The sequence below is a fragment of the Priestia veravalensis genome, from assembly GCF_001457055.1.
Lineage (GTDB): Bacteria > Bacillota > Bacilli > Bacillales > Bacillaceae_H > Priestia > Priestia flexa.
This window is the reverse complement of the sequence record NZ_KQ758643.1, coordinates 1-57671: the sequence shown is the minus strand read 5'-3', so window position 1 is coordinate 57671 and position 57671 is coordinate 1. Positions and strand designations below refer to the sequence as shown.

Below are 57671 nucleotides of genomic sequence, written 5' to 3'. Positions count from 1 at the left end.
TCGAGAAGTAGGATGTCGTATTTATGAACGCGCAGCAAAAGTACAGTCAGGCCAAATTTGGCTAAAGCGTGTGATTGCAGAAATGGGTGGCAAGGATACTGTGTTGGTTGACCGCGATGCTGATTTAGAGTTAGCTGCTTCATCCATCGTTTACTCTGCTTTTGGCTTTTCTGGTCAAAAGTGTTCAGCAGGATCAAGAGCAGTTATTCATGAAGACGTATATGATGAGGTCGTCGAAAAGGTTGTCTCCTTAACAAAAACATTAAAAGTAGGGAATCCAGAAAGCGTAGATACGTACATGGGACCGGTTATTCACCAAGCGTCGTTTGATAAAATTATGAAATATATTGAGATTGGTAGAACAGAAGGAGATTTATTAGTAGGAGGGGAAGGGGATTCATCTAACGGTTTCTTCGTCCAGCCAACTGTGTTTGGGAATATACATCAAGATGCTCGCTTGATGAAGGAAGAAATCTTCGGGCCTGTTGTAGCGGTTTGTAAAGCGAGAGATTTTGATCATATGTTAGAAATTGCGAACAACACGGATTATGGATTAACAGGCGCAGTCCTATCAAATACACGCGCTAATATTGAGCGTGCGCGTGAAGGATTTCATGTCGGAAACTTATATTTTAATAGAGGGTGCACGGGAGCGATTGTTGGTTACCAACCATTTGGTGGATTCAATATGTCGGGTACTGATTCAAAAGCTGGTGGTCCTGATTATTTACTGCTTCATATGCAAGCAAAAACAACATCTGAAATGTTCTAATAATATACGTAAAATAAAACGAAGGAGGATGACTTAAATGGTACAGGTAAAACAAACAGACACAATTATTCAACAAACGGAAAGGTTCGGAGCAAACAATTATCATCCACTACCAATTGTTATTGAAAAAGCAGAAGGAGTGTGGGTGCATGACCCAGAAAACAATAAATATATGGATATGCTAAGCGCGTATTCAGCAGTGAACCAAGGTCATCGTCATCCTAAGATTATTGAGGCACTAAAGTGCCAAGCAGATAAAGTTACGTTAACGTCACGCGCTTTTCACAATGATCAGTTAGGTCCATGGTATGAAAAAATTTGCAAAATGACAAATAAAAATATGGCATTGCCGATGAATACGGGAGCTGAAGCGGTTGAAACAGCAGTTAAAGCTGCTCGTCGCTGGGCGTATGATATAAAAGGCGTTGCGGAAGATCAAGCGCAAATTATCGCTTGTGAAGGAAATTTCCACGGCCGTACAATGACAGCTGTTTCGTTATCATCAGAAGCGGAGTATAAACGAGGATTCGGTCCAATGCTACCTGGAATTAAGATAATTTCATATGGTGATTTAGAAGCTTTGAAAACTGCCATTACACCAAATACAGCAGCATTTCTTATTGAACCCATCCAAGGTGAAGCAGGGATAGTACTTCCACCAGAAGGATTCTTAAAAGCTGCTTTTGAACTTTGTAAAGAAAATAATGTACTCTTCATTGCAGATGAAATTCAAGTGGGGCTGGCTCGTACTGGAAAGCTATTTGCTTACGAGTGGGAAGGTTTTGAGCCTGATATGCTGATTTTAGGAAAAGCATTAGGGGGAGGCGTATTCCCAATTTCATGCGTTGTTGCAAACGATGATATTCTAGGTGTATTTAATCCAGGGTCGCATGGTTCTACGTTTGGAGGAAACCCACTTGCTTGTGCTGTTTCCCTAGCGTCGCTAGAAGTGATTGAAGAAGAAGAGTTAGCAAAGCGTTCATTGGAATTAGGTAATTACTTCAAAGAAGAGCTCAGCAAAATTGGAAACCCGATTATTAAAGAAGTTCGAGGTCGTGGTCTATTTATTGGTGTAGAGCTATACGAAGCAGCTCGACCATATTGTGAAAAGTTAAAAGCAGAAGGACTTTTATGTAAAGAAACGCATCACACAGTTATTCGATTTGCTCCACCGCTCACGATTTCGAAAGAAGAGCTTGATTGGGCAATTGAGCGAATTCAAAAAGTATTTCATATCTAAAAAGCCCAGTCGTACGGTGTTACATCGTGCGACTGAGCTTTTTTACGATAGAAGGAGATGTTGATAATATGTATGAACAACTTGTTCATTTGTCATTGGAACAAAAAGTGGAGCTGCTCACAAAAACATTGGTGAAAATCGAAAGCGTCAACGGAACAGAAGGAGAGGAGAAGCTTGCTGAATTTGTAAAAGAGTTACTTCAAACATTTCCTTATTTTATTGAAAACCCCCATCACCTATGGGTACAAAGCGTTCCTCAAGATCCCGTGAATCGAAAAAATATCTTTGCATTTGTGAAAGGTAAAAAGCAATCGGCAAAAACCATTGTGTACCATGCACATTTAGATACGGTGGGGGTAGATGATTATGGACATCTTAAGCACATTGCATACGATGCTGATGAATTAAAGACATATTTTATGATTCAGCAAAAGGATGCAGAAGTTCAAGCTGATGCAGCATCCGGTGACTGGCTATTTGGTCGTGGGGCCCTTGATATGAAAAGTGGTATTGCAGTTCATCTTGTTAACACTCTTTACTTTACGGAAAGAATTAAGGAGCTCGAAGGAAATGTATTATTGGTCATTAATGGGGATGAAGAAAGTGAGCACCGAGGAATCTTAGCTGCTGTTAAAGAGTTGAAACGAGTGAAAGCAGAGTATCAGCTAGACTACGTAACGGCCATTAACAATGACTTCATTGCGCCTTTGTATGAAGGAGATCAAACACGCTATCTCTATACGGGTACAGCTGGAAAGGTATTGCCATGCTTTTACATTCATGGTCGTACGGTGCACGTAGGCGATACGCTGCTAGGAATTGATCCAAATGTGATTGCCTCTGAGCTGACGCGAAGTATTCATAATAATATGAGCTTAGCAGAAGAGCTTGAAGGTGAAATGATTTTACCACCGACTTGTTTGTACCAGAGAGATGGAAAAGACGCATATAATGTGCAGACGGCTGTATATACGCATTTGTACTTTAATTATTTTATGTATGAAAAGAAAATCAATGAAGTAACGAATGAATTGTTGAAAGTTGCACGTCAAGCATGTAAAGAGGTTGAACATAGGCTTGCTCATGCGTATGAAGATTTTTGTAGAAGAGCACAATTGCCTAATCGCACCCTGTCATTTGAGGTAGAAGTCGTTACGTTACACCAGTACCTTCTAGACTTACAAATACAAGGCATTGATCCGCGCTCTCATATCGAGCAAACGCTAATTAAATATGAGTCGTTAGAAGCTCGAATGAAAGCTTTTAAACTAGTAGAAGCACTTCAAGCTTTGGATGCTTCTCATAAGCCTCGAGTGATTTTGTTTTATGCACCACCTTATTTACCGCATAATCACGTAGACGTAAGCACTGAGAAAGGGCATGAACTTGTGAACGTGATACATGCTTGTGTGGAAAAGTTCACTTCTGAAACGAATGAGAAATTCGAAGTGCGAAAGTTTTTTCCTTATTTATCTGATGGAAGTTTTTTATCATTTTCAGAAACGCAAGAAGAAATACAGTCTTTCACGAGGAATTTTCCAGGTTGGGAGTTTGATCAAACCATCCCATTTCAAGAAATTAAGGATTTAGACATTCCATCTATCAACCTTGGCGTATATGGAAAAGATGGTCATAAATGGACGGAAAGAGTCTATAAGCCTTATTCATTTAAGATTTTACCTCAGTTCATCCAGCATGTGACAACGGAGCTATTGAAGACGAAATAAGGCAAAAGCCTTATTTCGTTATATTCAAACGGCGCATCCGATATTGTAAGCTCTGTCTACTCATTCCTAGTGCCTTAGCTGTCTGTGAAATGTTATCTTCATGGTGTTCTAGCGCCTCTTTAATACAGTGAGCTTCAAACTGTAAAAGCTGTTTTTTCAAAGGGACATAGGCTTGATCTTCATTCCGTACCTGGCTTATCACTTTGGTATTAACAGGGGGAAGGAAGCGGTTTTGATATTGAAATGGCAAGTGATGGTAATGAATTTCCTCCTCACCAATCATGAGGTTCATCGCGCCTTCAATGACATGTTCTAACTCTCTAACGTTACCTGGCCACTCGTATTGTGAAAAAGACGACATGACTCGTTCATCAATTCCCATTACCTCCATTTGAAAGCGATCGTTGTATTTTTGAATAAATGTTTGAACAAGCTCTGGGATATCTTCTTTACGCTCTCTTAGAGGAGGAATCTGTAGCGTAACGACCCCTAAGCGATAGTATAAGTCTTTTCGCAATCGGTTTTCGTTAATAGCGTCAATGGGATCTTCGTTCATATTAGCGATAATGCGAACATCTATCGTTCTTTCTTTCGTGTCACCAATGCGACGAATCGTTTTTTCCTGCAAAACACGAAGCAGCTTTGCTTGAAGATTTGTAGGAAGCGAATTTATTTCATCTAACAGCAGTGTTCCTCCATTAGCTTGTTCAAAAAGTCCAGGCTGGTCTGCTGAGCCCGTAAAAGCACCACGCACTGTGCCGAAAAGAAGACTTTCCATTAAGGTATCTGGAATTGCTGCGCAGTTTTGTGAAATAAACGGTTTAGCTGATCGACTGCTTCCATTATGTATGCTTTGAGCAAATAACTCTTTCCCGGTGCCTGTGTCACCTACAATCAAAACGGATGAAGGAGTGCGCGTGGCTCGTTTAGCGATATTCACTACATCTTGAATAGCGGTACTGCTACCGATGATCTGCTCAAACGTCACCATTTTTGACTCTCGGTGTCGGTTGTTTTCGCGGATGAGCTTTTCAAGTTGAGTTACATCTTTCGCAATTTCAACCGCCCCTTTAATTTTTCCATCATCAATAATTGGAAAGGTATTATTGATTGTAGTAATTTCCTTTCCTTTATTGTTAAAGTACGTTTGCTTGACATTAATGGTTGTTTTACCCTCACGTAGAGCTTTGACAAGCGTACTTTCTTGATTATCTTGGAACATGAAGACATCAAGCAAGTTCTTATGAAGCACATCATGTTTTTCCATTGATTCCATTTTCATCATTTGTTCATTATAAATAATGGTTGTACCATGTTCATCAATTGCATGAATACCAGCATCAACTTCATTAATGATTTTTTCAAAGATGGACTGAACCAGCGGTGTAGAATAGTTAGACTTTGTCATTTCCTCAATCCCCTTTAAAGCAGCATCTTATCATTTATTATTTAAGCAGCATCTTATCATTTATTATTTAAGCAGATATGTCTTTTATATGCAAAAAAGAAGAAGCTGTAGGGAAATCTACAGCTTCAGTAACGTATTATCCATTTATAATCGTTCCACCGTTTATATGGATAACTTGTCCAGATATATAGGATGAATCGTTGCTTGCTAAAAATACATAAGCAGGTCCAAGCTCAGAAGGCTGGCCAGCACGCTGCATCGGCGTATCTGCACCAAATGAAGCTACTTGTTGTTCATCAAAGGTTGAAGGGATAAGAGGTGTCCAAATAGGTCCAGGAGCAACACCATTTACTCGAATACCTTTCGCAGCTAATGATGCTGACAACGAGCGCGTAAATGATACAATGGCTCCTTTTGTTGATGAATAATCAATAAGCTGATCGTGACCATGGTAAGCAGTCACAGATGTTGTATTGATAATAGAACTTCCTTTTTTTAAGTGAGGCATCGCTGCTTTTGTAAAATAAAAAAATGAGAAAATATTTGTTTGAAATGTTCGCTGCAGCTGCTCAGCACTAATCTGTGTAATATCTTTTTGAGGGTGCTGCTCAGCAGCGTTATTTACTAAGATATCAAGCTGTCCAAATTTCTCAATGGTTTCATGAACTACTTTTTCACAAAACGGCTCTTCACCAATGTCTCCAGAAAGAGCTAAGCATGATACACCATATTCTTCAATGGTCTTCTTCGTTTCATCTGCGTCGTCATGCTCATCTAAATACGTAATAACAATATTGGCGCCTTCCTTTGCGAAATGATACGCAACTGAACGTCCAATACCGCTGTCACCGCCTGTAATAATCGCTACTTTTCCAGAAAGTTTTCCACTAGCTTTGTATTCCGGCTCAATCGCAGTTGGTTTTGGGTTCATTTCTGATTCAATGCCAGGTTGTTTTTGCTGATGTTGTGGGGGAAAGGTTTGTTTTTGCTGTTGTTGACTCATTTGCTTATACACTCCTTTAAAAGTAATTGATGATATAGAATGTAAATAGTATGCGTGGTGCTAGAATAAGTATGCATAAAGGAAAAAAAGACCAATAGCATAGCTACTGGTCTTTACCCTTAACAATAATGAATAAACTTAGCGGTAATTAATAAACTGCACGTCAATTGACAAATCCGCTTCTTTAATCGCTGCGATTACTTGCTGTAGGTCATCCCGGCTTTTAGCGCTTACGCGAAGCTGATCATCTTGAATTTGGCTCTTTACTTTTAAACCGCTTTTTTTGATTAAATTATTAATTTTTTTAGCATTTTCTTTATCGATACCTTGAATCAGTTTACCGCGCTGGCGGACCGTACCACCTGAAGCGTTCTCAACTTTTCCATATTCAATGTTCTTTGTTGGTACACCGCGCTTAATTAATTTTGAAACCATAACATCTTTTAGCTGCTCTAGCTTAAACTCATCGTCGGAAATTAATACAAGCTCTTCTTTATCGACAGAAATGTCGCTTTTACTTCCTTTAAAATCATAGCGGTTTCGAATTTCTTTTAAAGCCATTGTAATTCCGTTTGTTACTTCTTGTAAGTCAACCTGTGATACTACATCAAATGAGCTATCTTTTGCCATAGAATCCTCCTTGTTTTTTTCTTTAATTATAAATAAAACGAAAAGGGGATACAACTGATATTGAACAAGCATCTTGAAATTGATACAATACAATTTTGAACGTTTGTTTTCATAATGTAGAATCAATGATGATAATACAATTTGATCATAAAAGAAATAAAGGAACTTCACATAAAGGATGGATAAAAAATGAGTAGAGTAAAACCAGGCCAAAGAGCATATTTGACTGTAAGTCGTGAAACGCCGATGGGATATATGCTTGACAGTGAAGATGGAGAAATCCTTCTTCATAAAAATGAAACAACGCAAGAGCTAGCAGAGCAAGAAGAAGTAGAAGTGTTTGTATATTTAGATAACCAAAGTCGATTAACTGCTACTATGCATATGCCAGTTGTCGAAGAGGGAACGTATGCGTGGGTCGAAGTAGTTGACGTAAATGATGACTTAGGTGTATTTGTGGATATTGGTATGAGTAAAGATATGCTGATCGGTTCAACGGATCTTCCAGCTTTAGAAAGTCTGTGGCCTGATGTAGGAAACAAGCTTTACTGTACGATGAAAATATCAAAGCATGGAAAAATTTACGGGAAAGTGGCAACAGATGATGTTATGAAAGCAATGGCTAAGCCGGCTCCAAGTCATCTGTTTAATCGTGAAGTCACGGGTCGTATCTATCGCGTGCTACGAGTAGGATCTTTCATTATGACAGAAGAAGGCTACGTTGGATTTATTCATGAATCAGAACGTAAGAAAGAACCGAAGATTGGTGCGCTTGTAACGGGACGCGTTGTGAATGTAAAAGAAGACGGTACACTGAATGTTTCGTTGCTACCTCGTAAGCAAGAAAGTATGGATGAAGATGCGCAAGTTCTATACGATTACATGGAAAGCCGCGGAGGCGTTATGCCATTTTGGGATAAAAGTTACCCAGAAGATATTCGCACGCGTTTCAATATGAGTAAAGCAGCGTTTAAGCGCGCATTAGGAAAGCTGATGAAAGAAGATAAGGTTTATCAAGAAGAAGGATGGACATACTTCAAAAAAGATAAATAAAGGCATTACAAAACCGCTTGGAAGCTTCCAAGCGGTTTTGTAATGCCTTTATAGATGATCCGTTTTTTTAGAAAATGAATGTTTTCCTGCTTGTCTATTTCTTTGTTCATGTAGATTCTTTTGTTCTTGCTTTGCTTGATTATCTTTTGCCTTTTTATCGTTATCACTTGTATGAGGCATTCTAACACACACTCCTTTTTAGAACATATCGTTAGATTACCCTTAACTACAAGCATTATTCGATAATTTCGTTTAAAAAGAAAAGAGCAATCGTCCCAGGTCCAGCGTGAGAACCAACGGCAGCTCCAATCATGTTAATTAAAAACGACTTGCAGCCGAATCGCTCTTCAATCAGTGCTTTTAACTGCATAGCTGTTTCTTCATCATCACCGTGGCTAATTGCAATGGTTTGATCAGCTAGATTTTTTGCACCGCGTTCGTCCATGATATCAATCATACGCTTTAACACTTTCTTACGCCCTCTTAATTTTTCAATTGGAACGAGTTTACCATCTTCAACATGTAATAAAGGCTTGATATTTAGCAATCCTCCAACAAATGCAGAAGCTTTGCTTACGCGTCCGCCTTGTGCAAGAAAATCAAGGTCGTCTACAGTAAAGATATGCTCCATGCTAGACGCATATTGTCTTGTTTTAGATACAAGTTCTTTAAAGTTGAGACCAGCTGCCAGCTGTTGAACAGCATAGTGTACAACAAGACCTTGCCCAAGAGACGCACATTTTGTATCAATAATTTCTAACTCGAAGTTAGGGTATGTTTCCAATAGTTCGTTTTTGACCATCACAGCTGTTTGGTAGGTTCCTGAGAGTTCAGAAGAAAATGCAATATAAATACATTGCTCACCTGATTTAGCCAACTCTTCAAATGTTTCATATACAGTAGCTGGAGCAGCTTGAGATGTTTTCGGCATTGCTCCTTCTCGAATGGCTTCGTATACTTCTGCAGGATTAATTGTTTCTAAATCTAAATATTCCGTGTCGCGTAAATGAACGCGAAGAGGAAGCAATGAAACGTTATTTTCTTTGAAAAAAGAACAAGGTAAGTCACTAGCACTATCTGTTAAAATTTTTATTGACATAAATGTCACCTTCCTACTACATTTATCTAAGCGTTTATTTTTTTACGGTTTGATGAAAAGAAAATAAATACAATAATAATACTAGTGTATAAGCACTGAGGAAAAAATACAATTTATGAATAATTTTTTTATGAAATAAAAATGTTCATACTATAAAAAAAGAATGAGCAAATACTACATGTATACATAAGTTTGGAGGTTTGAAACGATTGAACAAGTGGCTGGAAGTCAAAAAAATTATTGTTATTACAGTTGGTGCTTTATTAAACGCAGTTGCTTTAAACTTATTTCTAATTCCAGCGAATGTTTATTCCAGTGGATTTACAGGAGTCGCCCAATTAATTTCAAGCGTTGTAACTGACTATACGCCGTTTACAATTTCCACAGGTATTTTGCTGCTTTTATTAAACATTCCCGTAACAATTTTAGGATGGAAAAAGGTAGGTAAGACGTTTACGATTTATAGCTTTTATAGCGTTTTAGCTACAACGGTGTTTTTAGAGTTTGTACCGATTGAAGCTTTATCTCAAGACATCATTTTAAACGCGGTATTTGGAGGAGTCATTTTAGCTGTAGGAGTAGGAATTACGCTGAAGTTTGGTGCTTCAACAGGAGGATTAGACATCATTGCTATGGTGTTGTCCCGTATGAAAGATAAGCCAATCGGTGGCTATTTATTTACGTTAAATGCTGTCATTATTGCAGCTGCAGGTCTGTTATATGGGGCTGAAAAATCGTTATATACGCTCGTTGCCTTATATACAACGACTCGAGTCATCGATGTTATTCATACGCGCCACGTGAAAGTGACAGCGATGATTGTAACCAAAAAAGGCGAGGAGCTTAGAAAAGCCATTCATTCCAAGTTGGTACGAGGTATCACCGCTGTTCCTGCAAAAGGTGGTTTTACAAATGAAGAAAAAGAAATGCTAATGATTGTTTTGACAAGATATGAGCTTTTTGATTTAGAAAAAACTATTAAAGACGTCGATCCTCATGCGTTTACGAATATTGTACAAACGACAGGCATATTCGGGTTATTTCGCAAAGAAGAATAAAAGCAAAAGCACGCTGCAATACATAGCGTGCTTTTGCTTTTATTAATTCTTTTTTTCTAAATATTCAGCAAGCTCATGCAGCTGTGCTTGTTCAGATGGAGAGGCATTGTTTTCAATATGAGATAACATATCTTCCGCAATTTCCATCTGACCTGCTGGCGTGTGTGATGAAGCAGCCTGCTTTGTATTATATGTTTGATTTAAAGAATTTTCGAAATGCTGAATTTTCTCCTGTTCTTGAGATGAAGCATCCGACATCACGGCTTTTAACATTTCGCCTGAAATATCAAGTTCGCCGTTGTGGCTTTTATGATTTTCATGATTTGAAAGACTCTCGCCTTTATGATGCTCAGAGCGATTTGAAACAACATTTTGGATTGTCTCTTTTACTTGTTGAAAAAATGACTGTTTCATACGTTATTGACCTCCATGAGGAGCGTGGCTTTGCTGGGCTTGAAACGCTTCAGCCTCCGCCAGTGTCATATGATAAGGAATACGTTCATCATGCTTTTGTACTGCATCTGCACCTTGTTTGACAAAACGCTTTGATCGATTGCTTCTACCCATCATATCTTCCTCCTCTAAAATAAAGAAAATCGACACTTAACTAAGCGTCGATTATAGTGTGTGCAGCTTTGATGAAAAGATAGCGTAAAAAAAATTACCTGTGCTTTCAAAAAATAGTTAAGTTATAAATTTAAGGTCTTTTCCAAATAATAAGCAATACCATTGTCTTCATTTGAAAGGTAGAATGGTTTTATTATCAGCTAATAGCGTGCCGTCTAAATCTAAAGCAATTAAATGTTTTTTTGTATTCATACAGTCTCCTTTACACATCTTAATAAGTAATCGAACTTAATTAGTTGGATTTATATATATTAAAAAAGAGCGTAATTCATTCGCTTATTTTCTATCTTACATAAGTTTGTGGAAAGAACAAAGCACAACGTTTGACAGATAGAAATGAGATTGTTACGGTAAAACAATCAAAAAAGAATCTCATATATGAAAGGAGATTGCGACATGGATGAACAATTAAAAGAAAAGATCATGGAATCACTGGAAGAGGTAGTTGACCCTGAACTAGGCGTTGATATTGTAAACTTAGGCCTTGTTTACGACGTAATTATGGAGGAGAACCAAACAGTTGTTGTGACGATGACGTTAACATCAATTGGTTGCCCGTTAGCAGGAGCAATTACAGAAGACGTAAAGAAAAATGTAATCGAGGTAGACGGCGTTGAAAATGTCGAAGTGAATATTACCTTTAACCCTCCATGGGAAAAGGAGAGAATGTCACGATATGCGAAAATCGCATTAGGCATTCAGTGAAGAAAAAGTACTTCAGCTTAAAAGTTGGAGTACTTTTTTTGAATATTATGTAATAAAAATTAATTTGTATGTATATTTAAAACAAAATAATAAACTTCAAAAAAAGATAGACTTTTTTTAAATATTCGTTTGATTTTATTTTTATACAGTATTATAATGAGAAATAATTCAAACAGTTACGTAGAAAAAGGAGTAGTATTATGACACAGGTTAACGTCGGTATTGTTGGAGCAACAGGTTACGGTGGCGTCGAACTAATTCGGTTGTTAGACGGTCATCCACATTTTAATATTCATTCGGTTTATTCATCTTCACAAAATGATTTGCCAATATCTGAAGTTTATCCACACTTATCCCATTTTGCATATAAATTAAAAGGAATTAATCCTAAAGAAATGGCAAAAGAAGTTGAACTGGTTTTCACAGCAACTCCTTCAGGGGTATCGAGTAAACTAGTTCCCACACTAATTAACGAAGGATTAAAAGTAGTTGATCTCTCAGGAGATTTTCGATTAAAAGATGAAGAGTTATATGAGCAATGGTATAAAAAGCCTTCTGCTAGTTTGGAAGATTTAGAGAAGGCCATTTATGGCTTATCAGAATGGTTTGCAGATGAGGTATCATCCGCTGACTTTATTTCAAACCCAGGATGTTACCCAACGGCAACGTTATTAGGGCTAGCACCGCTTGCTCAAGAAAAGATAGTGGTTTCTAATTCTATTATTATTGATGCAAAGTCCGGTATTTCAGGAGCGGGTCGTGGGCTGTCTCAACTCGCACATTATGCTGAAATTAATGAAAATATGAAAATCTATAAAGTTAATAAGCATCAACATATTCCAGAAATTGAATCCATATTATCACGATGGGATTCTGAAATTGGTAACGTAATGTTTAATACGCATCTCATTCCAATGACGCGAGGAATCATGACTACGATGTACGCACAATTAAAAGAAGAAAAGTCGATAGAAGAACTTCATGCACTGTATGTGCAGGCGTATGAAGCAAAGCCTTTTGTTCGAGTGAGGAAGCTGGGAGAATTTCCATCAACAAAAGAAGTGAGCGGATCAAACTATTGTGATATAGGCCTTGATTACGATGAGCGTACAAAAAGGGTCACAATTGTCTCAGTCATTGATAACTTGATGAAGGGTGCAGCAGGGCAAGCCGTACATAATGCAAATATCATGCTGGGCTTTGAAGAGAATTTAGGTATTAATGGATTACCTGTTTATCCATGATGAGCAGCGTAGGAGGGAATAATGTGATTACAGTAAAAAAGAGTTTGCTAGATATTAAAAAGATAGAGAATGGTACAGTTGTTAGTCCAAAAGGATTTTCCGCTGCGGGAGTTCACGCAGGACTTCGATATGAGAAAAAAGATATTGGGGTTATTATGAGTGAAGTGCCTGCTAATTGTGCGGCAGTTTATACGCTGAATACGTTTCAAGCAGCACCTTTATATGTGACAAAAGATAGCATCAGTCAAGAACAAAAATTACAAGCCGTTGTTGTGAACAGCGCTTGTGCGAATGCTTGTACAGGTGAGCAAGGTTTAGAAGACGCATATGAAATGCGTGCTACAAGCGCTGAGCAGTTTCATGTACCGGCTCATTATGTAGCCGTCGCTTCTACAGGAGTAATTGGCGAACTATTAAACATGAAGAAGATTAATGCAGGAATTAAGCAACTCCAACCAGTAAACACGCAGAAAGGAGCAGAAGCTTTTCAAACAGCGATTTTAACAACTGACACGGTGATGAAAACTGCTTGTTATGAAGTGGTCGTAGATGGAAAAACCGTTACGATTGGTGGAGCAGCAAAAGGGTCAGGTATGATTCATCCTAACATGGCAACGATGCTTGGATTTGTAACGACAGATGCCAATATCGAATCAGCTGTTTTACAAGATGCGCTTCGCTCTATTACGAATAAAAGTTTTAACCAAATTACGGTTGATGGAGATACATCAACAAACGATATGGTGTTAGTACTTGCAAATGGCAAGGCTGAAAACGAAACGCTAACGGTCAATCACTCTGATTGGAAAGCATTTTATGAGGCACTTCGACTTGTGTGTGAGGATCTTGCCAAGCAAATTGCTCGCGATGGAGAAGGCGCAACAAAGCTTATTGAAGTAAATGTTGAAGGCGCTGCTACCAACGAAGAAGCCAATATAATTGCTAAACAAATTGTTGGTTCAAGTCTTGTCAAAACAGCGATGTACGGAGCGGATGCAAACTGGGGAAGAATTATTTGCGCAGTTGGCTACAGTGGAGTCAAAATTAATCCAAATGATATAACGGTGGCGTTAGGTGACATCGTGATGCTGAAAAATAGTCAGCCTCAAGCGTTTGATGAAGAAGCGGCTAAAAACTATTTACAGCAGGAACATGTAGCTGTGAATGTATCTCTTAATGAAGGAACAGCCAAAGGGAAAGCATGGGGGTGTGACTTAACCTACGATTACGTGAAAATTAATGCAAGTTACCGAACGTAAGGAGAGAAGACGATGTCAGGTGTAAAAACAATTGTTATAAAATGTGGAGGAAGCATCATTAATCAGCTAACCAATTCATTTTTTCGGGATTTAAAAAAGCTGATTGACAGTGGACATAATATTGTATTGGTACATGGTGGCGGTCCAGATATTGCGAATATGCTAGCAAAGCTTAATATTGAAGCAGAGTTTGTCGATGGCTTGCGCCGAACATCTAAAGAAGCCTTAGAAGTAGTGACAATGGTGCTCTCAGGAAAAGTAAACAAACAGCTGGTGCGCGATATTCAAATTCAAGGCCTCCAAGCAGTTGGTTTATCAGGGTGTGATGCACAGCTCTTAGAAGCCGAAGCTATCGACTTTGAAAAGTTAGGTTATGTCGGCGAAGTGGTTTCTGTTAATGAGCAGCTTTTAAAGCAGCTAATAGATCAAAGTTATATTCCAGTTATTTCATCTATTGGTGTAAATATCCAAGGTGAGATGTTTAACATCAATGCTGATGTAGCAGCAGGTTCGATTGCTAAGGCACTCGGAGCAGAAAAGCTCATGTTTGTAACGGATGTGCAAGGTGTTTTAAAAGACCAGCAGCTGTTACCAGAATTGACGGTAGAAGAAGTGAACTACCTAATCGAAGAGAAAACCATTTATGGTGGTATGATTCCGAAGGTCATGTCAGCAGTCAAAGCGCTGTCTCCAACGCTACACGAAGTCAATATTATCAGCGGTATTAACGGCTTTTTAGATCAAAATGGAAACTTAGTCGGAACTGCAATTAAACATACTATTAAAGGTGGAGAGGACAAAGATGAGCTCGTTATTTCCAACGTATCAACGTCTTGATATACATGTAAAAGAAGCAAACGGAACACATTTAACGGATGAAAAGAATCAAACATATTTAGATTTTATTTCAGGCATTGCCGTATGTAACGTGGGACATCGTCATCCGGAAGTTCAAAAAGCAGTAGAAGAACAGTTAAATAAAGTATGGCACGTGTCTAATTTATTTCATCAATCCATTCAAGAAGAAGTAGCTAGCTTGCTTGTTGCTAATTCAAGCGGAGACGCAGTATTCTTTTGTAACAGCGGAGCAGAAGCTAACGAAGCAGCTATTAAACTAGCGAGAAAGCATACCAAAAAGCATAAAATTATTACGTTTACGAAATCATTCCATGGTCGTACGTTTGCAACAATGACGGCAACTGGGCAAGCAAAAATTCATGAAGGATTTGGACCGCTTGTTAATGAGTTTGTTTATCTTCCATATAATGACGTAGAAAGCTTAGAGGCGGAAATGGATGATACGGTAGCTGCAATCATGACAGAAGTTGTTCAAGGTGAAGGTGGGGTAGTGCCAGGAACAGAAAGCTTTTTAACAACTATTCAAAAGCTATGTCAGGAATACGGTGCGCTGTTTATTGTCGATGAAGTACAAACAGGAATCGGTCGAACAGGTAAACCATTTGCTTATCAGCATTTTAATTTATCTCCTGATATTATTACAGCTGCAAAAGGGTTAGGAAGCGGAATGCCTGTTGGTGCGATGATTGGGAAAGCCTTTTTAACGGAGTCATTTGGACCAGGAAGCCATGGTACGACATTTGGAGGGAATCCAATTGCCTTAGCATCGGCTAAAGCAACGCTACAAATTATTTTTAATAAGCAATTCTTAGAAGAAGTCAATGCCAAGTCAGTCACTTTCAACAATCGGTTAGCAGAAATGCTAGAAAGCTATTCGGTTGTTAAAGAAGTTCGTGGAAAAGGTTTTATGATTGGTATTGAATGCGGTGAATATCAAGCACAGTTAATCACTGAGATGCGTGAAAAAGGGCTCTTAGTGTTAGGTGCAGGTCCTCACGTGATACGTTTACTACCGCCATTAACAGTAAGTAATGAAGAATTGGCAGAAGCACTAAATATTATGAAGCAAGTATTTCAAGAGCTTAAGGTAACGATATAACCGGTATTTTTTTGGGATTTATGTATAAAAATTCTTTAAAATAAATAATTATTCGAAGAGGGATGCAAAATGAATGGATATTTACATTTAGCAAACGGAGATTCATTTGAAGGTAGTATTGAACATACTGCCTCTCACCAAGCAAGCGGAGAAATTGTCTTTTTTACAGGAATGACAGGCTATCAAGAAGTTGTGACGGATCCTTCTTATAAAGACCAGATTATTGTTTTCACCTATCCATTGATTGGAAATTACGGAATTAATGAAAAAGACTTTGAAAGTAAAAAACCTCACGTAGCAGGCGTTGTCGTATACGAATGTTCCGATGAAGGATTCCATTATGAAGCGATGTATAGCTTTAAGCAATATTTGAAAAAGTGGAATATTCCTCTTATCACACATGTGGATACGAGAGCGGTCGTTAAACGAATTCGAAAAGAGGGTACAATGCAAGCAGCCTTTTCCGCTTCTGCTCAAGGTAACGTAGTAACGCACTCTGAACCATACGTAGTTAAGCAAGTATCAACGAAAGAAGTTGTATCACACGCTGGAGATAAACAACATATTGTACTAATGGATTTTGGCTGTAAGAAGTCTATTTTACAAGAATTGTTAAACCGTGGTTGCAAAGTGACGGTGGTTCCTTATTCGACTTCACTAGACGAAATTAAAGACTTAAAGCCAGATGGAATTGTTCTATCAAACGGACCGGGAGACCCGATGCAAGTGGCGAATCAATTATCAGAAATCAAAGCAATTATCAGTAAGTATCCAACGCTTGGAATTTGCTTTGGTCACCAGTTAATTGGCCTAGCGTTCGGTGCAAAAACCAAAAAATTAATGTTCGGTCATCGTGGAGCAAATCAGCCTGTTATTGATTTATTCACGAACAAAGTATGTATGACGTCACAAAACCATAGCTATGTGGTAGATGAAATGACAATCGAACAAACGCCTCTTAAAGTACGATTTAAAAATGTAAATGATCAGTCAGTTGAAGGTCTTGTACATGAGCAACTTCCGGTGTTATCAGTACAGTATCACCCAGAAGCGCATCCGGGACCAAGTGATAGCACATATATCTTTGATGAATTTATGAAGCAAGTACAGCAAGTTGGGAGCGAAAAAGTATATGCCTAAAGATAAAACAATACAAACCATTTTAGTTATTGGCTCTGGTCCAATTGTCATTGGGCAAGCAGCGGAATTTGATTACTCAGGCACACAAGCGTGTCTTTCACTGAAAGAAGAAGGCTATGAAGTCATTTTAATTAACAACAACCCGGCTACCATTATGACGGATACGCATATAGCTGATCGCATTTATTTTGAACCACTCACAGTGGATTCTGTTGAAAAGGTTATTGCAAAAGAAAAACCAGATGGACTTTTAGCAACACTAGGAGGACAAACGGGACTGAACTTAGCGTTAGAGCTACATGAACATCAAATTTTAGAAAAATACGGTGTGAAACTGCTAGGTACACCAATTGAATCTATTAAGCAAGGAGAAAGCCGTGAAGAGTTTCGTGCTCTGATGCAAGAACTAAATGAACCGGTTCCTGAAAGTGAAGTTGTAACAGAAGTTGAGCAAGCGTTAACGTTTGCGAAAGAAATCGGCTTTCCAGTTATTGTTCGACCAGCCTATACTCTGGGTGGAACTGGTGGAGGGATTGCACATTCACTAGAAGAACTTGAAAAGCTTGCTACGTCAGGTCTTCGAGAAAGTGCTATTCACCAATGTTTAGTTGAAAAAAGCATCGCAGGATTTAAAGAAGTAGAGTATGAAGTCATGCGTGATGCCAACGGAACATGCATTACAATTTGTAACATGGAAAATATTGATCCAGTTGGTGTACATACAGGGGATTCTGTTGTAGTCGCACCTTCACAAACATTAACAGACGTTGAGTATCAGATGCTGCGTTCATCATCGATTAAAATTATCTCAGCGCTTGGTATTATTGGTGGTTGTAATATTCAATTTGCGCTTGATCCTACTAGCAAGCAATATTATCTGATTGAGGTAAATCCGCGCGTCAGTCGTTCATCAGCTTTAGCATCAAAAGCGACGGGATATCCAATTGCAAAGATTGCAGCGAAACTATCCGTTGGATATAACCTTCATGAGTTATTAAACCCTGTTACGGGCGATACGTATGCTAGCTTTGAACCAGCGTTAGACTATGTGGTTGTTAAGTTTCCTAGATGGCCATTTGATAAATTCTTCTATGCAGAAAGAACGCTCGGAACGCAGATGAAAGCAACAGGTGAAGTAATGGCGATTGATCGTACCTTTACAAGAAGCTTCCAAAAAGCATTATCGTCTCTTGAAATTGATTTAAATGGACTAGAAGTAGAAGAACTACAGGATTTATCTTTAGAAGCTCTATTTGATAAGCTAGCAGATCAAAGTGACGAGCGAATCTTTATCATTTTAGAATTGCTACGTCGAAGTGTGACAACAACAGAGATTCATGAAAAAACGGAAATTGATTATTTCTATTTAAATCATTTCAGTAACTTAATTAAACAAGAGCAAGAATTAAAGAACGTTAATTTGGATTCAATTGAAAAAGAAGCACTAAAGAATGCAAAAGAACAAGGCTTTACTGATGCATATTTAGCATCGATCTGGAATGTTTCAGAGCTGCAAGTACGCTCGAAGCGTAAAAATATGAAGATTTATCCAAGCTACAAAATGGTTGATACGTGCGCAGCAGAATTTGAATCATCTACTGCATATTTCTATTCTAGCTACTATGGGGAAAATGAAATCGAAACGTCTTCAAACAAAAAAGTGGCAATTATCGGGTCTGGACCGATTCGAATTGGGCAAGGTGTAGAATTTGACTACAGCTCTGTACACGGTGTGTGGGCGCTTGAAAAGGCCGGTTATGAAACAATTTTAATTAACAACAATCCAGAAACGGTTAGCACAGACTTTGAAGTAGCAGATCGCCTCTATTTTGAACCAGTTACGGTTGAAGATGTCTTAAACGTTTTAGAAGCAGAAAGCGTAAATGACGTTATCGTTCAGTATGGCGGGCAAACGGCTATTTCATTAGTTAAAGGACTTGAAGAAGCAGGAGTGAACTTGCTTGGTATTACTAACAGCATGATTGATGCACTGGAAGACCGCGAACAGTTTTATCAGCTGTTAGACGATTGTCATATTCCTCATATTCCTGGTGAGATGGCAGACAACGAGCAACAGCTTGTGAAAAAGGCAAAAGAAATGGGCTTTCCGTTATTAATTCGTCCTTCTTACGTTATTGGAGGAAAAGGAATGCTTACGCTTCAAAGTGAACAGGAGCTCATGGATTGTTTATCATCCATTAAACCATCACATTTCCCAATGCTTCTCGATGCTTACTATCCGGGGCAAGAAGCTGAAGTGGATGTCGTTTGCGATGGAAAAGACGTTTTAATTCCAACAATCGTTGAGCATGTTGAAAAAGCAGGTGTTCACTCTGGTGATAGCTATGCGCTTCTACCAGCTCAAAGTGTAACGAACGCTCATAAACAACAAATGGTTTTATATGCTCAAAAAATTGTTCAAAAGCTTAACTATAAAGGAATTATGAATATTCAATATGTAATCTATAACGACGAAGTATATGTTTTAGAGGTAAACCCTCGTGCAAGTCGTACAGTCCCTGTTGTAAGTAAAGTATGCGATGTTCCGCTTATTTCGCTATCAACGCAAGTATTGCTCGGGAAATCTTTGTCGGAAATGAGCGAACAAACGGGTTTATTGCCAGACCCATCATACGTAACAGTTAAGTTTCCTGTCTTTTCGACAAGTAAGTTATCAGGAGTAGACCCGCTTGTTGGGCCGGAAATGAAATCAACGGGAGAAGGAATTGCGATTGCTTCTACAATTGAAGAAGCATCTAAAAAAGCATTTCATCAATACGTAACATCTAAAAAAGAAGCTGTTGAAGTCTATATTGATGCAGCAGAAGTATCAGAAGAGTTAAAAACAGCGATTACCCATGCTGGCTTGAAACTGGCAGATACGAAAGATTTACAAGCGTGGACAAAAGGTAAAGAAGCATTACTATTTGTAAGTTTTGATTCTGCAAAGAAAGATAATCGTATGCTTGCATTAAAGCACGGTCTGCTAGTACTAACAGAACTAGAAACGTTTGAACTGTTCTTACAGTCATATCATGTAAGTGAGTATAGTGTATCGTCAATACAAGAATGGTTTCAACATAACGAAAAGGAAGTGACAATCTCATGAGTACCGTATCAGCATCCGCAAACTTAAAAGGTAAAGATTTGCTCACGTTAAAAGATTTAACACCAGAAGATATTATGTTTTTACTAGAAAGCGCTATTACCTTAAAAGAAAAGCATGAAAATGGAGAAATCGTTAAAACGCTTGAAGGAAAAACATTGGGAATGATTTTTGAAAAGTCATCTACACGAACGCGTGTATCGTTTGAAGCAGGCATGCTTCAGCTGGGTGGAAATGCGTTGTTTTTAAGCAGTCAAGACCTTCAAATTGGCCGCGGTGAAACAATTGGCGATACGGCTCAAGTGCTGTCGCAGTTTATCGATGCGATTATGATCCGTACGTTTGAACATTCTAAAATAGAAGAGCTGGCAGAATACGCTTCTATCCCGGTAATTAATGGCTTGACGGATGATTATCATCCGTGCCAAGCACTAGCGGATTTGCTTACAATTTATGAGCATAAACAAACGTTCAGCGGTTTAAAGGTAGCTTACGTAGGTGACGGAAATAATGTAGCTCATTCACTAATGATTGCATGTGCAAAAATGGGAGTTGATTGTTCAATTGGTTGTCCCTCTGGCTATGAACCAAAGGAATTTGTAACGGAATATGCAAAAAAAGTTGCCAGCGAAACTGGAGCAACCATTACAATTACAGAAAATCCTGTTAAAGCTGTTCAAAATGCTGATGCTATTTATGCAGATGTATGGACGAGTATGGGGCAGGAAGAAGAAGCGAAAAAGCGTTTAGAAGTATTTGCTTCGTATCAAGTGAACGATGAGCTTGTTCAGCATGCTAAGTCAGATTATCTGTTTTTACATTGCTTACCTGCACATCGTGAAGAAGAAGTAACAGCAAGCATTATTGACGGGCCGAACTCCGTTGTATTCCAGCAAGCCGGAAATCGCATGCACGTACAAAAAGCATTGCTGCAAGCAATATTAGCGTAATGATGGCATAAAGAGACTGGGACATAAGTATTTCAGTCAATGAACTGTCCGAGCTATTGAAAGTTAAATACTTTTGGTAGCTCGGATAGTTTTTGTTAGTTTGAAAAACCACTAAAAACTAGTGGAATGGAGCTTAAGACACTCGACTCTCGCGGAAAGCGAATGTCTTAAGCGCAGTGGAACGAACTTGTTTTTACAACCTAACTCGTTTAGAAACGTTATGGTTCGTCTTAGAGATGGAATCATTTCGTTATGTCACAGCTTGTTGTATATATGTTCCTTTCGTATCATGTTTAATTTGGACAATCCCGGGGAACACGATAAACATATTAAGCAGAACGAAAGGTGAGGACATAATGAAAGTTTTAGTAGTAGGAGCAAATGGAACAACAGGTAAGCAAGTAGTTGAATTATTAGCTAGCTCTAGTCAACACCAACCATATGCAATGGTTCGTGAAGAAGAACAAAAACAAGCATTCGAACAACAAAATGTAGATGTGGTATTAGCTGATTTAGAAAAAGACGTATCAGAAGCAGTTAAAGGAATGGATGCTGTTATCTTTACCGCAGGATCTGGTGGTCATACGGGAGATGATAAGACAATTGCCGTGGATCAAAATGGAGCGAAGAATGTTATTGATGCAGCAAAGAAAGCAGGAGTGAAGCGCTTTGTTATGTTAAGTTCAATGGGGACGGATGCGCCTGAGCAAGGTCCAGATGGGCTTCAACTCTATCTTCGTGCCAAAGCAATTGCGGATGAGTATTTAAAACAATCAAACCTAGCGTATACAATTGTTCGTCCAGGAAGTTTATCAGATGATAAAGCCACTGGAGAAATTGATGTGAACACAGACATTGCTGACAAATCAGAAACAATTCCTCGAGCAGACGTTGCCAAAGTACTTGTAGCAAGCTTAGATGAAGAAACAACAGTTGGCAAAACGTTTGAAATATTAAGCGGTAAAACAGAAATTGAACAAGCAATTCAATTTGCTCATTAAAAAAATGCGGATGGAAAAAACCATCCGCATTTTTTGTTTAAAGGAAAATAACCACTAATGCACCGACAATAAAGCAGTAAATGGCAAAGTATTTTAAGTTTCCTCGCGCCATAATGCCCATAAACCACTTTAATGAGAAGTAAGAAGCGATTAATGAAGCAAAGAAAGCTACTGTATAGGGTAGTAATAGCTCAGAAACGTTTGGATCCTTTAAGATGTCGCTAATTCCTAATACTGTTACACCTAAGCTCACGGGAATGTAAAGTAAAAATGAGAAACGAAGAGCCGTTTCTTGCTTTGTTCCGCGTAGCATAGCAGCAACAATTGTTGCCCCTGAGCGACTAATTCCAGGGATAAGCGCTACGGCCTGTGCTAATCCAATAATGATAGCGTCTTTTACAGAAAGCGCTGCGTCATTTTTTCGCCCGCGAAGGTTACGAATAATCCAAAGGGCAATACCTGTAGCAATTAAAGCAAAACCAAGCACTTTTAATGATTTTAGATTGGCTTCAATTACATCGCCAAACAGTACACCGATAACGCCTGCTGGAATTGTTCCGATAATTAAATAGATAATAAATTGAAAATCTGATTTCGAATTTGGATCTTTTGTTTTTAAGAACTTAAGGCCATTTACAATAAGTCGAATAATATCTTCACGATAAATAATGAGTACCGCAATGAGAGAAGCTGTATTGACTAAAATTTCAAAACTGAGGCCTTCAATATTTAAACCGAATAAATGTTGAGCTAGTACAATATGTCCGCTAGACGAGACAGGAATTGGCTCTGTAATCCCTTGGAAAAGGCCTAAAAATAAATATTTCAAAAGCAAATAAAATTGTTCCATGCATAAATCCTTTCTACATTTTTAATAGTTAATTTAGATACTTGTTAAAGGTACATATCCCAGTATAAAAAAACTTTGCGCCACTGTGAAGTGAAAAGGGGAATTCCTTTAAATGTAAACGCTTTTTCTAATGTTTTCCTAGTTCATATCCTGATTATGAAATGAAAAACAGGGGGCATAGTATAAGAGAAGAGCTGGATTTTATTAATGAAGGAGGAAGGGAAATGGGACAAAATCGTCATTTTACAGCAGGTCAAAAAGCGCCAAATAACGGTGTTTATATAGAAATTGGTGAAACTGGAAGCAACGTGAATCATCCGAAAAAAGTGAAGTTAAAAGCAGGAGATCGCTTTCCAGAAACGTCTAATGATGATCGTCATTGGACATATATTAGAAAGCCATAATACGCAAGTAAAGCCATCTTCTGCAGATGGCTTTACTTGCGTGGGAAAACCATTTTATAATATGAAATAAAGGTCAAAAATAGTCAAAAACGGAGGGGTTTCAATGGATGTAAATAAAATGACGCAAAAGCTTCAGGAAGGAGTTATGAACGCACAATCTGAGGCCATCAAGCGAGGTCATCAAGAAATTGATAGTCTACACTTGCTTTACTCATTGATTCATCAGCCAGATGGAATTGCAGTTCGTATTTTAGAGCACTTACATATTGAAACAGAGAAGTTTGTAAAAAGTGTAGAAGCGGAGCTAGCGAAAAAGCCGTCTGTAACAGGTTCAGGTGTTGAAGCTGGCAAAATATATATTACGTCTGCTCTACAGCAACTGCTCGTTAAAGCTCAAGAAGAGGCAGACGGTTTAAAAGACGAGTACATGGCGGTGGAGCATTTATTTTTAGCCGCTGCTAATGAGGCCTCTACAACTAGCTTGGGAAGGTTGTTTAGCCAGTACGGAATCACGAAGCAAAAACTAATGGAAGTTCTGCAAAAAATTCGTGGCAACCAGCGCATTACGAGCCAAACACCAGAAGGCACATATGAAGTTTTAAGCAAGTATGGTCGTGATTTGGTAGCAGAAGTACGAGAAGGCAAAGTAGATCCTGTTATTGGACGAGATCAAGAAATTCGTCGCGTGATTCGAATCCTGTCTCGTAAAACGAAGAATAATCCAGTATTAATCGGAGAACCAGGCGTTGGGAAGACGGCGATTGTAGAAGGACTTGCACAGCGTATTGTGCGAAGAGATGTGCCGGAAGGATTAAAGGATAAAATGGTGTTTGCTCTAGATATGGGAGCCTTAGTAGCAGGAGCGAAGTTTCGCGGTGAATTTGAAGAGCGTTTAAAAGCGGTGTTACAAGAAGTCAAAAAAAGCAATGGCCAAATTTTATTATTTATTGATGAGCTTCATACCATTGTAGGAGCTGGCCGTACAGATGGAGCCATGGATGCTGGAAATTTACTCAAGCCAATGCTTGCTCGCGGTGAACTTCACTGCATTGGAGCAACAACCCTGGATGAATACCGTCAATATATTGAAAAAGACCCTGCGTTAGAGCGCCGCTTTCAGCAAGTGTTAGTTGAAGAGCCAACGGTAGAAGATACGATTTCTATTCTTCGAGGGTTAAAAGAACGATTTGAAATTCATCACGGTGTAAACATCCATGACCGGGCTCTTGTTTCAGCTGCTGTTATGTCAGATCGCTACATATCTGACCGTTTTTTGCCCGATAAAGCAATTGATCTGATTGACGAAGCGTGTGCAACCATTCGAACAGAAATTGATTCTATGCCAGCAGAATTAGATGAGGTAACAAGAAGAGTCATGCAGCTGCAGATTGAAGAGGCTGCATTAAGTAAAGAAACGGACTTTGCTAGTACACAGCGTCTAACCGCTATTCGGGAAGAAGTAGCGAACTTAACTGAAAAAGCAGACGTGATGAAGCTTCAATGGGAGAAGGAGAAGCAGTCCATTCAAGCTGTCCAAGACGTCAGGGAAAAGCTAGAAAAAGCAAAGCGAGATCTAGAAGAAGCAGAAGGGCGTTATGACCTAAATAAAGCAGCAGAGCTTCGTCATGGACATATTCCAGCCTATGAGAAAGAATTAAAACAGCTTGAGGCCGAAGCTGCAAAAAAACAAGAGTCTCGTTTGCTGCGTGAAGAAGTTACGGAAGAAGAAATTGCAGAAATTGTGGGACGATGGACAGGCATTTCAGTGTCAAAGCTCGTAGAAGGAGAGCGAGAAAAGCTGTTAAAAATGGAATCTATTTTAAAAGCGCGCGTAATTGGGCAGGATGAGGCAGTGTCGCTTGTAACTGATGCGGTGATTCGAGCACGAGCAGGCATTCAAGATCCAAATCGCCCAATCGGTTCGTTTATCTTTCTGGGCCCAACTGGAGTTGGAAAGACAGAATTAGCTAAAACGTTAGCTGAAACGTTGTTTGACAGCGAAGATCATATTATTCGTATTGATATGTCTGAGTACATGGAAAAGCATGCAGTTTCACGCTTGATTGGTGCTCCTCCAGGATATGTTGGCTATGAAGAAGGAGGACAGTTAACGGAAGCTGTTCGTAGAAAACCATACTCCGTGGTCTTGCTGGATGAAATTGAAAAAGCACATCCAGAGGTGTTTAACGTGCTCCTTCAAATGTTGGATGATGGAAGGATAACAGATTCAAAAGGAAAGACCGTTGATTTTAAAAATACGATTATTATTATGACATCGAATATTGGTTCACAAACACTGTTAGAAGGTTTAACAGAAGATGGAAACATTGAGGAGTCAAGTCGAGAACAAGTACTTCAGCAGCTTCGCCAGCATTTTCGACCTGAGTTTTTAAATCGTGTGGATGACACGATTTTATTTAAGCCACTGTCAGTGAGTGAAGTAAAATCAATTATTGAAAAGCTTCTTAAGCAGCTTGAAAGCCGTTTGCAAGAAAGACATATTACGCTGACACTAACTGAAGAAGCAAAAAATTACATTGCGAAAGCAGGGTTTGATCCTGTTTATGGTGCGCGCCCGCTTAAACGATTTATTCAAAAGTATGTTGAAACTAAAATTGCTAGGGAATTAATTGCTGGCCATATCACAAATCATAGCGATGTAGTTATTGATAATAGAGGTGAAGAGTTCATTATTGAACAATAAATAAAAGACCATTTAGTGATTGCTAAATGGTCTTTTTGTGCTTTTAAAAAACGAAGTGTATTCTCGTAAGCATTGGAGCTATAGAATCGATCTTTTTAATGAGCAAAAAACTACCTTTGTGAGAATGGATTTTTACTATTGACTATAATTGTAAGCGCTTATAGAATGAGTATAAATTATTGAATTCGCTTTCTTAGCAAAGCACTATTTGGGATCCTAAAAGAAACAACGGACAGTAAATAATTATGCGTATACTTGTTTGGTTTCAAAAGAACTTATACAGATAAAGGAGGAAAGCAATAGTAAACTAGAGAAAGGTGATGCTAACGAAATAAGCGATATTAAGGGATAACAAGCTAATAGCAGAGCACCTAACGAAAGAGTCAACAACGCGCTTTTTTTCATTTCTATAAAGAGGTGAAGAGAAAGCCAGACTAAAATGAAATAAAATGGAATCATACATACGAGCGTAAATAAACGATAGCTATGTAACACCTGCTCGTTTATAAATGAAAAAATTCCGTTGAAAATTACGACCATATATAATATGAAAAAAAATAAGTCGTTAATTTGCACGAAAAGAAGACAAGCTCTTACTTTCATTACTTTGTTTAGCGCTTGTTGAATCAATAGCGTATAAAAAAAAGTAAGCAGCAGTATAAATAGATTCATTAAAGAGGTATAGAAATCATCGAACTGTCTGACAAAAAACAGTATGATGATATGAAAACAGCTAATTGTAAGCGTTACAAAAGTAGATGTTTGCTTCAAAAATATCTCTCCTTCATCAAAATGCACACGACAGAAAATAGAAAAGGGTGTTCATCAATGAATATAGTCACTGTGGGATCATTTATATTCTTTACCGTTTTAGTAGCATATATTTCATATCGCTTTACTCGCGATGAAAATCTTGAAACATCAGAAGGATATTTTTTAGGGGGAAGAAGCTTAACTGGTTGGGTTATTGCTGGGTCTCTGTTATTGACGAACTTATCAACAGAGCAGCTTGTAGGCTTAAATGCGGATGGTTATTCGTTTAATATGTCCGCAATGGGCTGGGAAGTAGGTTCTTCAATCGCTCTTGTATTGGTTGCGTTATTTTTACTTCCACGCTATTTAAAAGGTGGAATTACAACAATTCCAGACTTTCTAGAATCTCGATTTGATTCAGGAACTAAACAGATTGTTACCATTTTATTTTTATTTGGCTATGTACTAAATTTATTACCTCCTATTTTATATTCAGGAGCCACTGCACTAAGCAGCATCTTTAATGTTCAAGGCATGTTTGGAGTTAGTTCAACGACCGCGCTGTGGATTACAGTATGGGGAATTGGAATTATTGGATCAATTTACGCAATATTCGGAGGATTAAAAGCGGTTGCTGTATCAGACACGGTAAATGGCATTGGTTTATTGATTGGAGGATTAATGATTCCATTTTTAGGGCTGATGGCTTTAGGTGATGGTTCACCAGTTGATGGATTCAATAAAATTATGGAAAATACCCCCGAGAAGCTAAATTCAATCGGTGGAGAGAAAGATCCCGTGCCGTTCAGCACGATGTTTACGGGAATGCTACTTGTAAACTTGTTTTATTGGGGAACAGCACAGCATATTATGCAGCGTGCATTAGCTGCCAAAAATCTTAAAGAAGGGCAAAAAGGGTTAATTATTGCAGCATTTTTAAAGCTATTAGGACCAGCATTTTTAATTATCCCTGGTATTATTGCATTTAATATTTTTGGACCAGGACTTCCACCGATGGAAGCATATCCAAAGTTGGTTAATCATGTATTGCCAACGCCACTTGTTGGTTTCTTTGCCGCTGTATTATTCGGAGCTATTTTATCATCGTTTAACTCAGCGTTAAACTCGAGCGTTACGCTTTTTGTTTTAAATATTTACAAGCCTTATTTTAAGCCAAAAGCTACGGATAAAGAGCTTGTAAAAAATGGAAAATAGGTAGGCGTATTCTTAGCTATTTTTGCAATGTGCGTAGCGCCTTTAATTGCAAATGTACCAAACGGATTCTTTGCATATCTTCAGATGGTTAACGGTTTTTATAACGTTCCAATCTTTACGATTGTATTTATCGGCTATGTAACGAAAAAAGTGCCTGCGGTTGCAGCAAAAGTGTCATTAGCTGTATTTATCTCAATCTATGCCGTAACGCAGCTAGTATGGGATACAGGCTTACACTATCTTCACATTTTAGCCATCTTATTCGTTTTATGTAGCGGATTAATGTTTATCATCGGAAAAATTGCTCCAAAGCAAGATCTATATGTGTTAGAAGATCAAAAAGCAGTAGATTTAACTCCTTGGAAGCTTCTGTATCCGATGGGAATTGCAGCGGTTCTTGCAATGTTAGTAGTTTACGCGCTCTTTTCACCAATTGGAATTGCTTCTTAAGACAAAAGAGGCTGGGATATAAATATTTCAGTCAACGAGATATCCGACCGATTGCTAACCTGCAATCGGTCGGATATTTTTTGTTCGTTCCGAAAACAAGTTGAAAAACTGGTGGAATGAAGCGTAAAAGACGACTTCTGCGGGAAAGAGAGAAAGAGCTGGGAACCCGCAGTGGGATTCTTCCCCGCGGAAAGCAAGTGTCTGGAGCGCAATGTAACAAACTTGTCTCTAGAGAGTAGAGTATTTTACGGGTTGAATGAATATTTCTTATCTTGCATATTGTCGAACGAAGTACTATCCTTTAAGATAATAAGCACAAAGCGTAATTCGATTAGAGGTTAAGGAAAGGAATCGGTTGAATTTATGAAAGAACATGTTGAGCGCGTATATGATGAGGCATATGACTTTATTGATCAAGCACTTCAACAAATTAGAAGCGTTGAATGCACTGAAGAAGCAGATGATGAAATAAAAGAAAAAAGACAGCGTACGGAAATTGCTTTGCAAGCAGCACGCGACATTTTAGAAAATATGATTATTCCGGGTAAGAAACTTACTTTTATTTATGAAAACGGCTCTGTTGTTGTAGAAATACCGGAAAAATAAATGAAAATCCCTTTGTTGTCGAGAATCTTGGACAACAAAGGGATTTTTTTGCTTGTACGATTATTTTGGAAGAATAAAAAGCTCATCAATTGATGCGTTGCTCTTTCGATACTGTCCAGGCGTTATATTTGTGGTTTTACGAAACACCTTCGTAAGGTAATTAGCATTGGCATAGCCGACATTTTCTGCAATCTCTTCAATTGAGTATTTTGTTTGGTTCAAAAGTTCAGCTGCTTTTTGAACCCGCATCTTTGTTAAATATTGAATCGGAGTCAATCCCGTTGTTTGCTTAAATAAGCGGCTGAAGTGATAGCGAGATAAATTTGCTGATTCCGCCATTTCATCTGGGCCGATTTCTTCATGATAATGGTTTCTAGCAAATAAGATAGAGCTAATAATGCTCTCAGGCCAGTCTTCAGTAAAGGAGTCCATATTCTTTACATATTGATAAAGCTCCATTACAAAGCGATAGCACAGGCTTGATGCATAAAATGGATCTGTAATGTTTTTTTCACTTGCTCCCTTATAGATTTGAGCCAGAAGCTGTATCGGTGCTGATTCGGGGTGGAATCGAATGACTGACTGGAACTTTGTTTTGATGTAATCCCAGCATTTTTTCACTTCATCACCATACAACGTTAAAAAGATAAATTCCCAATTTTCACTCTCTTTAGGTAAATAATATCTATAGTCTCCCGGCGTGCTGACAATAAAGGCTTTACCTGCATCTACCTTATATTGAGTTCCGTCTACTTCAATCATTCCATATCCAGACACTGTATATTGAAAAATATATTTCCCTACCTCTTTTCGCTGTTTCCCGCTCCAATTATAAAGAGGAGAGTATACTTCATCCCATCCCACTGACCATAGCTGTGCAACATCACTGGTACGGGATTCGAAGAAACGATAAGCATAGGTAGCATATTCTTTTGTTTGAAATTGTGGTAGCAAATTTTCACCTTCTTTTTTAAAAAATGTTGTTATTTATACTTTAACGTAATCGTTTTCATTTCGCTATATATATTTCACTTTATTTATGAAAATATTAAAAAAGGAGACTGAGACATAAGTAATTCAGTCCTTACTATACCTGAACGATTGAGAGTTCATAACTTTTAATCGTTCAGGTTTTTTGGTTGATTGTGAAAACAATGTTGGAAACAGGGTGGAATGGAGCGTAGGACACTCGACTCCTGCGGGAAAGAGAGGGAAAACGGAGATCCCGCAGCGCAGCGAGGAAGCTCAGGTTCCTCCCCGCGGAAAGCGAGTGACCGTAGCGCAATGGAACGAACGTGTTGAGACAAATCAAAGAGATGGGAACAGCGAGTGTTCGTCTTTTAGAAGCAATCATTTTGTTATGTCCCAAACTCTTTACATTCTCAAAAGATATCCACTGTTTTTATTAGCAGTGGGTGTTCATAATTGTAAGTTTGTTAGCAAGAAATTACCGTTTACAGGGATTATTTTTACCATTGAGAAAACGTGCTTAACGCTTTTAAAATAGAGGCATGAATACGTTTACAGTTTGGCGATAACGATATAAAAAAGAAACAGGTGATGTGACATGATAGGTGAATTAATTAAAAAGTTTCAAGAAATCTTTCAAACAACGGAAAACGTTCGTTGCTTCTTCGCACCAGGACGCGTTAATTTGATTGGTGAACATACAGATTATAACGGAGGGCACGTATTTCCATGTGCTTTAAGTATTGGAACATACGCAGTTGTGCACAAGCGAAACGATCAGAAGGTTCGTATGTACTCGGCAAACTTTGAGGATAAAGGTGTAATAGAATACAAGCTTGATGAGCTTGTATTTGAAGAAGAACATGATTGGGCCAATTATCCAAAAGGAGTAATTAGCACATTTGTTAAAAATGGCTATGAACTAAGAAATGGATTTGACGTGTTATTCTATGGCAATATTCCAAATGGTGCTGGTTTATCTTCTTCAGCGTCTATCGAATTAGCAACGGCTGTTTTAGTAAATCAATTAGAAGAATTAGATATTGATATGGTCGAGATGGTTAAGATGTCACAGCAAGCGGAAAATGAATTTATTGGCGTTAGCTGTGGAATCATGGATCAATTTGCAATTGGAATGGGGAAAGAGGATAAGGCAATTCTGTTAAATTGCCAAACACTTGACTACACGTACAGCCCGCTTCAGTTAGAAAATGCAGTGTTAGTAATTGCAAACACGAACAAGCGAAGAGGGCTAGCAGACTCCAAATATAATGAACGCCGTTCTGAATGTGATCAAGCATTAGCAGACTTAAAAAGTAATTATGAGCTTGAGTCATTAGGCGATCTAACGAAGGCACAGTTTGAGCAGTTAAAACATTTGATTAAAAACCCAACGAATCAAAAGCGTGCAAAACACGCAGTTTATGAGAATGAACGAACAAAAGAAGCTGTGGTAAAGCTGAACAACGGTGATCTGCAAGGGTTTGGTTTATTAATGAACGAATCTCACCGCTCACTACGAGATGACTACGGAGTTACGGGAAAAGAATTGGATGCATTAGTTGAAGCTGCTTGGGTTCAAGAAGGTGTGATTGGTTCTCGAATGACAGGAGCAGGGTTTGGTGGTTGCACAATTAGTATAGTGAAAGAAAATAAGGTCGATTCATTTATTTCTGAAGTAAGCGCTGCTTATACAAAAGCAACAGGCTTACAAGCAAACTTTTACGTTGTTGAAGTTGGAGAAGGCGCACGAGAATTAGCATTGGAAACGGTATAAAAGGAGGAGCAAGAATGGCTGTATTAGTATGTGGAGGAGCTGGCTATATCGGTAGCCATACGGTAGCAGAGTTATTGAATAAAGGGAAAGACGTAGTCGTTGTTGATAACCTTCAAAAAGGTCATAAAGAAGCGATTTTAGAAGGCGTACGTTTATATGTTGGCGATTTAAGAGATACCGAGTTTTTAGATGAAGTTTTTCAGGAAAACGAGATTGAATCGGTTGTGCACTTTGCAGCGGATTCTCTTGTTGGAGAAAGCGTAACAGATCCTTTAACATATTACGATAACAATGTGTACGGCGCACTTTGCTTGTTAAAAGTGATGAATAAACATGGTGTTAAGCACATTGTATTTTCATCCACGGCTGCAGCATATGGAGAAGCAAAGAACTTTCCAATTTTAGAAGATGATCCAACAGAGCCAACAAACCCTTATGGTGAAACGAAGCTAGCAATTGAAAAAATGCTGAAATGGTCAGAGAAAGCGTATGGACTTCGTTATGTTGTTCTTCGCTACTTCAACGTTGCAGGTGCTCATATGGATGGGAAGCTAGGGGAAGATCATACGCCAGAAACACACTTAATACCAATCATTTTACAAGTAGCTCTTGGAAAACGTGAGCATATCTCAATTTTTGGTGCCGATTACGATACGAAAGACGGTACGTGCATTCGAGATTATATTCACGTAACAGATTTAGCTGATGCGCATGTATTAGCGCTTGAAAAGTTAGCGCTTGACAATACAAGCGGTACCTACAATTTAGGGAACGGAAACGGCTTTACAGTTAAAGAAGTAATTGATGCTGCGCGTAAAGTGACGAATCATTCCATTCCAGCTATCGTTGCGCCGAGACGTGCGGGAGACCCAGCCAAACTAGTAGCATCTTCTCAAAGAGCAATGGATGAACTGGGTTGGAATCCACGCTATACGTCAATGGAGCAAATGATTGAAAGTGCATGGAAATGGTTTCAAGCACATCCGGAAGGGTATAAACAGCCTCAGCGATAAAAAGCTGTTAGAAAATAGTTTAGCCATAGATTAAGGAACGAGAAGAGAGGAAGATTGTATGTCAGTCAACATTCATGAACAAATTCAAAGACTTATTCAATACGGATTGCAAAAAGAGCTTATAACAGCATGGGACGTTGATGTTGTTCGGAATAAGCTGTTAGAAATACTGCAGCTCGATGAATATATCCCAGCGGCTGTTAGCCAAGAAACCTATGAAAATCCAGTTGATATTTTAGAGAAAATGCTTGATTGGGCGGCTGAACACAATCTAATAGAAGATACCATTACGTACCGAGATTTACTAGATACAAAAATCATGAGTAGTTTTGTGCCGCTTCCATCTGAGGTTAATCGCCGTTTTTATCAAACATTTCAACAAGAAGGCGCGCAGCAAGCTACGCAAGGTTTTTATCAATACTCAAAAGATGTTCACTATATTCGAACAAATCGAATTGCTAAAAATGAGGGGTGGCTGACTGATACACCGTATGGTCAGTTAGAGATTACGATTAACCTATCAAAGCCAGAAAAAGACCCAAAAGCAATTGCTGCGAGCAAGACGTTGAAGGAGAGCTCATATCCTAACTGTCTGCTTTGCAAAGAGAATACGGGCTATGCGGGACGTGTTAATCATCCAGCTAGACAAAACCATCGCATCATCCCTGTTGAACTTGCAGAAGAGCAGTGGTACCTGCAGTTTTCACCTTACGTTTATTATCAAGAGCATGCGATTGTCTTTTCCGGTGAACATACGCCAATGAAAATTTCATCGGCTACGTTTGAACGTCTACTATCATTTACGGACCAATTTCCGCATTACTTTTTGGGGTCAAATGCAGATTTGCCCATCGTAGGAGGATCCATTTTAACTCACGATCATTTTCAAGGTGGAAATCATGAGTTTCCAATGGCTAAAGCACACGTAGAAGCAACTTTTACAATGGAAGACTATCCGACAGTTAAAGCGGGAATTGTCAGGTGGCCGATGTCCGTTATCCGCTTGCAGAGCACTGATAAAAAGGAGCTAGTGGAATGCGCTAATCATGTATATAAAACATGGCAGCAGTACAGTGATGAAAGCGTTGGGGTTCATGCTTTCACGGGGGAAACGCCGCATAATACGGTAACCCCAATTGCGAGAAGAAGAGGAGAATTATTTGAGTTAGACCTTGTTCTTCGAAATAATCGAACGAGTATCGAGCATCCCGATGGTATTTACCATCCTCATCAAGAAGTCCACCACATTAAAAAAGAAAACATTGGGTTGATTGAAGTGATGGGACTTGCGGTATTACCGGGTCGCTTACAAGAAGAAATGCGTCTAGTCAGTGAATACTTGGTTAACGGAGATTGTACAATTCGAGATGAGCATGCACATATTCAAAAGCATGAAGCATGGATGAAACGGCTCCGAGAAAGCTATGAAGGCTTTACTAAAGAAAATGTCCAGCAAATTATTCGCAAGGAACTTGGTACCACATTTATGACGATTTTAGAGCATGCTGGTGTATTCAAGCGAGACGAGCAGGGGAAAGAAGCTTTTCATCAATTTACAAAGCAGCTAAAAAAACAAACGGCACGTAGCGAATAACCTAGAAAATATTCTTACATTCATTTGATAAATAAACAGCTAAAGGGAGACTGAAAGATATGTATATTGGTGTGGACTATTATCCAGAACAATGGCCTAAAACAAGATGGGCAGAAGACGTACGCTTAATGAAAGAACTAGGTATTAATGTTGTGCGTATTGCTGAATTTGGTTGGCAGTTAATGGAGCCCGAAGAAGGAGTATATGACTTTTCACTATATGATGAAGCTATCGAACTATTAACAAGTAACGGAATCAAAGTAGTGCTTGGTACACCAACTGCTACGCCACCAGCTTGGATGATTCATAGCTATCCAGAAATTTTACCGGTTGATGAAAACGGAGTAACTATTTCCTTTGGAGCGCGTAGACATTACACGGTTAATAGTGGAAAATACCATCAGTTTACGAAAAAAATCGTAACAAAAATGGCAGAAAAGTATGGTCAACACCCTGACATCATCGGTTGGCAGGTAGACAATGAATATGGCCATGAAAAGTCAGATCGTAGCTATGGAGCCCTTGATCGCGCTGCTTTTCAATGCTGGTTAAAAGAAAAATACCAGACGCTTGATGAGTTGAATCAGCAGTGGGGAACGGTATTTTGGAGTCAAACGTATACGGACTGGTCACAAATTCCAACGCCGCGTAAAGTTTATCAAGAGCATAACCCGAGCCTTCTTTTAGACTTTGACCGCTTCTGTGCAGATGCTTATACGGCTTATAATAAGCTTCAAGTTGATATCTTACGCTCTATTGTTCGTAAAGATCAATTCATTACGCATAATTTTGTATTTACAGATCAAGCCATCAATCAATGGGATATGTCAAAGGATTTAGATTTTGTTTCGTTTGATAATTACCCTGTCTGGGGCGGTTTAGCTGAACCAATTAAGCCAGCAGCAATCGCTCAGCAGCACGACTTATGTCGCTCTGCAAAAGGCGGAAAAAACTTTTGGGTAATGGAAGAATTATCGGGAGCGCAAGGGTGGAGTCGTATTGGCTACTTACCGCGTCCAGGTCATATTAAGCTGTGGACGTATCAAGCGATTTCTCGAGGAGCAGAAGCAATCGTTTACTTCCGCTGGCGTGCAGCTCAGTTCGGGACAGAAGAATTTTGTCATGGGATTTTAGATCATGATGGGTTACCAAAGCGCAAGTATGAGGAAGTAAAAGAAGTTATTCAAGAACTAAAAACGTTTGGTGATGAGTGGATTAATGCGTCATATGAAGCGGAAGTAGCAGCTTACTATGATATTGAGAATGCATGGGCGTGGGGAATTCAACCTCAAAGTGATGCATTTGCTTACAAGCAAGAATTTCTTCGCTTCTATCGCCCTGTGCATAGTGCAAACGTATTAACAGACTTGGTTACGGCTGCAGATGACTTAGCGCGCTACAAAGCGGTTATCGTGCCAATTTACTTCCTAACAAATAGTGAGTTTACGGAGAAGTTAAAGCAGTTTGTTTCAAATGGTGGAACAGCTATTTTATCTTACCGTGCAGGTGTAAAAGAAGAAAACAATTTTGTCACGGGACAAACGCTTCCAGGTGCATTATCAGAGTTTACGGGTATTCAAATTCATGAATATGAATCCCTACAAACATCACAACAAAATATGGTTGTAGGCATAAAAGGTACGATAAAAGGGCAAGAGTCAACAGCAACGATTTGGTGTGACTTAATTGAGCCAACAACAGCTGAAGTGCTGGCAGAGTACAAAGGTTGTTTCTATGAAGGCACTGCTGCTATAACTAAGAATAGTTTTGGGAAAGGCACTGTTTATTATATCGGTACAGCGCTTGAAGATGCTATGTTAGATGGATTATATGATGATATCTTAGCTGAAGCGCAAGTAGACACATTTAAAACAAATGGTGAAGTTGAAGTTGTAAAAAGAGGTCAATTCTATAGCTTTTTAAATCATTCAACAACAGAGACAACACCAGTTAAACTTCCAGATGGAACATGGAAGACTGCCGCAACAAATGAGCTTGTAAAAGGTGAATTAATGCTGAAGCCGCTTCAAGCAGTGGTGTTAATTAACGAATAAAAAGAACCGCTAGCAAAAGCTAGCGGTTCTTTTAATGATGAGTGTCAATAGGTTCGTTTGGAACACCGGCTTCACCAAGTACAACAACTAACAGCGTAAATACCACGCTGATAATCGAAGCGGTTGCAAAATCAAACGCTTGACCAGACATAGAAGAAATAACATAAACCGACATGTTAATTAATAAAAATCCCCAAAATAAAGCAGCAATAATGCGCACAACTTTCACCCCATTCACAGTACAGTTTGATTTTATTTTATCATAGCGTTTACAAAGAAGAAATTGAATTTTTTATGAATAGTATTTTCTATTCAGTGCGTTTATACACAGAGTCCTTTTTTGTTTAAAAAATGTATAGCGTATTGATAAACTCATGAATAAATAGGCATTCGAATCGGTCACATTGTGACGCTTTGTCATAAGCTGTATGAAAGGAAAGTAGCTTTTTATACGGAGGATCAGTCATGATGCATCGACGTTTTTTTAGTCTAGATACTCAATGGAATGTCGTACATGTACCAGAAAAGCCGAATGGTTTCGGGGTGTTAGTACTTGGTGATAAAGACCACTTTGTTGAAAGCTCTACAAGTCTTTGGATTCAGCACGGTGGCAGATCTCAACTGCTGCAATATTTACAAGATGAAGGCTATACTGTTTTTTATTCAAACTTATACGGACGCCATTGGGGCAGCCCGAAAGCCAACCGCTTAGCCAAACAGTTATATCACTTGGTTATGAAACAAGAAATCTTAAATAAACGCATTCATATTTTAGCCGAGGGTATGGGAGCATTGCTTGCCATGCAGTTAATGGAAGGCGGAGAAACGTTTATTCGATCGGTAGCTCTTTTGAACCCGTGTATTGATTTGCATACGCATGCTAGTCATGAGAAACAGAATAAATTTTTTTACAAGCAATTTACAAGAGATATGACGGTAGCCTATGATGTAGAGCGTAAACAAGTTGCGAAAATGATTGCTCAGTATCCTACATGTGAACAATTAACGTCTACACTGCCTGTGAAAATTTGGACGACTGCTAATGAAGTCACCCACTATCCGCTTATTCACAGTAAGCAGTATGAGCAGCATCGCTTAAGCTTACAATCACCGATTTCATTGTCGCTTTATCTAATGGAAAAAAAATATTTGTTTGAACGTTCGCTTTTACAATTTTATAAACTAAATGAAAAAGTGTTATAAGGAGAGCTCCTATGATTATACATATCATAGGAGCTTTTTTTCTGAATAAGACTGGGGGAGAAGAAATGGGGAATTTTGTAGTGATAGGAGCGAACCGCTTTTTGGGGTTCCACCTTTGTACGGCGCTATTAGAAAATGGAGAAGAAGTGAGCGGATCTGTTCATAAAGCTCATACTTCAGAAACGAGTTTGCAAAATGAAATGGGGTTGCTGCTAGGACGAAATGCTAATTTTGAAAAGCGAACGGATCGTGATGTTCTAGAGATGATTACATCTGAAACAGATGCTGTATACTTTGCATACTTTGACGGTGGCGACTTTTATCATGATGATTTTTTACGAGAAGAGATGAATAATGCATATCAAACGCTGCGTGATGTAGTAAAAAAATGCATTCAGACTCATACCAAGCTAATCTTTACGTCATCTTTACGCGTATTTGGAAAAAAACAGCTAAAAGTAAGAGAAGAAACGAAGCCTGAACCTGACAATAGTGAAGGGCGCCTTTTTCTACAGTTTGAGCAGCTTATTGATAAGTATCGCGAAAAAGGATTAATGTGCATTATTGTCCGAATACCAAACTTGTATGGCCCATGGCAGCCGCTTTCTATGTACTATTCGCAGCTATTAAGCAATCAAAAGCCAGCGGATATAAGAGAAGGTACCGATTATATTGCGTATATTGAAGATGTTGTACCTGCTTTTTTAAAATGTAAAGAAGAAAGAGCAAATGGAAACGAAGTGATTCACTTACTTGATCAAAAAATAGAAAAGTGGGAAGATGGTGCACAGTTACTGAACAAAGATTACGTAGAGGAAAATAGTCGACATGAAGCGTATGAGTATAGTAAAAAAGCAAAAACACTTTTAAACTATGAAACAAAAACAACCTTAAAAGAGGGGATTCGCGCTCAAAGAAGGCATATGAGAACATTCTTCTAGTCATAGTGATGACTTACTAAAAACAGAAGCTATACTGGTTGTACTTTTGCATAATAATCGCTAATATAAAATGTGAAACGAAAGAACAGATTCTTTATATGAAGGAGAAAGAATGATGGAACAACAAATGCAGTTTATGCAAATCGCAATGAAGTATTTACCAGAAGCAAAAGAGATTTTAGATCAAACAGGCGTAGAGCTTTCTATGGAGCACGTTCAGCCAGTTTTAGGGCTTTTAACAAAAGTAATGAATGATGCTTATGAACTTGGTAAAGAAGATGCGTTAAAAGAGCAGAATGAAAAATAACAGTCCACTCTGGACTGTTATTTTTTGTCGAGGAAGCGATCAAGGAGTGGAGAAAGCTCAAGCAGTAGGGGAGCCAATTCATCGATTGAAACGATAATCTCATCAATTTGAGTAAGCAAGGATTCCCAGTCTACTTTTTCTTCCTCTTGCTTAGGAGAACGACCAAACATCACTTGTGAGAAAAAGTCAGGTGAGCGTCTGCGCGCCATGTTGTCTCATCCTTTCTTGGTAAGAGTAAAAACATTGCGTATAAACACTATATGTAGAAGCCATTAAATTCGACTAGGACAAACACCTATATAGACAAAAAATAAAAAATGAAGTAAAATTAGTACCAACTCATAATATTTGATTATATAAACTGTAAAAGATATAGAAACGATCATCTTAGTAGCGAGGATTGATCAAAAAAGGCTGCTTTGTTCCATAAAGGCAGTCGCGTTAAGGTGTGTAGTTCCCACATCTTCTATAAAAGGAGTGAAGAATATGAACGCTGGTGTAATTGGAATTGGACGTTATGTACCAGAGAAAATTTTAACAAACTTTGACCTTGAAAAAATGGTTGATACTTCAGATGAGTGGATTCGTACAAGAACGGGTATCCAAGAAAGACGAATCGCTGCAGATAATGAAGATACATCTGATTTAGCGTATAAAGCGGCAGTAAATGCACTAGAAAATGCAAATATATCAGCTGAAGACCTTGATATGATCATCGTCGCAACCGTGACGCCCGACCAGCCGTTTCCAACGGTTTCTTGTATGCTACAAGAAAAGCTAGGGGCGAAAAAAGCAGCAGCTTATGACGTGAGCGCAGCTTGTGCAGGCTTTATGTACGGTGTTATTACCGCAAAGCAGTTCATTGAAACGAATGCTTATAAGAATGTCTTAGTGGTTGGTGTTGAAAAGCTTTCAAAAATTACGGATTGGAACGATCGTAATACGGCCGTGTTATTTGGTGACGGTGCTGGTGCGGTTGTTGTTGGACCTGTATCAGAAGGTCGAGGCATTTTATCATTTGAACTAGGTTCAGATGGTACGGGTGGAAAGCATCTGTATCAAGATGAACATGATCATATCATCATGAACGGCCGAGAAGTATTTAAATTTGCGGTGCGCCAAATGGGTGAGTCAGCTATTAATGTTCTTGATAAAGCTGGGTTATCAAAAGAAGACGTGGATTTCTTAATCCCACACCAAGCGAATATTCGCATTATGGAAGCGTCAAGACAGCGATTAGATTTACCAGAAGAAAAGATGTCAAAAACGATTCAATACTATGGGAATACATCTGCTGCGTCAATTCCGATTTCAATTGTGCATGAATTGGAGCAAGGTAAAATTAAAGATGATGATCTACTCGTAATGGTAGGTTTTGGCGGTGGCCTTACATGGGGTGCAATCGCAATTAGATGGGGAAGATAATTGTAGATAATTTCTTGAAGGAGATGAAGCTAACATGAGTAATAAACGTGTTGTTGTAACAGGTCTTGGAGCGGTAACGCCGTTAGGAAATAACGTGGACACAACTTGGGAAAATGCAGTTGCGGGTGTATCAGGTATTGGCCCATTAACTCGCTTAAATCCAGAAGAATTTCCTGCAAAAGTAGCTGCGGAATTAAAAGATTTTAATGTTGAGGAATTTATCGACAAAAAAGATGCACGCAAAATGGACCGCTTTACGCAGTATGCGTTAGCAGCTTCCAAAATGGCTGTTAAAGATGCGGACTTAACCATTACAGACGAAATTGCACCAAACGTAGGAGTGTGGATCGGATCTGGAATTGGAGGAATGGAAACGTTCGAAAACCAGTTTGAAACATTGCTTTCAAAGGGTCAGCGTCGCGTAAGCCCATTCTTTATTCCAATGATGATTCCGGATATGGCTACTGGTCAAGTATCAATTGCTCTAGGTGCAAAAGGGGTAAACTCTTGTACTGTGACGGCATGTGCAACTGGTACAAACTCAATCGGAGATGCATTTAAAGTTATTCAGCGTGGAGATGCTGATGTGATGATTACGGGCGGAACAGAAGCACCAATTACAAAGCTGTCGATCGCTGGATTCTGTGCAAACAAAGCGCTATCAACGAATCCCGACCCAGAAAAAGCTTGTCGTCCTTTTGATAAAGACCGTGATGGCTTTATCATGGGTGAAGGTGCAGGAATCGTTGTCTTAGAAGAACTTGAACATGCGCTAGCACGCGGTGCACGCATTTATGCAGAAATTGTTGGCTATGGTTCTACAGGCGACGCGCATCATATTACAGCGCCAGCTCCAGGAGGAGAAGGCGGCGTTCGCGCAATGAACAAAGCTATTGCTGATGCAGGTCTTGAGCCACAAGATATCAGTTATATTAATGCTCATGGTACAAGCACTGAGTATAATGACAAGTTTGAAACAATGGCGATTAAAGAAGTGTTTGGAGATTATGCTAAATCAGTAGCAATCAGCTCAACAAAATCAATGACGGGTCATTTACTAGGAGCAGCTGGTGGTGTCGAAGCAATCTTTAGCGTAAAAGCTATTGCTGATGGTGTTATTCCACCAACAATTAACTATGTGACGCCTGATGAAGAGTGTGATTTAGACTATGTTCCAAATAAAGCTAGAAAGCAAGAAGTGAAGGCAGTATTAAGTAACTCTTTAGGCTTTGGCGGTCATAACGCAACGATTATCTTTAAAAAATATGAAGCTTAATAGAAAAGAGACTGAGACATAAGTAGTTCAGCCTCTACTATACCTGAACGATTGAGAGTTCATAACTTTTAATCGTTCAGGTTTTTTGTTGATTGTGAAAACAATGTTGGAAACAGGGTGGAATGGAGCGTAGGACACTCGACTCCTGCGGGAAAGAGAGGGAAAACTGAGATCCCGCAGCGCAGCGAGGAAGCTCAGGTTCCTCCCCGCGGAAAGCGAGTGACCGTAGCGCAATGGAACGAACGAGTTGAGACAAATCAAAGAGAAGGGAACAGCTAGTGTTCGTCTTTTAGAAGCAATCATTTTGTTATGTCCCAAACTCTTTCAGATTGACGAGAAACCTGTAAGGTTCTCGTCAACATAAAAAAGCTGTTTTACATGGGTAAAACAGCTTTTTTATGTTGAAAATACAGAAACCAAAAAAACGTCTCCTACATAAGATGAAAGCGACAGTAATTTAAATTGAAGGTGATATAATGCCGGTTGTCGCTACGTTAAAATGGACAAAAGAAAAAGAAGTTGTAACCCGCCTTGAGCGTTATTTTAAAGATTTATCAAAAGACAAATTCTTAGATGTTTTAGTCGGATATGGAATGTGTCCACCTTCATCAACCTTTATGCTTGAATTAGAAAAGATAGGAAAGAGACATACTCTTTGGAAAAAGGTAAAGAGGAAATTTGAGCTGTTGAAGCATGAGTGGGGAGGACCAGATGTGCCGGTATTTCTACTGCCAAGCAATCCTCATAATCATAAAATGCAAAGAGAATTTCATGGCAGAGCAGGAGTGGCGTTTATAGATAAAATTTTTGTACTGTTAACTAATCAAACGACTGATGAAGAAGTTCTCTCTGTTTTAACACACGAATATCATCATGCTTGTCGGTTAATGCAGATGAAAAAAAGTGATCGAACCATTACTTTATTAGATGCCATGCTGATGGAAGGCTTAGCTGAATTAGCCGTAAAAGAGCATTGTGGAAAGGCGTATTTAGCACCTTGGACATCTTATTATACGTATGAAGAAGTAAAAAGGTTTTGGAACAAGTATGTAGAGGGATATATAGAATTAACACCTCGTGATAAAAAATACGATGATTTATTATATGGCCATAAGTGGTACCCAACAATGTTAGGATACAATATTGGGTATCAAATGATTAGTAAAGTGTCTCAGCAGTTTGGGTATGACACACAAAAATTTTTTCAGTTTACATCAGAAGAAATTTTAAGAAAATCAACCTTTTAACATGAAATCAATATATGTGTTTGTCAGAAGGTCTGACAAACACATATATAATAGTAGAAACTCGAAAAAAGTAAAATAATTAGAGATACAAAAAGCTTTGAAAAAATTAGAAAGAAAATAGTATGTTTTGGAATAAAACTTCCTTTGTTTGCCTATACTGAGGGGTAACAAACAGTTAGTAAGTGAGGGGTAAAAAATGCTATATCTTCATGATGTATGGGTTAATTGGTTTGAAGGCGAAGAAAATGGTTACAATGTTTGTCATTTTCATGAATGGCGAAAAGATGATTGTGTGGAGTTGCTAGATCAAGCGCCGTTGTTAAAAGTAAGTCCTTTATTATTCAGTTATATTGAAAATGATCTTTCCGAATTACCTCAACAGTTACTACAAGATGTTTATCAAAAAGCTTATATTCGGAAAAATCATGAGCGTACGCAAGTAGAGTATTGCTTTATTGTAACAGATGGAACGAATATCCTAGCAGTGGATACAATGGGATATCAAATTCCAATTCGTAAAAGCAGGCTTATTCCAAGACAGGAACAGCTTGTGTATGAAATGATTGCTGATCAAGAAGTAATCGATTATAAATTTACAGAATCTGAATTAGTTGGAAAAGAATATCATATTTTATCGCCATCACCTGTAACAATGAGCGGGCTAACTCGAAAAGAGCGCCAGTTAAAGCAGCTGTTGTTCATGGCATTAGATCAACTACATACAACGAAAAACACAGCTCAAATTCGCTATTGGTATACAGAGTGGAATCCAACGGAATACGAAGATATTCAAATCATGTCATTTGAAGACGTTTGGTCCAAGCTCTATGAAGAAACAAAGCGAGGGTGGTCATCGAAGCATCGTCAATTATGTGAGCATCTTATTAAAGGACAACCTTTCTTTGAAAAGCTTTGGGAGATTGAGCAAGAGCCAAAAGTAAACTAAAAAAGCTGTGCAGTTTTCCTGCACAGCTTTTTTATGGTTTGTTTTATCGTTTGCGTCCCAATCCCATAGCATTGCGCATTTTACGCAGCATTTTATTAGCGACGAAATTTGCCTTTTCAGCACCAGCATCTAGTATCTGGTCTAACTCTTCTGAATCAATTAGCTCATAGTAACGCTGCTGAATTGGTGCAAGTGCTTCGACAACAACTTTTGCTGTGTCGGCTTTAAAGTCACCGTATCCTTTTCCGTCATACATTCTTTCGATTTCCTCAATTGATACATTTCCAAGGATTGAATAAATGCTCATCAAGTTTGAAATTCCAGGCTTGTTTTCTTTGTCAAAACGTACGATGCCTTCTGAATCCGTAACAGCGCTCTTAATTTTCTTTTCAATAACTTTTGGCTCATCCAAAATGGTAATGAACGCTTTTTGGTTTGGATCTGATTTACTCATTTTCTTCGTTGGTTCTTGAAGAGACATCACACGCGCTCCCACCTTCGGAATACGCACTTCAGGAATAGTAAAGATATCATTGTATTTTTTGTTGAAACGTTCAGCTAAGTCACGCGTTAATTCTAAGTGCTGCTTTTGGTCCTCACCAACAGGTACTAGATCTGTTTTGTATAGTAAGATATCGGCTGCCATTAAAGGTGGATATGTTAATAATCCTGCTGAAACAGCTTCTTTTCCAGCAGATTTATCTTTAAACTGCGTCATGCGCTCAAGCTCACCGATATAAGCAACGCATTGAAGCATCCATCCAGCTTCAGTGTGAGCTGGAACTTCTGATTGAATAAAGAGCGTTGATTTTGTTGGGTCGATGCCGACTGCAATGTAAAGCGCAGCCAGGCTACGAATGTTTTTTCGTAAAGCTAGTCGATCTTGCGGTACTGTAATAGCATGCTGGTCAACAATACAAAAATGACAGTTATAATCATCTTGCAGCTCGACGAATTGTTTCATTGCTCCGATATAGTTTCCTAGTGTAATTGTACCGCTTGGCTGTATGCCTGAAAATATAGTTTGCATAACGTACTTCCTTTCTTTTTTGAAAATAAAAAAGGTTTATGCAAGCCTAGCCGGAGCTAGGGACGCATAAACCGTGGTACCACCCTAATTAGATTACAAAGTAATCATCTTCATTTACATAACGCCAATTAGCGTTCAAGCTTTGCACTTGAAAGCTCCAAAGTCCATTCCATAGGCTTCATTGTTTGTTTACACCGACCACAAACTCTCTAAAAATGAAGGAACTATGTACTATTCTTTTTCATCGCTTTACAGTATGAAATTTTTCAGTTTGTAGTCCATTATAACGCGATTTTAAAAAAAATTAAACCGAAATCTTGAAAAAAAACATTTGCAAGTAAATCATTTTATGCTATATTTTTTGTAACATTATTGCAATACCTATTCTACAAAAAAGATTTTAGATGTCTGACAAGAAGTCATAATCCTTATAAAACCGGCTTTTGTAGGGGGGAGCAAAAAAATACCAGTAAATAATAGTATTGCAATAAATTTTTAAAATATTTATAATAGGCGTAACAAACATATTTTTTACAAAGATATTACAATATCTTAATTTTTCGGAAAATATAAAATAGAAAATGTTTTATTACAACTAGGTAGCACGTCTTTTCTTAATGAATGGCATACATATACATGCATGTACCACCGTTTTAAGAATTAAGGCATTCTTTTTGCTACAGGGGCTTTAATGCTCTACCAGGTGAAAAACTTTCTGACTATTTTGTATTGAAAAATGATTAAAAATTATGTTTGTCAGTCATACAATTCCAATGGGGGGTAAGATTCAATGAAGAAAAGATTATCCATTCTTTTCAGCATGCTGCTGGTAATGAGTCTTTTCTTGGCTGCGTGTGGATTCGGCGATAGCGATTCTGGGAGCGGCAAAGAAGGCGGTAGCGGCGACGGTTCAAAAGAACAAGCGCTTCGCGTAAATATTAAAACAGAACCATTCTCTTTAAATCCAGGTTTAGCAAATGATAACGTATCTGGTAACGTATTACGTCAAACATTTGAAGGTTTAACTCGTTTAGACAAAGACGGTAAACCAACAGAAGCAATGGCAGAAAAAATTAACGTAAGTGAAGACAAATTAACTTACACGTTCAAAATTCGTGAAGATGCAAAATGGACAAACGGTGACCCTGTAACAGCACAAGATTTCGAATATGCTTGGAAATGGGTTTTAGATGCTAAAAATGAATCACAGTATGCTGAAATGCTTTACTATGTAAAAGGTGGAGAAGCAGCACACAAAGGTCAAGGAAACATTGATGATGTGGGTATTAAAGTCGTTGACGATAAAACTTTAGAGGTAACGTTAGATCACGTAACTCCATATTTCTTAGAGTTAACAGCATTCTACACGTACTTCCCTGTTAACAAAAAAGTTGCTGAAGCAAATGACAAATGGTACACAGACGCTGGTGAAAACTACGTATCAAACGGACCTTTTAAAATGTCTGAGTGGAAGCATAGCGATGAAATCGTATTAGAAGCAAACGATACTTACTGGGATAAAGATGCAGTAAAACTTGATAAAATTAACATGTATATGATTAACGATCCAAGCACTGAGCTTTCAATGTTTGAAAAAGATGAGTTAGATTGGGCAGGTAACCCAATTGGGCAACTTCCAACTGACGCAATTCCTCAGTTAAAAGATAAAGGTAACTTAAACATTGAAGTGAAAACTGGTACTTACATGTACAAGTTTAACACTCAAGAAGAAGCTTTAAGCAATGCAAAAATTCGTAAAGCATTAACTTATGCAATCGACCGTAAAGCGATTGTAGAAAACGTTACAAAAGCTGAGCAAGTTCCAGCATTAGCAATGGTTCCGCCACAAGCATATGGTGACGAAAAGAACGAACTATTCAAAGATGCTGATGTTAAAGAAGCGAAGAAACTTCTTGACGAAGGTTTAAAAGAACTAGGTATGTCTGAATTACCTGCAATTAAGATTTCTTATAACACAGATGAAGGCCACCAAAAGATTGCACAAGCAATTCAAGATATGTGGACTAAAAACTTAGGTATTAAAGCTGAATTAAACAACCAAGAGTGGAACGTTTACATTGATGAGTTACAAAAAGGTAACTACGAAGTTGCACGTATGGGCTGGGTTGGTGACTTCAACGATCCAATTACGTTCTTAGAAATGTTCAAAGATAAAGACGGCGGAAACAACGATACGTTCTGGGAAAATGCTGAGTACAAAAAACTAATCGATGCTTCTCGCGGTGAAACGGACGTTGAGAAACGCTTAGATATCTTAAAACAAGCAGAACAAATCTTAATGGATGAAATGCCGGCGGCACCAATCTATTACTACACTGATGCTTGGATTCAAAGCGATAGCTTAAAAGATGTTACTGTATTATCTACAGGTGATGTACAGTTCAAATGGGCTCACTTTGAGTAATAACTAGCATTAACAAGTATATGGGGGTGATCTCTTACCCCCATATACTTTTCTGTTTAAAGAGCGAAAAATGTTAAATTATGGAGGTGTTTGTCGGTGCTTAAATATATTAGTAAACGTTTGTTGTACATGTTCTTATCGCTTTTCCTTATTGTTTCAGCAACGTTCTTCTTAATGAGAGCAGCACCTGGGGGACCATTCTCAGCAGAGAAAAAGCTTCCGCCAGAAATTGAAGCAAACCTAAATGAATTTTACGGGTTTGACCAACCACTATATGTTCAATACTTCGACTATCTAAAATCTGTTGCAACCCTTGATTTCGGACCATCGTTTAAATACAAGGGCCAAACGGTCAATGATTTAATTAGCAACGGCTTTCCAGTTTCATTTATGCTAGGAATGGAAGCTATTTTATTAGCGCTTGCATTTGGAGTGTTGTTAGGAGTCATTTCCGCTTTAAAACATAATAAATGGCAGGACTACACGGCGATGATTATTGCAGTACTTGGAATATCGGTACCAAGCTTTATCATGGCAACGGCATTACAATATATCTTTGCTATGAAACTAGAATTATTTCCGGTTGCACGTTGGGAATCATGGGCACATACGTTTTTACCAGCCCTCGCTTTAGCATCTACTCCAATGGCGTTTATCGCAAGGTTAACGCGTTCCAGTATGCTTGAAGTTCTAAATAATGATTATATTCGAACAGCAAAAGCAAAAGGTTTAAGTAAACCAGTTATTACGGTGAAGCACGCGATGCGAAATGCAATGTTACCAGTTGTTTCTTACATTGGACCACTGACAGCGGGTATTTTAACAGGAAGTTTCGTTATTGAAAAAATCTTTGGTATTCCAGGCTTAGGTCTTCACTTCGTAACAAGCATTACAAACCGTGACTACACGGTTATCATGGGCGTAACAGTCTTCTATAGTATCTTATTACTAGCGTCTGTTTTAATCGTTGATATTCTATACGGATTAATTGATCCACGTATTAAGCTAAGCGGCGGAAAGAAAGGAGCGTAACGAGCGATGCAACAAATTCCAAAAAATATGTTTGAACCAGCATCAGTTGATGCAAACGAAGCAGAGAAGATTTCAAAGCCTAGTTTATCGTTTTGGAAAGATGTAGGCTTACGCTTTCGAGAAAATAAATTAGCGATGTTTGGTGTTGTATTACTAGCTCTATTAGTTTTCATGGCAATTTTCGGGCCAATGATGACGCCTTATGACTACAAAACAAATGACTTAATGAATACGAACCAACCACCTTCATCGGAACATTGGTTTGGAACAGATGACCTTGGTCGTGACGTGTTTACAAGAACATGGGAAGGTGCACGTATCTCGTTATTTATCGGTTTATCTGCTGCTTTAATCGATTTGTTCATCGGTGTTATTTGGGGAAGCATTTCTGGATACCGCGGTGGACGTACAGATGAAGCAATGATGCGTTTTGCAGATATCTTATACGGTGTTCCATATTTACTTCTTGTTATTCTTTTAATGGTTGTGTTAGAGCAAGGCTTAGGTACAATGATTCTTGCGATGACCATCACTGGATGGATTAACATGGCGCGTATCGTTCGCGGACAAGTACTACAGTTGAAAAACCAAGAGTACGTGATGGCAGCTCAAACGCTTGGAGCCGATACAAAACGAATCCTATTTAAGCACTTAATTCCAAACTCGATGGGACCAATTTTAGTAACAATGACGTTAACAATTCCATCAGCAATTTTTACAGAAGCTTTCTTAAGTTATTTAGGACTAGGTGTTCCCGCACCACTTGCAAGTTGGGGAACAATGGCTTCGGATGGATTACCAGCATTAGAATACTATCCATGGCGTTTATTCTTCCCAGCAACGTTCATTTGCTTAACAATCTTAGCATTTAACGTAATTGGTGACGGACTGCGCGATGCATTAGATCCAAAACTACGTAAGTAAGGAAGTGAAACCTATGTCACGTTTATTAGATGTAAAAGATTTGGAAGTTTCATTCCAAACATACGGTGGAGAAGTTAAAGCTGTGCGAGGTGTTAACTTCCACTTAGATAAGGGTGAAACGCTCGCAATTGTAGGTGAATCGGGCTCAGGGAAAAGTGTAACATCACAAACAATTATGCGCCTTATTCCAATGCCACCAGGTCGAATTAATAAAGGTCAAATTTTATTTGACGGTATTGATCTTGTAAAGAAAACAGATAAGCAGATGGAGGCAATCCGTGGAAAAGATATCGGGATGATTTTCCAAGATCCAATGACATCTTTAAATCCAACGATGAAAGTTGGTAGTCAAATTGCTGAAGTACTTGTTAAGCATTCTAAAATGTCAAAAACACAAGCAAAAGAGCGTGCGATTGAGCTATTAAAGCTTGTTGGTATTCCATTTCCAAATCAGCGTGTTAACCAATATCCTCACGAATTCAGTGGTGGTATGAGACAGCGTGTTGTAATTGCAATGGCATTGGCATCGGATCCAAAGCTATTAATTGCCGATGAGCCAACAACAGCTCTTGACGTAACAATTCAAGCTCAAATTTTAGAATTGATGAAAGATATTCAAAAGAAAACAAATACATCTATTATTTTCATCACGCATGACTTAGGAGTAGTAGCTAACGTTGCGGATCGCGTTGCTGTTATGTATGCCGGTCAAATCGTCGAGACGGGTACAGTGGATGAAGTATTCTATAATCCACAGCATCCTTATACATGGGGACTACTTGCTTCAATGCCTAGCCTTGACAGCGATACAAAAGAAGAGCTGGCTGCAATTCCGGGAACACCGCCAGATTTAACGAATCCACCAAAAGGTGATGCGTTTGCTCCGCGTAATCCATATGCGATGAAAATTGATTTTGAGCAAGAACCACCAATGTTTCAAGTATCGGATACGCATTATGCGAAAACATGGTTATTACATCCAGATGCACCAAAAGTAGAACCGCCAGCATCTGTGACAAGCCGTATGCGTCCAGTAAAAGGAGCTTATACAAAACCAGTTTTATCTCGAAAGGACGGTGAATAAGATGGCTGAAAAGTTACTAGAAATTAAAAATTTAAAGCAGCACTTTCCGACATCAAAAGGAACGATTAAGGCTGTTGATGGTCTGACATTCGACATCTACAAGGGGGAAACATTAGGTCTTGTAGGAGAGTCTGGTTGTGGTAAATCAACAACGGGTCGTACTATTATTCGCCTTTATAACGCAACGGATGGTGAAGTGTTATTTAACGGTGAAAATGTTCACGGTCGTAAGTCAAAGTCTGAACTGAAGAAATTCAACCGTAAAATGCAAATGATTTTCCAAGATCCATATGCATCACTAAATCCACGTATGACGGTAGCTGATATTATTGCAGAAGGAATTGATATTCACGGTTTAGCAAAAAGCAAAGAAGAGCGTATGAAAAAGGTTCAAGCCCTTCTTGAAACAGTAGGATTAAACCGAGAGCACGCAAACCGCTACCCACATGAATTCAGTGGTGGCCAACGCCAAAGGATTGGAATTGCTCGCGCACTAGCTGTTGAGCCAGACTTCATTATTGCTGATGAGCCAATCTCAGCACTTGATGTATCAATTCAAGCTCAGGTTGTTAACTTAATGAAGAAGCTACAGCGTGAACGTGGATTAACATACTTATTTATCGCCCATGACCTTTCAATGGTAAAATACATTAGCGATCGTATCGGCGTAATGTATCAAGGTAAAATTGTAGAGCTTGCGACAAGCGAAGAGCTATACCGTAACCCCATTCATCCTTATACAAAAGCATTGCTGTCGGCAATCCCGTTGCCAGATCCGGATAGTGAGCGTACGCGTCTGCGTCAAGTATATGATCCAAGTATTCATAATTACGATGGTGAAGAGCCTGAACTTCGTGAAGTATCACCAGGACACTACGTATCTTGCTCACAAACTGAGTTTGCTAAATACACGAGTTGACAAAAACGATCTCACAAGAGGTCGTTTTTTCTGATTATATAGGACTAGAAAATCATGTCATTTACTCTGACATCTTACTTTAAAAATATTATACATGAAAGTAGGATTAAATACTATTAAAAATTTTCAGAAATTTATAATATCGCTTTCTTTATGCATATAAAACTTCTTAAAATCAATATTTTTCCATTTTTTATTCTATATCTTGTATAAATATAAAAAGTGAACAATTGTTGGATAGTTCCCTTTTAGAAAGATTATAGTTCAGATAGAATATCGATATCTTCACGATTTTTATCTAGTACTAACACTTCGTCAACAGGTTGGTATTTTTCACCATAAATTTCTTTATCTTTGTAAGTATGAATTAATTCATACGTTTTTTTCATGCTGTTTAAAATACTCTCTTCGCTTTCTTCAGTAGGAGACCAGTAGAGGATTTCCATTTGATTGACTTCGTTTGTCGCTAGAGATCGACGTTTGTAACCAATAGAAGTCGCGTGCTTAAAACCTTCTCTTTTGTAGAAGTGAAGACGTTTTTCACTGTCGGAATCAGCATAGTCAACGGGTTCAACTTCTAAAATAATTGGCTTTTGATGATCTTTAAGCTTGTTGATTAATTTTCCACCTAACCCTTGTCCTCGCGCATCCTTTGATACAAATAAGTAATCAACAAAGATAAACTCATCCGTTTCGACATACATCAAGACGTGGTGAGGACCTTCATCTTTGTTGTAAATTTCACTTTGTTCACTTAATAGTAGCTCTAAGTGCTTCTTCGATTTCATTTCTTCTATAGGAAAGTATTGACTTAATTTTTCATACCAATTCATAATACCCCTCCTTTGGGACTAAGTGACTCACTTTGTTTTCCTTTTAGAATTACCCGTTTTTCTTTAAAATAAACGACAATAAACATAGAAAAACCACTCATCACGGGGACTAAATTGTTAGCCATCAAAATGAGTGGTTCAAGGGAAGGGGATTAACTTTCTTCAATCAGTTTTTGTTCTTTTTTCGCTTTCTTTTTCAACTTTCGCTTTTCAACTAGATAATAAATGACTGGAATAAAAATGAGCGTAATAATAGTAGCAAAGCTTAGGCCAAATACAATGACAATGGCCATTGGCTGCTGTAGTTCTGTTCCTTCTCCAATACCTAGCGTAAGAGGAATTAAGCCGATAATCGTCGTAAGTGTTGTCATTAAAATCGGACGAAGTCTCGTTGGACCTGCTAGTAAAATCGCTTCTTTTAATTCGTAGCCTTCTTTACGAAGCTGCTGTAAGTAATCGACTAATACAATGGCATTATTTACAACAATACCTGTTAAAATTAAAATTCCAATTAAAGAGCCTACGCCTAAAGGTTGATTGGTAATTAGCAAACCGCTTATGATTCCAATAAAAGTTAGGGGAACGGAAAGCATAATGATAAATGGATACAAGAAAGATTCAAACTGTCCTGCCATTACCATATAAACAAGAACTACTGCTAAAGCAAGTGCAAGTGAAAGCTTATAAAACGCATCATTCATCTGTTCATTCTGACCACCAAATACAATTTTATATTGCTTGTTTGGTAATGAAATTTCGCTTTTTAGCTGCTTTTCAATATCATCTGTAATACTTCCGAGGTCACGTCCAATAATGTCTGCTGTGACACGAATTTCTCGCAATCGATCTTCACGCGTAATTTGCGATGGACCTTGTCCCCTTGATATATCAGCAACCGCTTTTAGCGGAACCGTTGTACCAGTTGGCGATTTAATTAATAAATTTTCTAAGTCAGATGTTGAAGCTGTATCTTTTCGATCAATTAATAAGCGAACGTTTAGCTCTTCACCGTCACGAGCAAGCTGGCTAGCGACAACGCCTTGTGTAGCTTCTGATATCGTGCTGGAGATTTGTGCACTTCCAATTCCGTATTGTGATGCTTTATCACGATTGATTGAAATCACAACTTCAGGATTTCCATCGTTATAGCTTGACTCGGGTTCTCTTACCCCGTCAATTTCAGATAAAATATCGACAGTTTGATCTGAGATTCTCACTAATTCATCCAAATCAGGGCCTGAAATTTCAAGAGATATCGGATCTCCAGTAAAGCCTCCTTCACTAGATGATACGGTTGCATCAACGCTCGGAATGTCGTTAAGCTTATTGCGGATTTCATCAGCTATTTCTTTATCTGAACGATCTCGCTCATCTACAGGTTTTAATAAGATGTTATAAGTAGCCTGATTTGTATTCGATCCAGCGGAGCCTGAAAAGTTATTCGATCCACCTACGGTAACGGATGATAAGTCAACCTCTGGAATATCTTTAAGAATTTCATTAATTTCTTCCGTTTTCTCATAAGTTGCTTCTAAAGCCGTTCCTTGAGGTAGCTTAGCTGTAACAGAAACGGTGCTCTGATCTTGGGCAGGAAGGAATTCTGTTCCGATAAAAGGAATTCCTGCAAAGGATAAAGCAAATAGAAGTAAAACTGCACCAACTGTTTTTTTCGGATGGCGTAGAGCGGTGTCTAATCTTCGTTTATAAAAATGCTTTACTTTACCAAACAACTTTCCATCTGTATTACTTTGCTCTTTTTCACGTGTCGATAACTTAAGGAACAGTGAAGAAAACAGAGGTACAATGATTAAAGCTGTAAATAAAGACGCAAGCAATGAAAAGCTGATAACTAAAGCTAACGGCTTAAAGAGCTGCGCAGCCAGTCCATCTACGAATACTATTGGAAGAAAGACAACAACAGTTGTTAGAGTGGAAGCAATGATTGCTGTCCCAACTTGATTTGTTCCTTTAATAGCTGCATCTTTCTTTGATAACCCTTGCTTTCGAAGTCGGAAAATATTCTCAAGAATAACGATGGCATTATCTACCATCATCCCAATTCCAAGTGCTAGTCCACCTAATGTGAGTAAGTTAAGCGTTTGACCGCTAAAGTACATAAATACAAAGGTTGTGACAATTGAAAGTGGAATTGCAAGACCAATAATAATGGTACTACGAAGATTTCGTAGAAATAGGTAAAGGATAATTGATGCTAAAATGCTTCCCACAATCATGTTGGACGTTACGGATTTAATGGACTGATTAATAAAATCACTCTGATCCAAAATCGTATCTATTTTTACACCTTCAGGAAGCGTTTGATTTAACTCTTTCAGCCTGTCATCAATTTCATTTGCTACGGAAACAGTATTTGCCCCTGATTGTTTTAAGACAGAGATTCCAACAGCTTCTTTTCCATTTAGGTAGCTCAGTTGGTCAGCGTCTGCATAAGCTTCTTTTATCTCTGCTAAATTTTCGAGCTTAATAACACCAGACTGTGTAGGAATCGGGAGCTCTTTAATATCTTCAATTGAAGTAAATTGTCCCGTAATCCTTATTGGTAAGTTTTGATTTTGATCTTGAACATTTCCAGCAGGTAAGTTTAAATTTTCTGATCCGATAATTTGTTGAAGGTCTTGTAACGTTAAGTTATAAGAAGACATTTTTTGCTGATCAAGCGTTAGTAAGATTTCTTTTTCCGCTCCACCCGATACCGTAACGGAAGCAACACCATCAGCTCCATCTAGAGCAGCTTTAATATCTTCTTCTGCAATTTGTTTTAAATCTTCTAGAATTTGCTCATTTTCACTTGTTAATGAGAGCTGAACAATCGGTAGATCACTTGGGTCAAAGCGCATGACTCGCGGTAGGGAAGCACCTTCAGGTAGAGCTTCGCGTGCCATGTCGATTCGCTCGCGCATATTTAACGTAGCGAAGTTCATATCGGTTCCCCACGTAAACGAAACAAGCACGAGTACGCCACCGTTTTGAGAGACAGATCGTACGCTTTCAACATTAGGCAGCGTACTCATAGAACTTTCAAGTGGTTCTGCAAGCAGGTTTTCAATTTCTTTTGGACCTGCTCCGTCATATGTAGCTGTAACGGCAGCTACGGGAAACGTTAATTCAGGAAATAAATCAACGGGCATGTTTCTTCCACTAACGCCTCCAAGAATGAGAAGAAGAACAAGAACCATTGACATGGCAACAGGGCGAAGAACGGATAGCTTAACTATTTTCATCTTGTTTTTCACTCGCTCGTTGCTTTACTTCATTGCCGTCTTGTATCTGATCTTTTCCATCAGTCACAATGACATCATCTGCTTTTAGACCATCGACAACTTGATACTGGTCGTCATTTGCAAATCCTAATGTGATAGGAGTCTTAACTGCTTTCTTCCCATTAACAATATATACATACGCTTGCTCTTCATCGTACGAGATGGCGCTGGATGGAATGACTAACGCATCTGATAAAGAATCAATTGTTACTTCTCCAGTTGCTTTCATGCCACCTTTTACTTGACTCTTTGCATTTTCAATAGGTGCTTTTACTGTGAACAGTCCAGTTTCAGGATTAGCGGTAGGAGACACGGTTGAAATTTTACTAGTAAATTCTTGTGTTACCCCGTCAAATGTAAGTTTAATTTGGTTTCCAGCTTTTAATTGTGATACTTGATAGCTGTTAACTTGAAAAGTAGCATCCACATTGGATTGATCAATGACCGTCATAAGTGGAGTACTAGGAGCGGCAATTCCATTTTCAACAGCACTGACATCCGCAATCGTTCCGCTTATTGGAGCAGTTAGACGAGTAGATGCAACAATCTGCTCAGCCTGAGCAACTGCTTGGTTTGCTTGTTGCTGTTGCTGCTTTAACTGCGGAAGCATATCAGGAGTTAATGAAATCTGTGACAGAGACTTTTGAGCTAACTTTGCTTGATTTAATGAAATTTCGAGTCCGCTTTGCACTAAATCAGAAGAGGTTACATCTCCATTTTGAGCTTCCTCTAGCAAAGATTCTGATTTGTTCATTGAAGCTTCAAGTTCCTTTTGGGCCTGTTGAATTTCTTGGGATTGATCAGGCGTAGCTTTTGCTTCTGCTTCTTTAACTGCTTTACTAATATCAGCAGCCGCTTGTCTAGCTTCATTAAGCTGTTTAGTTGCTTCGGAAGCATCTAAAGACACAAGCAAATCACCTTTTTGGACAGTATCACCTACTTTAACATGGACTTTTTCTACGTTTAAGGGGTTTGCCGTTACAATAGGGACTTGTTTTGAAGGCATCGCTACTCCCGATAGTTCAGTGGTGTTAACCAAGTCACTTTTTGAAACTTTTGCTGTTTCTACTACCGGTACGTTATCTTTCGTGTCTTCGGTAGTAATTTCTTGCGGAGCACAAGCGGCTAATAATAAAACAGTCGCAACAGCGCTAAGCTGCAAGATTTTCATGTGTGAATCACCTCGTTGGCCTAAATTTCTTCATAATAAACTACATCGTCTCAGTTTGCCTATTATCTCTTATAAAATTATGATTTTTTTTGACAAAAGTCATGCAAAAATTGACGAATACCTATCTTTTAATATACACGTATCTTCCTATTATTTCGCCTAATAAGGTGCTCATGTAAGAAAAAATCCAAACTGTTGATCTTTGATGAAAAAAAACAAATAAAAGTTTGACAAAAAAGTGAACAAATAAAAAATTTGAAACTTAATTTGATGTTTAAACGTATTAGTAGTGTGGTAAATAATTAGTGACAGATTTTAAAAATGGTTTTGCACAATAAAATAAGGATACCATTTCAATAAAAATTGTAGTATAATGCAAAATAGATATTATCTTATTTAAAGTAATTATAAAATAATATCGATTTTCATTATCAGTCATTAACTATTTACAATCGTTAACTTTTCATAAAAACAGCACGATGTTAGTATAAAGAAAAATAACTTATGGCTAAGATTTTTTGCCCATTATGACCGATTATGATAGAAGGAGTGAAGGATTAAATGGTTACATTATATACATCACCAAGTTGTACGTCTTGTCGAAAAGCGAAAGCATGGTTAGAAGAAAATGAAATTGCATATGTAGAACGAAATATCTTTTCAGAGCCTTTATCAATTGATGAAATTAAACAAATTTTACGAATGACTGAAGATGGAACAGATGAAATTATTTCAACGCGTTCTAAGACATTCCAAAAATTAGATGTTCAAGTAGACGCAATGCCTCTTCAAGATTTATATGAATTAATTCAACAAAATCCAGGCTTATTACGTCGCCCAATCATCATTGATGAAAAGCGTCTTCAAGTTGGATATAACGAAGATGAAATTCGCCGTTTCTTACCTCGTAAAGTTCGTACTTTCCAACTTCGTGAAGCTCAACGCCTTGTTAATGGTTAAATAGAACATTAGATATAATATAAAAGCCTTCATGTATAACATGAAGGCTTTCCAGATTGACGAGAAACCTGTAAGGTTCTCGTCAATCTGAGGCTCTTTTCATTTTTTATAGTGAAACAAGTAAACATTTCACAAACAAATCGTCGTTTTCCATAAAAATCGCCCATTACCTGACCTGTTTTGGTCAGGTAATGGGCGATTTTTTTCATGTTTTGACAAGCTGCCGTCAGATACGCCTGCATCTGGACAGACTTCAGCCCTCGATACCGGGCATATCGATACCCATTTAGCTCTTTTGC

Annotated in this window: 55 protein-coding genes and 1 other annotated feature (1 of these 56 running past the window's edge); of the genes, 39 read left to right on the top strand and 16 right to left on the bottom strand. The window is 38.4% G+C overall.

Annotation, left to right across the window (positions count from 1 at the left end; translation table 11 throughout):
• The 3 genes from pruA to AS180_RS09295 all read left to right on the top strand — a co-directional run.
• On the top strand, positions 1–772 hold the 3' end of the coding sequence (pruA, locus tag AS180_RS09305; RefSeq protein ID WP_025911879.1) for an L-glutamate gamma-semialdehyde dehydrogenase. The gene continues 776 nt to the left of window position 1, outside the view; the window shows 772 of its 1548 coding nt (coding positions 777–1548); the start codon falls outside the window, past its left edge; it ends in the stop codon at positions 770–772.
• 37 nt (positions 773–809) lie between these two features.
• Positions 810–2012, top strand: a complete 1203-nt coding sequence (locus AS180_RS09300; RefSeq protein ID WP_025911877.1) for an ornithine--oxo-acid transaminase — start codon at positions 810–812, stop codon at positions 2010–2012.
• 68 nt (positions 2013–2080) lie between these two features.
• Positions 2081–3739, top strand: coding sequence for a M20/M25/M40 family metallo-hydrolase (locus AS180_RS09295; RefSeq protein WP_035321451.1), 1659 nt, complete (start codon positions 2081–2083; stop codon positions 3737–3739).
• Positions 3740–3749: 10 nt separating this feature from the next.
• Here AS180_RS09295 and AS180_RS09290 read toward each other — a convergent pair whose 3' ends face one another.
• From AS180_RS09290 to AS180_RS09280, 3 genes are all read right to left on the bottom strand, one after another.
• Positions 3750–5147 carry a sigma-54 interaction domain-containing protein gene (locus AS180_RS09290; RefSeq protein ID WP_025911876.1) on the bottom strand — a complete coding sequence of 466 codons (1398 nt, stop codon included), beginning with the start codon at positions 5145–5147 and terminating at the stop codon, positions 3750–3752.
• 136 nt (positions 5148–5283) lie between these two features.
• Entirely contained in the window at positions 5284–6150 is an 867-nt protein-coding gene (locus AS180_RS09285; RefSeq protein ID WP_062686732.1) for an SDR family oxidoreductase, read from the bottom strand.
• A gap of 138 nt (positions 6151–6288) precedes the next feature.
• Positions 6289–6780, bottom strand: coding sequence for a YajQ family cyclic di-GMP-binding protein (locus AS180_RS09280; protein ID WP_025911874.1), 492 nt, complete (start codon positions 6778–6780; stop codon positions 6289–6291).
• Positions 6781–6969: 189 nt separating this feature from the next.
• Here AS180_RS09280 and AS180_RS09275 point away from each other — a divergent pair, with 189 nt between their 5' ends.
• Positions 6970–7833, top strand: a complete 864-nt coding sequence (locus AS180_RS09275) for a CvfB family protein (RefSeq protein ID WP_025911873.1) — start codon at positions 6970–6972, stop codon at positions 7831–7833.
• 48 nt (positions 7834–7881) lie between these two features.
• On the opposite strand, the gene AS180_RS21640 is transcribed toward AS180_RS09275, so the two are convergent.
• Positions 7882–8013 carry a DUF3941 domain-containing protein gene (locus AS180_RS21640; RefSeq protein WP_076513403.1) on the bottom strand — a complete coding sequence of 44 codons (132 nt, stop codon included), beginning with the start codon at positions 8011–8013 and terminating at the stop codon, positions 7882–7884.
• A gap of 55 nt (positions 8014–8068) precedes the next feature.
• Complete coding sequence (locus AS180_RS09270) at positions 8069–8932, bottom strand: DegV family protein (RefSeq protein WP_025911871.1); 864 nt, start codon at positions 8930–8932, stop codon at positions 8069–8071.
• Positions 8933–9141: 209 nt separating this feature from the next.
• On the opposite strand from AS180_RS09270, the gene AS180_RS09265 reads away from it, so the two are divergent.
• A complete protein-coding gene (locus tag AS180_RS09265) occupies positions 9142–9990 on the top strand; it encodes a YitT family protein (RefSeq protein ID WP_062686731.1) in 849 nt (282 codons plus the stop codon).
• Positions 9991–10032: 42 nt separating this feature from the next.
• Here the strand turns inward: AS180_RS09265 and AS180_RS09260 are convergent, their stop codons facing one another.
• A complete protein-coding gene (locus AS180_RS09260) occupies positions 10033–10404 on the bottom strand; it encodes a hypothetical protein (protein ID WP_025908186.1) in 372 nt (123 codons plus the stop codon).
• A 3-nt stretch (positions 10405–10407) separates the two neighbouring features.
• Positions 10408–10560 carry a hypothetical protein gene (locus AS180_RS23195; protein WP_153301193.1) on the bottom strand — a complete coding sequence of 51 codons (153 nt, stop codon included), beginning with the start codon at positions 10558–10560 and terminating at the stop codon, positions 10408–10410.
• 453 nt (positions 10561–11013) lie between these two features.
• Here AS180_RS23195 and AS180_RS09255 point away from each other — a divergent pair, with 453 nt between their 5' ends.
• The 9 genes from AS180_RS09255 (at position 11014) to AS180_RS09215 (ending at position 21979) form a co-directional block, all read left to right on the top strand.
• On the top strand, positions 11014–11322 hold the full coding sequence (locus tag AS180_RS09255; protein ID WP_025908185.1) for a metal-sulfur cluster assembly factor: 309 nt from the start codon (positions 11014–11016) through the stop codon (positions 11320–11322).
• Positions 11323–11522: 200 nt separating this feature from the next.
• The gene (argC, locus tag AS180_RS09250; protein WP_025908184.1) at positions 11523–12566 is read left to right on the top strand and encodes an N-acetyl-gamma-glutamyl-phosphate reductase; all 1044 of its coding nucleotides are present in this window, start codon (positions 11523–11525) and stop codon (positions 12564–12566) included.
• 26 nt (positions 12567–12592) lie between these two features.
• The gene (gene argJ, locus AS180_RS09245; RefSeq protein ID WP_076513429.1) at positions 12593–13825 is read left to right on the top strand and encodes a bifunctional ornithine acetyltransferase/N-acetylglutamate synthase; all 1233 of its coding nucleotides are present in this window, start codon (positions 12593–12595) and stop codon (positions 13823–13825) included.
• Positions 13826–13837: 12 nt separating this feature from the next.
• Positions 13838–14662, top strand: a complete 825-nt coding sequence (gene argB / locus AS180_RS09240; protein WP_062686729.1) for an acetylglutamate kinase — start codon at positions 13838–13840, stop codon at positions 14660–14662.
• A complete protein-coding gene (locus AS180_RS09235) occupies positions 14628–15782 on the top strand; it encodes an acetylornithine transaminase (protein ID WP_025908181.1) in 1155 nt (384 codons plus the stop codon). Before argB ends, AS180_RS09235 begins: the two co-directional genes overlap by 35 nt.
• 69 nt (positions 15783–15851) lie before the next feature.
• Positions 15852–16922, top strand: coding sequence for a carbamoyl phosphate synthase small subunit (locus AS180_RS09230; protein ID WP_061785610.1), 1071 nt, complete (start codon positions 15852–15854; stop codon positions 16920–16922).
• A complete protein-coding gene (locus AS180_RS09225; protein WP_062686728.1) occupies positions 16915–20031 on the top strand; it encodes a carbamoyl phosphate synthase large subunit in 3117 nt (1038 codons plus the stop codon). Before AS180_RS09230 ends, AS180_RS09225 begins: the two co-directional genes overlap by 8 nt.
• Positions 20028–20978 (top strand): ornithine carbamoyltransferase, encoded by a 951-nt coding sequence (gene argF / locus AS180_RS09220; protein WP_025908178.1) that lies wholly within the window; start codon positions 20028–20030, stop codon positions 20976–20978. Before AS180_RS09225 ends, argF begins: the two co-directional genes overlap by 4 nt.
• Before the next feature lie 356 nt (positions 20979–21334).
• Complete coding sequence (locus AS180_RS09215) at positions 21335–21979, top strand: SDR family oxidoreductase (RefSeq protein WP_025908177.1); 645 nt, start codon at positions 21335–21337, stop codon at positions 21977–21979.
• 37 nt (positions 21980–22016) lie between these two features.
• Here AS180_RS09215 and AS180_RS09210 read toward each other — a convergent pair whose 3' ends face one another.
• Entirely contained in the window at positions 22017–22829 is an 813-nt protein-coding gene (locus AS180_RS09210) for an undecaprenyl-diphosphate phosphatase (RefSeq protein WP_025908176.1), read from the bottom strand.
• A gap of 224 nt (positions 22830–23053) precedes the next feature.
• Here AS180_RS09210 and AS180_RS09205 point away from each other — a divergent pair, with 224 nt between their 5' ends.
• The 6 genes from AS180_RS09205 (at position 23054) to AS180_RS09185 (ending at position 28961) form a co-directional block, all read left to right on the top strand.
• Positions 23054–23233 (top strand): YjzC family protein, encoded by a 180-nt coding sequence (locus tag AS180_RS09205; protein WP_025908175.1) that lies wholly within the window; start codon positions 23054–23056, stop codon positions 23231–23233.
• A 103-nt stretch (positions 23234–23336) separates the two neighbouring features.
• Complete coding sequence (gene clpB, locus AS180_RS09200) at positions 23337–25937, top strand: ATP-dependent chaperone ClpB (protein WP_025908174.1); 2601 nt, start codon at positions 23337–23339, stop codon at positions 25935–25937.
• An 828-nt stretch (positions 25938–26765) separates the two neighbouring features.
• Positions 26766–27905, top strand: coding sequence for a solute:sodium symporter family transporter (locus AS180_RS09190; protein WP_226372952.1), 1140 nt, complete (start codon positions 26766–26768; stop codon positions 27903–27905).
• Between the two features lie 27 nt (positions 27906–27932).
• Positions 27933–28355, top strand: a complete 423-nt coding sequence (locus AS180_RS23525; RefSeq protein ID WP_226372951.1) for an SLC5/6 family protein — start codon at positions 27933–27935, stop codon at positions 28353–28355.
• A gap of 116 nt (positions 28356–28471) precedes the next feature.
• Positions 28472–28594, top strand: a complete 123-nt coding sequence (locus AS180_RS23860) for a hypothetical protein (RefSeq protein ID WP_258954121.1) — start codon at positions 28472–28474, stop codon at positions 28592–28594.
• A 124-nt stretch (positions 28595–28718) separates the two neighbouring features.
• Positions 28719–28961, top strand: coding sequence for a hypothetical protein (locus AS180_RS09185; protein ID WP_025908171.1), 243 nt, complete (start codon positions 28719–28721; stop codon positions 28959–28961).
• Between the two features lie 60 nt (positions 28962–29021).
• Here the strand turns inward: AS180_RS09185 and AS180_RS09180 are convergent, their stop codons facing one another.
• Positions 29022–29915 carry an AraC family transcriptional regulator gene (locus AS180_RS09180; RefSeq protein ID WP_025908170.1) on the bottom strand — a complete coding sequence of 298 codons (894 nt, stop codon included), beginning with the start codon at positions 29913–29915 and terminating at the stop codon, positions 29022–29024.
• A gap of 214 nt (positions 29916–30129) precedes the next feature.
• Here AS180_RS09180 and AS180_RS09175 point away from each other — a divergent pair, with 214 nt between their 5' ends.
• Genes AS180_RS09175 through AS180_RS09155 form a run of 5 tightly spaced genes read left to right on the top strand, consistent with a single transcriptional unit; the run spans position 30130 to position 36368 of the window.
• Positions 30130–30468 (top strand): hypothetical protein, encoded by a 339-nt coding sequence (locus tag AS180_RS09175; protein ID WP_062686727.1) that lies wholly within the window; start codon positions 30130–30132, stop codon positions 30466–30468.
• 60 nt (positions 30469–30528) lie between these two features.
• Positions 30529–31707 (top strand): galactokinase, encoded by a 1179-nt coding sequence (locus tag AS180_RS09170; protein ID WP_061785433.1) that lies wholly within the window; start codon positions 30529–30531, stop codon positions 31705–31707.
• A gap of 14 nt (positions 31708–31721) precedes the next feature.
• A complete protein-coding gene (gene galE, locus AS180_RS09165) occupies positions 31722–32720 on the top strand; it encodes a UDP-glucose 4-epimerase GalE (RefSeq protein WP_061785434.1) in 999 nt (332 codons plus the stop codon).
• Positions 32721–32778: 58 nt separating this feature from the next.
• The gene (gene galT, locus AS180_RS09160; RefSeq protein WP_062686726.1) at positions 32779–34314 is read left to right on the top strand and encodes a UDP-glucose--hexose-1-phosphate uridylyltransferase; all 1536 of its coding nucleotides are present in this window, start codon (positions 32779–32781) and stop codon (positions 34312–34314) included.
• 59 nt (positions 34315–34373) lie between these two features.
• Positions 34374–36368: a beta-galactosidase gene (locus AS180_RS09155; protein WP_062686725.1), complete on the top strand. Its 1995-nt coding sequence runs from the start codon at positions 34374–34376 to the stop codon at positions 36366–36368.
• Positions 36369–36399: 31 nt separating this feature from the next.
• On the opposite strand, the gene AS180_RS09150 is transcribed toward AS180_RS09155, so the two are convergent.
• Positions 36400–36588, bottom strand: a complete 189-nt coding sequence (locus AS180_RS09150; protein WP_025908164.1) for a YjzD family protein — start codon at positions 36586–36588, stop codon at positions 36400–36402.
• A 245-nt stretch (positions 36589–36833) separates the two neighbouring features.
• On the opposite strand from AS180_RS09150, the gene AS180_RS09145 reads away from it, so the two are divergent.
• The 3 genes from AS180_RS09145 to AS180_RS09135 all read left to right on the top strand — a co-directional run bounded on the left by AS180_RS09145 (position 36834) and on the right by AS180_RS09135 (position 38819).
• Positions 36834–37571: an alpha/beta hydrolase gene (locus AS180_RS09145; RefSeq protein WP_062686724.1), complete on the top strand. Its 738-nt coding sequence runs from the start codon at positions 36834–36836 to the stop codon at positions 37569–37571.
• Positions 37572–37636: 65 nt separating this feature from the next.
• A complete protein-coding gene (locus tag AS180_RS09140) occupies positions 37637–38512 on the top strand; it encodes an NAD-dependent epimerase/dehydratase family protein (protein ID WP_025908162.1) in 876 nt (291 codons plus the stop codon).
• 112 nt (positions 38513–38624) lie between these two features.
• Positions 38625–38819, top strand: coding sequence for a ComZ family protein (locus AS180_RS09135; protein WP_025908161.1), 195 nt, complete (start codon positions 38625–38627; stop codon positions 38817–38819).
• Between the two features lie 17 nt (positions 38820–38836).
• On the opposite strand, the gene AS180_RS09130 is transcribed toward AS180_RS09135, so the two are convergent.
• Positions 38837–39028 (bottom strand): hypothetical protein, encoded by a 192-nt coding sequence (locus AS180_RS09130; protein WP_025908160.1) that lies wholly within the window; start codon positions 39026–39028, stop codon positions 38837–38839.
• 277 nt (positions 39029–39305) lie between these two features.
• Here AS180_RS09130 and AS180_RS09125 point away from each other — a divergent pair, with 277 nt between their 5' ends.
• The 5 genes from AS180_RS09125 to AS180_RS09110 all read left to right on the top strand — a co-directional run bounded on the left by AS180_RS09125 (position 39306) and on the right by AS180_RS09110 (position 43713).
• Positions 39306–40244 carry a beta-ketoacyl-ACP synthase III gene (locus tag AS180_RS09125; protein WP_025908159.1) on the top strand — a complete coding sequence of 313 codons (939 nt, stop codon included), beginning with the start codon at positions 39306–39308 and terminating at the stop codon, positions 40242–40244.
• A gap of 34 nt (positions 40245–40278) precedes the next feature.
• Positions 40279–41520 carry a beta-ketoacyl-ACP synthase II gene (gene fabF / locus AS180_RS09120; protein ID WP_061785439.1) on the top strand — a complete coding sequence of 414 codons (1242 nt, stop codon included), beginning with the start codon at positions 40279–40281 and terminating at the stop codon, positions 41518–41520.
• A 117-nt stretch (positions 41521–41637) separates the two neighbouring features.
• A complete protein-coding gene (locus AS180_RS22470; protein WP_156413466.1) occupies positions 41638–41799 on the top strand; it encodes a hypothetical protein in 162 nt (53 codons plus the stop codon).
• A gap of 197 nt (positions 41800–41996) precedes the next feature.
• Positions 41997–42767, top strand: a complete 771-nt coding sequence (locus AS180_RS09115) for a DUF2268 domain-containing putative Zn-dependent protease (RefSeq protein ID WP_062686723.1) — start codon at positions 41997–41999, stop codon at positions 42765–42767.
• A gap of 196 nt (positions 42768–42963) precedes the next feature.
• Positions 42964–43713 carry a YjbA family protein gene (locus AS180_RS09110; protein WP_025908156.1) on the top strand — a complete coding sequence of 250 codons (750 nt, stop codon included), beginning with the start codon at positions 42964–42966 and terminating at the stop codon, positions 43711–43713.
• Positions 43714–43756: 43 nt separating this feature from the next.
• Here AS180_RS09110 and trpS read toward each other — a convergent pair whose 3' ends face one another.
• Positions 43757–44743, bottom strand: a complete 987-nt coding sequence (trpS, locus tag AS180_RS09105) for a tryptophan--tRNA ligase (protein WP_025908155.1) — start codon at positions 44741–44743, stop codon at positions 43757–43759.
• A 55-nt stretch (positions 44744–44798) separates the two neighbouring features.
• Positions 44799–44997 (bottom strand) — a binding site (T-box leader).
• A gap of 536 nt (positions 44998–45533) precedes the next feature.
• On the opposite strand from trpS, the gene AS180_RS09100 reads away from it, so the two are divergent.
• The 5 genes from AS180_RS09100 to AS180_RS09080 all read left to right on the top strand — a co-directional run bounded on the left by AS180_RS09100 (position 45534) and on the right by AS180_RS09080 (position 51127).
• Positions 45534–47168: a peptide ABC transporter substrate-binding protein gene (locus AS180_RS09100; protein WP_062686722.1), complete on the top strand. Its 1635-nt coding sequence runs from the start codon at positions 45534–45536 to the stop codon at positions 47166–47168.
• Positions 47169–47264: 96 nt separating this feature from the next.
• Positions 47265–48200 (top strand): ABC transporter permease, encoded by a 936-nt coding sequence (locus AS180_RS09095; protein ID WP_025908153.1) that lies wholly within the window; start codon positions 47265–47267, stop codon positions 48198–48200.
• A gap of 6 nt (positions 48201–48206) precedes the next feature.
• On the top strand, positions 48207–49124 hold the full coding sequence (locus tag AS180_RS09090) for an ABC transporter permease (RefSeq protein ID WP_025908152.1): 918 nt from the start codon (positions 48207–48209) through the stop codon (positions 49122–49124).
• Positions 49125–49137: 13 nt separating this feature from the next.
• Positions 49138–50208 (top strand): ABC transporter ATP-binding protein, encoded by a 1071-nt coding sequence (locus AS180_RS09085; protein WP_025908151.1) that lies wholly within the window; start codon positions 49138–49140, stop codon positions 50206–50208.
• A gap of 1 nt (position 50209) precedes the next feature.
• On the top strand, positions 50210–51127 hold the full coding sequence (locus AS180_RS09080; RefSeq protein WP_025908150.1) for an ABC transporter ATP-binding protein: 918 nt from the start codon (positions 50210–50212) through the stop codon (positions 51125–51127).
• Positions 51128–51384: 257 nt separating this feature from the next.
• On the opposite strand, the gene AS180_RS09075 is transcribed toward AS180_RS09080, so the two are convergent.
• The 3 genes from AS180_RS09075 to AS180_RS09065 all read right to left on the bottom strand — a co-directional run bounded on the left by AS180_RS09075 (position 51385) and on the right by AS180_RS09065 (position 56412).
• Entirely contained in the window at positions 51385–51960 is a 576-nt protein-coding gene (locus AS180_RS09075; RefSeq protein WP_061785444.1) for a GNAT family N-acetyltransferase, read from the bottom strand.
• 152 nt (positions 51961–52112) lie between these two features.
• Entirely contained in the window at positions 52113–55202 is a 3090-nt protein-coding gene (locus AS180_RS09070; protein WP_025908148.1) for an efflux RND transporter permease subunit, read from the bottom strand.
• A complete protein-coding gene (locus tag AS180_RS09065) occupies positions 55189–56412 on the bottom strand; it encodes an efflux RND transporter periplasmic adaptor subunit (protein WP_025908147.1) in 1224 nt (407 codons plus the stop codon). Before AS180_RS09065 ends, AS180_RS09070 begins: the two co-directional genes overlap by 14 nt.
• Positions 56413–56973: 561 nt before the next feature.
• On the opposite strand from AS180_RS09065, the gene spxA reads away from it, so the two are divergent.
• The gene (gene spxA / locus AS180_RS09060) at positions 56974–57372 is read left to right on the top strand and encodes a transcriptional regulator SpxA (protein ID WP_025908146.1); all 399 of its coding nucleotides are present in this window, start codon (positions 56974–56976) and stop codon (positions 57370–57372) included.
• Positions 57373–57401: 29 nt separating this feature from the next.
• Here spxA and AS180_RS23520 read toward each other — a convergent pair.
• The coding region (locus AS180_RS23520) for a transposase (RefSeq protein ID WP_082636369.1) at positions 57402–57671 on the bottom strand (270 nt) is incomplete at its 5' end.

What these genes read in the sequence shown, in the direction of transcription:
- AS180_RS09255 (WP_025908185.1), top strand. Translation starts at nt 11,014, where the DNA reads ATGGATGAACAATTAAAAGAAAAGATCATGGAATCACTGGAAGAGGTA.
- AS180_RS09260 (WP_025908186.1), bottom strand. Translation starts at nt 10,404, where the DNA reads ATGAAACAGTCATTTTTTCAACAAGTAAAAGAGACAATCCAAAATGTT.
- argB (WP_062686729.1), top strand. Translation starts at nt 13,838, where the DNA reads ATGTCAGGTGTAAAAACAATTGTTATAAAATGTGGAGGAAGCATCATT.
- AS180_RS09280 (WP_025911874.1), bottom strand. Translation starts at nt 6,780, where the DNA reads ATGGCAAAAGATAGCTCATTTGATGTAGTATCACAGGTTGACTTACAA.
- argF (WP_025908178.1), top strand. Translation starts at nt 20,028, where the DNA reads ATGAGTACCGTATCAGCATCCGCAAACTTAAAAGGTAAAGATTTGCTC.
- AS180_RS09130 (WP_025908160.1), bottom strand. Translation starts at nt 39,028, where the DNA reads ATGGCGCGCAGACGCTCACCTGACTTTTTCTCACAAGTGATGTTTGGT.
- AS180_RS21640 (WP_076513403.1), bottom strand. Translation starts at nt 8,013, where the DNA reads ATGCCTCATACAAGTGATAACGATAAAAAGGCAAAAGATAATCAAGCA.
- AS180_RS09190 (WP_226372952.1), top strand. Translation starts at nt 26,766, where the DNA reads ATGAATATAGTCACTGTGGGATCATTTATATTCTTTACCGTTTTAGTA.
- AS180_RS09115 (WP_062686723.1), top strand. Translation starts at nt 41,997, where the DNA reads ATGCCGGTTGTCGCTACGTTAAAATGGACAAAAGAAAAAGAAGTTGTA.
- AS180_RS09225 (WP_062686728.1), top strand. Translation starts at nt 16,915, where the DNA reads ATGCCTAAAGATAAAACAATACAAACCATTTTAGTTATTGGCTCTGGT.
- AS180_RS09185 (WP_025908171.1), top strand. Translation starts at nt 28,719, where the DNA reads ATGAAAGAACATGTTGAGCGCGTATATGATGAGGCATATGACTTTATT.
- AS180_RS09230 (WP_061785610.1), top strand. Translation starts at nt 15,852, where the DNA reads ATGAATGGATATTTACATTTAGCAAACGGAGATTCATTTGAAGGTAGT.
- trpS (WP_025908155.1), bottom strand. Translation starts at nt 44,743, where the DNA reads ATGCAAACTATATTTTCAGGCATACAGCCAAGCGGTACAATTACACTA.
- spxA (WP_025908146.1), top strand. Translation starts at nt 56,974, where the DNA reads ATGGTTACATTATATACATCACCAAGTTGTACGTCTTGTCGAAAAGCG.
- AS180_RS09170 (WP_061785433.1), top strand. Translation starts at nt 30,529, where the DNA reads ATGATAGGTGAATTAATTAAAAAGTTTCAAGAAATCTTTCAAACAACG.
- clpB (WP_025908174.1), top strand. Translation starts at nt 23,337, where the DNA reads ATGGATGTAAATAAAATGACGCAAAAGCTTCAGGAAGGAGTTATGAAC.
- AS180_RS09065 (WP_025908147.1), bottom strand. Translation starts at nt 56,412, where the DNA reads ATGAAAATCTTGCAGCTTAGCGCTGTTGCGACTGTTTTATTATTAGCC.
- fabF (WP_061785439.1), top strand. Translation starts at nt 40,279, where the DNA reads ATGAGTAATAAACGTGTTGTTGTAACAGGTCTTGGAGCGGTAACGCCG.
- AS180_RS09090 (WP_025908152.1), top strand. Translation starts at nt 48,207, where the DNA reads ATGCAACAAATTCCAAAAAATATGTTTGAACCAGCATCAGTTGATGCA.
- AS180_RS09145 (WP_062686724.1), top strand. Translation starts at nt 36,834, where the DNA reads ATGATGCATCGACGTTTTTTTAGTCTAGATACTCAATGGAATGTCGTA.
- AS180_RS09135 (WP_025908161.1), top strand. Translation starts at nt 38,625, where the DNA reads ATGATGGAACAACAAATGCAGTTTATGCAAATCGCAATGAAGTATTTA.
- AS180_RS09300 (WP_025911877.1), top strand. Translation starts at nt 810, where the DNA reads ATGGTACAGGTAAAACAAACAGACACAATTATTCAACAAACGGAAAGG.
- AS180_RS09295 (WP_035321451.1), top strand. Translation starts at nt 2,081, where the DNA reads ATGTATGAACAACTTGTTCATTTGTCATTGGAACAAAAAGTGGAGCTG.
- AS180_RS09110 (WP_025908156.1), top strand. Translation starts at nt 42,964, where the DNA reads ATGCTATATCTTCATGATGTATGGGTTAATTGGTTTGAAGGCGAAGAA.
- galE (WP_061785434.1), top strand. Translation starts at nt 31,722, where the DNA reads ATGGCTGTATTAGTATGTGGAGGAGCTGGCTATATCGGTAGCCATACG.
- galT (WP_062686726.1), top strand. Translation starts at nt 32,779, where the DNA reads ATGTCAGTCAACATTCATGAACAAATTCAAAGACTTATTCAATACGGA.
- AS180_RS23860 (WP_258954121.1), top strand. Translation starts at nt 28,472, where the DNA reads ATGAAGCGTAAAAGACGACTTCTGCGGGAAAGAGAGAAAGAGCTGGGA.
- AS180_RS09080 (WP_025908150.1), top strand. Translation starts at nt 50,210, where the DNA reads ATGGCTGAAAAGTTACTAGAAATTAAAAATTTAAAGCAGCACTTTCCG.
- AS180_RS09285 (WP_062686732.1), bottom strand. Translation starts at nt 6,150, where the DNA reads ATGAGTCAACAACAGCAAAAACAAACCTTTCCCCCACAACATCAGCAA.
- AS180_RS09270 (WP_025911871.1), bottom strand. Translation starts at nt 8,932, where the DNA reads ATGTCAATAAAAATTTTAACAGATAGTGCTAGTGACTTACCTTGTTCT.
- AS180_RS23525 (WP_226372951.1), top strand. Translation starts at nt 27,933, where the DNA reads ATGTGCGTAGCGCCTTTAATTGCAAATGTACCAAACGGATTCTTTGCA.
- AS180_RS09125 (WP_025908159.1), top strand. Translation starts at nt 39,306, where the DNA reads ATGAACGCTGGTGTAATTGGAATTGGACGTTATGTACCAGAGAAAATT.
- AS180_RS09215 (WP_025908177.1), top strand. Translation starts at nt 21,335, where the DNA reads ATGAAAGTTTTAGTAGTAGGAGCAAATGGAACAACAGGTAAGCAAGTA.
- AS180_RS09085 (WP_025908151.1), top strand. Translation starts at nt 49,138, where the DNA reads ATGTCACGTTTATTAGATGTAAAAGATTTGGAAGTTTCATTCCAAACA.
- AS180_RS09140 (WP_025908162.1), top strand. Translation starts at nt 37,637, where the DNA reads ATGGGGAATTTTGTAGTGATAGGAGCGAACCGCTTTTTGGGGTTCCAC.
- AS180_RS09275 (WP_025911873.1), top strand. Translation starts at nt 6,970, where the DNA reads ATGAGTAGAGTAAAACCAGGCCAAAGAGCATATTTGACTGTAAGTCGT.
- AS180_RS09205 (WP_025908175.1), top strand. Translation starts at nt 23,054, where the DNA reads ATGGGACAAAATCGTCATTTTACAGCAGGTCAAAAAGCGCCAAATAAC.
- AS180_RS09075 (WP_061785444.1), bottom strand. Translation starts at nt 51,960, where the DNA reads ATGAATTGGTATGAAAAATTAAGTCAATACTTTCCTATAGAAGAAATG.
- AS180_RS09100 (WP_062686722.1), top strand. Translation starts at nt 45,534, where the DNA reads ATGAAGAAAAGATTATCCATTCTTTTCAGCATGCTGCTGGTAATGAGT.
- AS180_RS09290 (WP_025911876.1), bottom strand. Translation starts at nt 5,147, where the DNA reads ATGACAAAGTCTAACTATTCTACACCGCTGGTTCAGTCCATCTTTGAA.
- argC (WP_025908184.1), top strand. Translation starts at nt 11,523, where the DNA reads ATGACACAGGTTAACGTCGGTATTGTTGGAGCAACAGGTTACGGTGGC.
- AS180_RS09155 (WP_062686725.1), top strand. Translation starts at nt 34,374, where the DNA reads ATGTATATTGGTGTGGACTATTATCCAGAACAATGGCCTAAAACAAGA.
- AS180_RS09210 (WP_025908176.1), bottom strand. Translation starts at nt 22,829, where the DNA reads ATGGAACAATTTTATTTGCTTTTGAAATATTTATTTTTAGGCCTTTTC.
- AS180_RS09235 (WP_025908181.1), top strand. Translation starts at nt 14,628, where the DNA reads ATGAGCTCGTTATTTCCAACGTATCAACGTCTTGATATACATGTAAAA.
- AS180_RS09070 (WP_025908148.1), bottom strand. Translation starts at nt 55,202, where the DNA reads ATGAAAATAGTTAAGCTATCCGTTCTTCGCCCTGTTGCCATGTCAATG.
- AS180_RS23195 (WP_153301193.1), bottom strand. Translation starts at nt 10,560, where the DNA reads ATGATGGGTAGAAGCAATCGATCAAAGCGTTTTGTCAAACAAGGTGCA.